General features: G+C 42.5%; 40 protein-coding genes and 1 tRNA gene. 28 read left to right on the top strand and 13 right to left on the bottom strand.

Going from position 1 to position 57,671, the window contains the following annotated elements:
- Nucleotides 1-88: 88 nt before the first annotated feature.
- Nucleotides 89-559 (bottom strand): DUF29 domain-containing protein, encoded by a 471-nt coding sequence (locus LW728_RS01525; protein ID WP_004158521.1) that lies wholly within the window; start codon nt 557-559, stop codon nt 89-91.
- A 178-nt stretch (nt 560-737) separates the two neighbouring features.
- Between LW728_RS01525 and LW728_RS01520 the strand changes: the two genes are divergently transcribed.
- The 3 genes from LW728_RS01520 to recN all read left to right on the top strand — a co-directional run bounded on the left by LW728_RS01520 (nt 738) and on the right by recN (nt 4,613).
- On the top strand, nt 738-1,796 hold the full coding sequence (locus LW728_RS01520; protein ID WP_287664920.1) for a DUF2157 domain-containing protein: 1,059 nt from the start codon (nt 738-740) through the stop codon (nt 1,794-1,796).
- A 96-nt stretch (nt 1,797-1,892) separates the two neighbouring features.
- The gene (gene rppA, locus LW728_RS01515; protein WP_043997953.1) at nt 1,893-2,573 is read left to right on the top strand and encodes a two-component system response regulator RppA; all 681 of its coding nucleotides are present in this window, start codon (nt 1,893-1,895) and stop codon (nt 2,571-2,573) included.
- A 312-nt stretch (nt 2,574-2,885) separates the two neighbouring features.
- Nucleotides 2,886-4,613, top strand: a complete 1,728-nt coding sequence (recN, locus tag LW728_RS01510) for a DNA repair protein RecN (protein ID WP_287764850.1) — start codon at nt 2,886-2,888, stop codon at nt 4,611-4,613.
- Between the two features lie 3 nt (nt 4,614-4,616).
- On the opposite strand, the gene LW728_RS01505 is transcribed toward recN, so the two are convergent.
- Nucleotides 4,617-5,258: a Uma2 family endonuclease gene (locus LW728_RS01505; RefSeq protein WP_004268525.1), complete on the bottom strand. Its 642-nt coding sequence runs from the start codon at nt 5,256-5,258 to the stop codon at nt 4,617-4,619.
- A gap of 24 nt (nt 5,259-5,282) precedes the next feature.
- A complete protein-coding gene (locus tag LW728_RS01500; protein WP_287664922.1) occupies nt 5,283-5,924 on the bottom strand; it encodes a Uma2 family endonuclease in 642 nt (213 codons plus the stop codon).
- A gap of 121 nt (nt 5,925-6,045) precedes the next feature.
- Between LW728_RS01500 and LW728_RS01495 the strand changes: the two genes are divergently transcribed.
- Nucleotides 6,046-7,239: an NAD(P)/FAD-dependent oxidoreductase gene (locus tag LW728_RS01495; RefSeq protein WP_287764847.1), complete on the top strand. Its 1,194-nt coding sequence runs from the start codon at nt 6,046-6,048 to the stop codon at nt 7,237-7,239.
- A 2-nt stretch (nt 7,240-7,241) separates the two neighbouring features.
- On the opposite strand, the gene LW728_RS01490 is transcribed toward LW728_RS01495, so the two are convergent.
- The gene (locus LW728_RS01490) at nt 7,242-7,517 is read right to left on the bottom strand and encodes a hypothetical protein (protein ID WP_002768833.1); all 276 of its coding nucleotides are present in this window, start codon (nt 7,515-7,517) and stop codon (nt 7,242-7,244) included.
- Nucleotides 7,518-7,833: 316 nt separating this feature from the next.
- Between LW728_RS01490 and cysS the strand changes: the two genes are divergently transcribed.
- Nucleotides 7,834-9,276, top strand: a complete 1,443-nt coding sequence (gene cysS / locus LW728_RS01485; protein ID WP_287764844.1) for a cysteine--tRNA ligase — start codon at nt 7,834-7,836, stop codon at nt 9,274-9,276.
- On the opposite strand, the gene LW728_RS01480 is transcribed toward cysS, so the two are convergent.
- Nucleotides 9,259-10,788 carry a glycine betaine ABC transporter substrate-binding protein gene (locus tag LW728_RS01480; RefSeq protein ID WP_287664925.1) on the bottom strand — a complete coding sequence of 510 codons (1,530 nt, stop codon included), beginning with the start codon at nt 10,786-10,788 and terminating at the stop codon, nt 9,259-9,261. The genes cysS and LW728_RS01480 overlap by 18 nt on opposite strands.
- Before the next feature lie 118 nt (nt 10,789-10,906).
- Between LW728_RS01480 and LW728_RS01475 the strand changes: the two genes are divergently transcribed.
- Genes LW728_RS01475 through LW728_RS23075 form a run of 3 tightly spaced genes read left to right on the top strand, consistent with a single transcriptional unit; the run spans nt 10,907 to nt 13,580 of the window.
- Complete coding sequence (locus tag LW728_RS01475; protein WP_287764842.1) at nt 10,907-11,911, top strand: CHAD domain-containing protein; 1,005 nt, start codon at nt 10,907-10,909, stop codon at nt 11,909-11,911.
- Nucleotides 11,912-11,923: 12 nt separating this feature from the next.
- Nucleotides 11,924-13,357, top strand: a complete 1,434-nt coding sequence (locus LW728_RS01470) for a bifunctional orotidine-5'-phosphate decarboxylase/orotate phosphoribosyltransferase (RefSeq protein ID WP_287764840.1) — start codon at nt 11,924-11,926, stop codon at nt 13,355-13,357.
- A 40-nt stretch (nt 13,358-13,397) separates the two neighbouring features.
- Nucleotides 13,398-13,580: a hypothetical protein gene (locus tag LW728_RS23075; RefSeq protein ID WP_170915505.1), complete on the top strand. Its 183-nt coding sequence runs from the start codon at nt 13,398-13,400 to the stop codon at nt 13,578-13,580.
- Nucleotides 13,581-13,657: 77 nt separating this feature from the next.
- Here LW728_RS23075 and LW728_RS01465 read toward each other — a convergent pair whose 3' ends face one another.
- From LW728_RS01465 to carA, 5 genes are all read right to left on the bottom strand, one after another.
- Entirely contained in the window at nt 13,658-13,954 is a 297-nt protein-coding gene (locus tag LW728_RS01465; RefSeq protein ID WP_002768846.1) for a DUF1816 domain-containing protein, read from the bottom strand.
- Between the two features lie 112 nt (nt 13,955-14,066).
- Nucleotides 14,067-14,933, bottom strand: a complete 867-nt coding sequence (gene rlmB, locus LW728_RS01460; protein WP_287664928.1) for a 23S rRNA (guanosine(2251)-2'-O)-methyltransferase RlmB — start codon at nt 14,931-14,933, stop codon at nt 14,067-14,069.
- A gap of 43 nt (nt 14,934-14,976) precedes the next feature.
- Entirely contained in the window at nt 14,977-15,393 is a 417-nt protein-coding gene (locus LW728_RS01455) for a Mini-ribonuclease 3 (protein ID WP_004268539.1), read from the bottom strand.
- A 3-nt stretch (nt 15,394-15,396) separates the two neighbouring features.
- Nucleotides 15,397-15,747: an STAS domain-containing protein gene (locus LW728_RS01450; protein ID WP_045360375.1), complete on the bottom strand. Its 351-nt coding sequence runs from the start codon at nt 15,745-15,747 to the stop codon at nt 15,397-15,399.
- A gap of 74 nt (nt 15,748-15,821) precedes the next feature.
- Complete coding sequence (carA, locus tag LW728_RS01445) at nt 15,822-16,970, bottom strand: glutamine-hydrolyzing carbamoyl-phosphate synthase small subunit (protein WP_287664929.1); 1,149 nt, start codon at nt 16,968-16,970, stop codon at nt 15,822-15,824.
- Nucleotides 16,971-17,167: 197 nt separating this feature from the next.
- On the opposite strand from carA, the gene LW728_RS01440 reads away from it, so the two are divergent.
- Nucleotides 17,168-18,061: a helix-turn-helix domain-containing protein gene (locus tag LW728_RS01440; protein WP_287664932.1), complete on the top strand. Its 894-nt coding sequence runs from the start codon at nt 17,168-17,170 to the stop codon at nt 18,059-18,061.
- A 256-nt stretch (nt 18,062-18,317) separates the two neighbouring features.
- Entirely contained in the window at nt 18,318-21,035 is a 2,718-nt protein-coding gene (locus LW728_RS01435) for an AAA-like domain-containing protein (protein WP_287764838.1), read from the top strand.
- On the opposite strand, the gene LW728_RS01430 is transcribed toward LW728_RS01435, so the two are convergent.
- Nucleotides 21,032-22,474 (bottom strand): AAA-like domain-containing protein, encoded by a 1,443-nt coding sequence (locus tag LW728_RS01430; RefSeq protein ID WP_287764835.1) that lies wholly within the window; start codon nt 22,472-22,474, stop codon nt 21,032-21,034. The genes LW728_RS01435 and LW728_RS01430 overlap by 4 nt on opposite strands.
- Nucleotides 22,475-23,202: 728 nt before the next feature.
- Here LW728_RS01430 and LW728_RS01425 point away from each other — a divergent pair.
- The 13 genes from LW728_RS01425 (at nt 23,203) to LW728_RS01365 (ending at nt 50,511) form a co-directional block, all read left to right on the top strand.
- The gene (locus LW728_RS01425; protein WP_149107576.1) at nt 23,203-24,132 is read left to right on the top strand and encodes a VOC family protein; all 930 of its coding nucleotides are present in this window, start codon (nt 23,203-23,205) and stop codon (nt 24,130-24,132) included.
- Nucleotides 24,133-24,166: 34 nt separating this feature from the next.
- Nucleotides 24,167-24,826 carry a nitroreductase family protein gene (locus tag LW728_RS01420; RefSeq protein ID WP_002741314.1) on the top strand — a complete coding sequence of 220 codons (660 nt, stop codon included), beginning with the start codon at nt 24,167-24,169 and terminating at the stop codon, nt 24,824-24,826.
- Between the two features lie 93 nt (nt 24,827-24,919).
- A complete protein-coding gene (locus tag LW728_RS01415) occupies nt 24,920-28,714 on the top strand; it encodes an AMP-binding protein (protein ID WP_287664941.1) in 3,795 nt (1,264 codons plus the stop codon).
- Nucleotides 28,715-28,909: 195 nt separating this feature from the next.
- Nucleotides 28,910-34,354, top strand: coding sequence for a type I polyketide synthase (locus LW728_RS01410; protein ID WP_287764834.1), 5,445 nt, complete (start codon nt 28,910-28,912; stop codon nt 34,352-34,354).
- 40 nt (nt 34,355-34,394) lie between these two features.
- Nucleotides 34,395-38,357 (top strand): beta-ketoacyl synthase N-terminal-like domain-containing protein, encoded by a 3,963-nt coding sequence (locus tag LW728_RS01405; protein WP_287764832.1) that lies wholly within the window; start codon nt 34,395-34,397, stop codon nt 38,355-38,357.
- 28 nt (nt 38,358-38,385) lie between these two features.
- Complete coding sequence (locus tag LW728_RS01400; RefSeq protein ID WP_287764830.1) at nt 38,386-39,705, top strand: flavin-containing monooxygenase; 1,320 nt, start codon at nt 38,386-38,388, stop codon at nt 39,703-39,705.
- Between the two features lie 47 nt (nt 39,706-39,752).
- The gene (locus LW728_RS01395; RefSeq protein ID WP_193976950.1) at nt 39,753-40,928 is read left to right on the top strand and encodes a type III polyketide synthase; all 1,176 of its coding nucleotides are present in this window, start codon (nt 39,753-39,755) and stop codon (nt 40,926-40,928) included.
- A 12-nt stretch (nt 40,929-40,940) separates the two neighbouring features.
- Complete coding sequence (locus LW728_RS01390) at nt 40,941-41,546, top strand: isoprenylcysteine carboxyl methyltransferase family protein (protein ID WP_002731647.1); 606 nt, start codon at nt 40,941-40,943, stop codon at nt 41,544-41,546.
- Nucleotides 41,547-41,626: 80 nt separating this feature from the next.
- The gene (locus tag LW728_RS01385; RefSeq protein WP_004158566.1) at nt 41,627-43,258 is read left to right on the top strand and encodes an FAD-binding oxidoreductase; all 1,632 of its coding nucleotides are present in this window, start codon (nt 41,627-41,629) and stop codon (nt 43,256-43,258) included.
- 48 nt (nt 43,259-43,306) lie between these two features.
- Nucleotides 43,307-44,608, top strand: coding sequence for an MFS transporter (locus LW728_RS01380; protein WP_004158569.1), 1,302 nt, complete (start codon nt 43,307-43,309; stop codon nt 44,606-44,608).
- 60 nt (nt 44,609-44,668) lie between these two features.
- A complete protein-coding gene (locus LW728_RS01375; protein ID WP_194013288.1) occupies nt 44,669-46,024 on the top strand; it encodes an efflux RND transporter periplasmic adaptor subunit in 1,356 nt (451 codons plus the stop codon).
- Between the two features lie 42 nt (nt 46,025-46,066).
- Entirely contained in the window at nt 46,067-49,165 is a 3,099-nt protein-coding gene (locus LW728_RS01370) for an efflux RND transporter permease subunit (protein WP_287764826.1), read from the top strand.
- A gap of 545 nt (nt 49,166-49,710) precedes the next feature.
- Nucleotides 49,711-50,511 (top strand): pentapeptide repeat-containing protein, encoded by an 801-nt coding sequence (locus tag LW728_RS01365; protein ID WP_287764823.1) that lies wholly within the window; start codon nt 49,711-49,713, stop codon nt 50,509-50,511.
- Between the two features lie 169 nt (nt 50,512-50,680).
- On the opposite strand, the gene LW728_RS01360 is transcribed toward LW728_RS01365, so the two are convergent.
- Entirely contained in the window at nt 50,681-51,202 is a 522-nt protein-coding gene (locus LW728_RS01360; protein ID WP_287664958.1) for a hypothetical protein, read from the bottom strand.
- A 367-nt stretch (nt 51,203-51,569) separates the two neighbouring features.
- Between LW728_RS01360 and LW728_RS01355 the strand changes: the two genes are divergently transcribed.
- On the top strand, nt 51,570-52,091 hold the full coding sequence (locus LW728_RS01355; RefSeq protein WP_287664961.1) for a coiled-coil domain-containing protein: 522 nt from the start codon (nt 51,570-51,572) through the stop codon (nt 52,089-52,091).
- Nucleotides 52,092-52,148: 57 nt separating this feature from the next.
- Nucleotides 52,149-53,696, top strand: coding sequence for a protein kinase domain-containing protein (locus LW728_RS01350; RefSeq protein ID WP_287664963.1), 1,548 nt, complete (start codon nt 52,149-52,151; stop codon nt 53,694-53,696).
- A gap of 22 nt (nt 53,697-53,718) precedes the next feature.
- On the opposite strand, the gene trhO is transcribed toward LW728_RS01350, so the two are convergent.
- Entirely contained in the window at nt 53,719-54,531 is an 813-nt protein-coding gene (trhO, locus tag LW728_RS01345) for an oxygen-dependent tRNA uridine(34) hydroxylase TrhO (RefSeq protein WP_004268551.1), read from the bottom strand.
- Nucleotides 54,532-54,608: 77 nt separating this feature from the next.
- Here trhO and LW728_RS01340 point away from each other — a divergent pair.
- The 3 genes from LW728_RS01340 to LW728_RS01330 all read left to right on the top strand — a co-directional run bounded on the left by LW728_RS01340 (nt 54,609) and on the right by LW728_RS01330 (nt 57,266).
- Nucleotides 54,609-54,681, top strand: a tRNA-Ala gene (locus tag LW728_RS01340).
- 289 nt (nt 54,682-54,970) lie between these two features.
- Entirely contained in the window at nt 54,971-55,753 is a 783-nt protein-coding gene (recO, locus tag LW728_RS01335) for a DNA repair protein RecO (protein WP_287664966.1), read from the top strand.
- A 22-nt stretch (nt 55,754-55,775) separates the two neighbouring features.
- Nucleotides 55,776-57,266 carry an MFS transporter gene (locus tag LW728_RS01330; protein WP_287764821.1) on the top strand — a complete coding sequence of 497 codons (1,491 nt, stop codon included), beginning with the start codon at nt 55,776-55,778 and terminating at the stop codon, nt 57,264-57,266.
- Nucleotides 57,267-57,671: the final 405 nt, after the last annotated feature.

Raw genomic sequence — 57,671 nt, 5'->3', positions numbered from 1 at the left:
GACTTGTATAGCTTCCCAGTTTTTGAGATTTGAAGACTTTTTAGAAGCATTTTGAAAGCGTCTTAGCTGATGGATTAAATATGAATTATCAGCCATAGAAATCTTCATCAAGAATCTGTTCTAAGGAAAAAGGGCAGTCTAAGGGATATGCTTCCTCTGGAGGAATCGCAATTCCAAAGTCAGCCAATTTACTTTCCTTGATGGCAATTTTGCGACCTTTAGGATAGGTTTTATCGATGGCGATTGCTAAATGAGATTTCAAAGAAGGGGTGTTTTCTAGTAAGGCGATAACTCGTTCCCTGTGTTCGACAATGGAGCTATACCAGCTAGATTTCATGCTTTCAGGGGCGGAGGATTGTACTTTTAGTTTCAGTAAATGAGCCAGCAAAATCATTAAATTTCCTTCCAAGGCATTTTTATCTGATTTACCCAATTCTTTCAACTCCTCAACCAAATGAGATACATCTAATGCCTGAAAATCTCCTTGTTCTAACTGACCTATTGTTGTTATCAGCCATAATTGAAAATCTTGTTCATAGAGTTCTGATTTAGTTATCATGATGGCTTCGATAATAGTTAATATAGATTGAATTATACTCTATTTTGCAGATTTCGGATGTTGCAATCGGTAAATGTTAAGTTTTACTACAGGATTTAACATCTGCGCCTATGCCCTATTCCCTTATCCTTAGGATAAGCGGTTAAAATACATCTTAGCTTAAGGACTAGAGAATATTATGAGACTAGAAAGAGAAGATTTTGATTGGGCGGTACAACAAAACCTAATTACTGCCAGCCAAGCTGAAAATTTATGGACGGCTTTTTTGTCCCGTTATCCCCAGGAAGATGAAGTTAATCGCCCTCGCTTTAATTTTGCTAATGTGGCCTATTATTTTGGGGCATTAATTGTTATCTCTGCCCTGGGGTGGTTTATGAACGAAGCTTGGGAGAGTTTCGGTGGTGCAGGACTATTTTTTATCGCCCTGTTTTATGCAGTTTGTTTTATTTTGACTGGAAAAAATCTCTATTTTCAGCAAAATCTCAAAATCCCCGGCGGTCTTTTATTTACCATGGCAGTGGCAATGACTCCCTTAGCAATCTATGGTTTACAACGCTGGACAGGATACTGGCAAGCCGGATATCCTGGCATCTATCGAGATTTCCATACATGGATTAAAGGCAGTTGGTTTTTAATGGAATTAGGCACGATTATCGCGGGATTAATAACTTTGCGATTTGTTAAATTTCCCTTCTTAACTGCACCCATTGCCTTTAGTCTGTGGTATATGTCAATGGACTTAACTCCTTTACTATTTGGAGAGAACGAATATACATGGAGACTGCGACTGTGGGTATCCTTTTGGTTTGGAATTGCCTGTTTAATAACTGCCTATTTAATTGATGTACGTCAGCGCCGTAGTCGGGGTGATTTTGCTTTTTGGCTGTACCTATTTGGATTGATTATGTTTTGGTTTAGTCTATCTCTCCTCATCGATGATAATGAAGCGCAACGATTTTTGTACTGTCTAATTAACTTGGGATTGATGTTATTATCCGTCCTGCTAAAAAGAAGATTATTTGTGGTTTTTGGAGGTATCGGAGTATTTGCCTATCTTTCCTATCTCTCCTATCGTCTCTTTGCCGATTCAATTTTCTTTCCCTTTGCCCTAACCGTCCTAGGACTTGGTATTATCTATATGGGAGTTTTGTATCAGCGTCATTACCAAACCATGGCTAGATTTCTTGAAAGTTATATCCCTCTCGAATGGCGCAATTTATTCCCCAAAGATCGATAATTGGGAGAAATGGGGATATGGGGAGATAGGGGAGATTCAACTAAAAAACCCCAAAACCCCAAAACCCCAAAACCCAACACCATCTTTTTTACTTTTATGAAAATACTTATCGTTGATGATGAAAAAGAATTAACCGAACCCTTAGAACAAATTCTTGCTCAAGAAGGCTATGAAGTTGATATTGCTGATAATGGTCGGACGGGTTTAGAATTGGCACAAGAGAATAATTATGACCTCTTAATTCTCGATTGGATGTTACCCCAGCAATCCGGATTACAAATCTGTCAATATTTACGCAATCAAGGGGACACCACTCCCGTTTTGTTTCTAACCGCTAAGGATACCATCGATGATCGAGTGGCGGGATTAGATGCCGGTGCTGATGATTATTTAGTCAAACCCTTTCAACTGCGAGAATTATTAGCGAGAGTCCGCGCTTTATTGCGTCGTTCTCCCAATTTTGAAGCTAGTAATAGCAGTAAATTAAAATCTGCTGATTTAGAACTCGATAGCGAAAATCAAGTGGCCTATCGTCACGGTCGCACGATCAGTTTATCAGCAAAAGAAGTACAATTATTAACTTTATTTATGACCCATCCGGGGCAACTTCTCACCCATGAACAAATTTATCAGCATCTCTGGTCAGAAGGAGAGCAACCTAATAGTAATGTGGTTCCTGCCCTGATGCGTTTGCTGCGTCGTAAAATCGAAGCACCTGGAGAAACGCCTCTAATTAATACTGTCTATGGTAAAGGCTACCGTTTCGGGGAAAATTAGGGAATGGTGAAAGATAATAAGAATAAGTAACTGGTTATAATTAAATTAAAAATGGATTTTAGGTTCGATCCCCCCTGCCCCCCTTAATAAGGGGGGTGCCGATAGGCGGGGGGATCCCCCCTTAATAAGGGGGGTGCCGATAGGCGGGGGGATCCCCCCTTAATAAGGGGGGTGCCGATAGGCGGGGGGATCCCCCCTGCCCCCCTTAATAAGGGGGGTGCCGATAGGCGGGGGGATCCCCCCTTAATAAGGGGGGTGTCTGATAATTTTTAACGCCTACCTACTTAGCAACTGATTACTGATTACTGATATATGTTATCCTGCCTACAAATTGAAAATTTTACCCTCATCGATCGCTTAGAATTAACTTTCGGGAACGGATTAAATGTACTGACCGGTGAGACGGGGGCAGGAAAATCAATTATATTAGATGCGATCGATATTGTTCTCGGTGGTAAAGTCAATCATCGCGTCATCCGTCAGGGAAGCCAACAATCAACCCTAGAAGCGACTTTTTCTCTCACCCCAGAATTAATTGCTTGGCTAGAAAGTCAGGAAATTGACCCATTAGAGGATAATAGTCTGACCATCAGCCGGGAATTAGTGATTACTAATAATTCCTTGCGTTCTCGTTCTCGGATTAACGGAGTCGTCGCTAATCGCCAACAAATGGCGCAAATAAGAGATTTTTTGGTAGAAATCACCGCCCAAGGTCAAACAGTTCAGTTAATGGACGCTAATCGACAGAGGGAATTATTAGATCTCTACGGGGGTGAATCGCTGCTGCGGCAGCGGGAAAAAGTAGCCACAGCCTACGTTAACTGGCAAGAAAGCAAGAATATTTTAAATAATAGGTTGCAATCGGAACAAAATCGCCTACAGAGATTAGATTTATTGGAATATCAACTAAAAGAACTAGAATCAGCTAATTTAACTGACGCTGACGAGTTGGAACAGTTAGAACAGGAAAGAAACCGACTCTCCCACGGTGTCGATTTACAAAATTCCAGCTATCAAGTCTATCAACTACTCTACCAAAACGATCGCGATCAACCGGCCGTCGCTGATTTGTTAGGAAAAGCTGAAAATATCTTGACAAATATGATGGTTTATGATACAAGTTTAGAGCCAATTTTAGAGATGGTGCGATCGGCATTAAATCAGGTGGTGGAAGCGGGACAGGAAATCAACGTTTATGGGGATAGTCTAGAGGCAGATCCCGAGAGATTGAACGAGATAGAAGAGAGAATTATCCAACTTAAGCGCATTTGTCGCAAGTATGGCCCAAGTTTAGCCGAAGCACTCGATTATTATCAGAAATTACAACAGGAATTAGCGGAGTTGACGGGAGAAGGACAATCGATTGAGGAATTAGAAAAAATTTGTCAGCAACAGGAAAACATCTATCGAGAAACTAGCACCCAGTTAACCTTTTTGCGACAAGAAACCGCTAGTCAACTAGAAAAACAATTGGTACAGGAATTAAAACCTTTAGCCATGGAAAAGGTGATTTTTGTCTGTCGGATTGACCCGGGTAATCCTAGCAGTCTGGGAGTCGATCAGGTGGTATTTTATTTTAGTCCCAATCCGGGGGAAAAAATCCAACCTTTATCCAGTACCGCTTCCGGAGGAGAAATGAGTCGTTTTCTCCTAGCATTAAAGTCCTGTTTTTCCCAATCCCAATCGGCAGCAGCCACCCTAATTTTTGACGAAATCGATGCGGGAGTATCGGGAAAAGTTGCCCAGGCAATTGCCGATAAATTAGATCAATTAGGTCAAAAATATCAAGTTTTATGCGTTACTCATCAACCCTTAGTGGCTGCTTTAGCTGATCACCATTTTCGAGTTTATAAACAAATGATTGCCGAAGATAATCCCACTAATCTCTCGGAAATTCGCACGGTTGTCCGGGTTACTTCTCTCGATAATCGTCAGACGAGAAGGGAAGAATTGGCACAATTAACGGGAGGAAATTCGGCAGCAGATGCCATCGCTTTTGCCGAGTCTTTATTGGAGAAAGCGGCTGCTAAAAAACAGTAGGATTTAACCTTGAAATTGACTGATTAACCAACGTCCCACCTGACTTTGATCTCTGGTGCGTGCCTGTTGTAAAGCTGACTCTAAAACCGCAAGTTTTAAATTAGGTAAAACCTTTGATATATCAATTCTTTTACTACCTCGATCGATTATTTCAAAGGCGAATATTTGAGGATCATCTACCTGAACACTCCAGTATTCACTAACCCCTAATTCTTCGTAGAGTAAGCGTTTATTACCTAAGTCATCATTGAGGGTAGATTTTGAGATTTCAATGACTAAATCTGGTGGGGGATACTGATTTAAATCAATAATCGAAGTACCGTAGGGAATCAGATTAGCTTTCTCTGCAAAATAATAAGATATATCCGGTTGAACTTCTCGATAACCAGACCTGCGAAAACTGCAATTATCTTTGGCATTAAAGGCCAGATTTTTTAGGGTAGCATAGAGACTAACAGCAAAGATCAAAATAGCATGATCGCTGGCATGATCGTTACCAATAGGAGTCATTTCTAATCGATAATAGCCATTGTAATAATAACTTTTTCCTTGATTTTCTGGGAAGTTTTTAATTGCTTCTAAGTATTCTTCCCAACTAGCTTTAATCCATAAATCTGTCGAGATAGTAGTTTCTAGCTGTTGCATAATATTAGCCTCGATTTTATGTAGTTAACCTTGAAATTGAGTGATTAACCAACGTCCCACCTGACTTTGATCTCTGGTGCGTGCCTGTTGTAAAGCTGACTCTAAAACCGCAAGTCTTAAATTAGGTAAAACCTTTGATATATCAATTCTTTTGCTACCTCGATCAATTATTTCAAAAGCAAATATTTGGGGATCATCTACCTTAACACTCCAGTATTCACTAACCCCTAATTCTTCATAGAGTAAGCGTTTATTGCCTAGATCATCATTAAGGGTAGATTTTGAGATTTCAATGACTAAATCTGGTGGGGGATACTGATTTAAATCAATAATCGAAGTCCCATTTGGTATCAGATTCGCTTTTTCTCCTAGATAGTAAGATATATCTGGCTGCACTTCTCTAATTCCTTTTTTACGATAAGAACAAGTGGGGAGTCCTTGAAAAGGAATTTCTTTGAGGATAGCGTAGAGACTCACCCCCAAAAAGACAACATGATGATCTCTAGCGTGTTCAAATCCAATAGGAGTCATTTCTAATCGATAATAGCCATTGTAATAATAACTTTTCCCTTGATTTTCTGGTAAGTTTTTAATTGCTTCTAAGTATTCTTCCCAACTACCTTTAATCCATCGTTCAGTTATCCCCCTAGTTTCTAGCTGTTGCATAGTTATCCTATCCCGCTTTGAACTTTTTCTGTAATTATAGCAATTATCGACAAAATCAGAACCAAGGAACCGAGCAAGTATAATGATAGAATAGATTAATCGAGGAAAAATTAGCCCAATTATGACCACAACTTATGATTATATAATTATCGGTGGTGGTATCACTGGTTCCGCCTTAAGCTATGAACTAGCCAACCTAGGCAGTCGAGTCCTCTTATTAGAAAAAGAAACCCATCCCCTCAACGCCACTTTCTACAGTTACGGGGGTTTAGCCTATTGGTCGGCTACCACAGAAATCCAGAGAAAATTATATCAAGAAGGTCGAGAAATTCAGCGCAATTTATCCCAAGAATTGGGCATAGATAATGAATACCGGGACCTAGAGCTAATTCTCACCGTGAACCCCGAAGATGATCCGGTCACTGTGGCCGAAAAATTTGCTATCTTTGCTATTACCCCCGAAATTCTCGATCCGCAAGCAGCGATCGCTTTAGAACCTTTATTAAATCCCGCAGCTATCTCCGGAGTTTTACGACTACCCCACGGTCACATTAACGCCGAAAAAACTAATCTTGCCTATCAACAAGCTTTTCTACGTCTGGGAGGCACGATTATTCGGGAAGCTGTCATCGAATTAATTGAAACTGCATCGAGAATTACCGGCGTAAAAACTCCTAAAAATAATTATTCTGCTGGGGAAACTATCGTCTGTGCGGGGGGATTAACCCGGTCTTTACTGCAAAAATCTGGTATTGCTGCTCCCGTCTATTTTACCCATGCCCAGGTGATCAAAATTCCCCCCACTGAGATCAAATTAAACACCCTAGTTATGCCCGCAATTCCTGCCAGATTGCTATTAGAGCAAAAAATCACCCAACTAGAAAAGCAGGGCATTTGGCAGAGAGAAACCCCAGAAATAATTGCCAGTGTTTTAGAAACGGGGGCGGTACAATTCCGGGATCAAAGCCTTTATCTAGGGCAAATTAGCGCCATTGTCACCGATCCAGACGGGATTTTAAACCCTCTGGCCGGGGAAAAAGCAATCCGCACCGCCGTGGGGACATTGCTGCCCTCTTTAGCCGCTCTCCCCGGCAGCTGTCATCATTGCCTAGTGGCCTTTGCCCCCTCGGGACGGCCTCTGGTGGGAGCGATCGCCGATAAAGTGGGATTGCAGGTATTTTCTGGCTTTACCAGTACACTTGTATCGGCTCCGCCCCTGGCCCGACGTTTCGCGCGTCATCTGCTGGGGGAAAATGACGAGATAATTACTAATTTACAAAAGTTAAGAGAGAAATTAACTGATGGTTGCAATTAATCCTAATCGACTTTTTCCAACTGCCAAAGAATTTGGTTTCCCTCCCGTCTGACCCGGGAGATTACCCAATTTCGCCACGGCCAATGGTCGCCTCGACTGGTAACGGCCCCTGGATTAATATCCATTAAATCGGCCACTTCGGCGCTGGTAATCAAATAACCGCGATTGGCCACTTCATCGGCAATGCGTAGGGTTTCGATGAGATTTCTTAGCTGGTCAACTCTTTCTCCCCGGGGTAATTGGATTTCATCGCCAGCGCTATTAGGTGGTTCATTCATAGTTAGGGTCTGGTCAAAGTTTATTAACAATTAAAAATTGTCGGTTGAGGCAAACAAGCAAGCTTCCCCTATCGTTATTCTATCGATTCTATCAATAATAGTTGTCATCAAAACAGTCCTATCTCCTCAAATCTTACCGTCAGATTTTTACTAAAACCCGAAAAACCCCTTGACAAGAAAAACAAAATATAGTAGAGAAATCAGGGAAAGTGGTTAGCGGTCACTGATAACTGATAACTGATAACTGATAACTGATCACTGATAACTGCTATAAAATTGGACTAGCCTTTTTCCCCAGAAAAAAATTTCCCCATCCATGACCTTAATCCTCTACAACACCCTCAGTCGTCGCGAAGAACCCTTTACTCCCCTCATCCCCGGCATTGTCTCCATGTATTGCTGCGGCATTACCGTCTATGATTATTGCCATTTGGGTCATGCGCGTACCTGTGTGGTTTGGGATGTGGTGCGGCGTTATTTAGAGTATCTCGGCTATAAAGTGCGCTATATTCAGAATTTCACTGATATTGACGATAAAATTCTCAATCGGGCTAAAAATGAACATACCACCATGGCAGCCGTAGCCGAGAAATTTATCCAGGCCTACTTTGAGGATATGGAAAAATTAGGAGTCAGACCGGCGGACGCTTATCCCCGGGCCACTCATACCCTCGACGGCATCAAGCGCCTAGTCTATGAATTAGAACAAAAAGGCTATGCTTACCCCAGCGATGGCGATGTGTACTATTCCGTCCGTCGTTTTTCTGATTATGGCAAACTATCAGGGCGAAAACTGGATGATTTGCAAGCCGGGGCCAGCGGCCGGGTAGAAACCGACGACCCGGAAGCAATTAAAAAACAAGACCCCTTTGATTTTGCCCTCTGGAAGGGGGCAAAACCGGGGGAACCTAGTTGGGATTCTCCCTGGGGCCAAGGTCGTCCAGGGTGGCATATTGAATGTTCGGCCATGGTCAAAGAACAATTGGGAGAAACTATCGACATTCATGTGGGGGGAAGTGATCTAATTTTTCCCCACCACGAAAACGAAATTGCCCAAAGTGAAGCGGCTACGGGTAAACCTCTGGCCCACTATTGGTTACATAATGGCATGGTTAAGGTGGCAGGGGAAAAAATGTCAAAATCCCTCGGTAATTTCATCACTATTCGCGAGTTATTGGCAAAATATGACCCCTTAGCCGTGAGATTATTAATTTTAGGCGCCCAATACCGCAAACCGATTGATTTTTCCGATGAGGGATTGCAGGCGGCCACTAATGGCTGGCATACTTTACAAGAGGGTTTATCCTTTGGTTATAAGCATCTTCCGCCAGATAATCCCGGAATTACTGACCAAGAGCTAGAAAATCGCTTTCAAGAGGCGGTAAATCACGATTTTAACTTTGCCGGTGGTTTAGCGGTGTTATTTGAAATCGCTAAGGAATTACGCAAGGAGGGTAATAATTTAACCCATGCGGGTAAGACAGACAGCAATCTGGCCCAATTAGCGGTAAAATGGCATACTTTGGTGAAATTGTCTAGGGTTTTGGGCTTAGAAATTGCCGCCGACCAGGGAGAAACCCCTGTTTCTGAGGGAATTAGTGCAGCGGATATCGAAAATCTGATCCAACAACGGACAGAGGCGAAAAAAGCGAAAAATTACGCCGAAAGCGATCGTATTCGCGCAGAATTAAAAGCCCAAGGCATTACTTTAATCGACCAACCCGGGGGAGTAACTAAATGGTTAAGAGAGGGAGACTAGAAATTCTTTAACCACTTCCTCCACTTTGCGATCGCGGCCATCCACCTGATAGTTTAATTTCTGCATGGCTGTGGAGGTAATTTTGCCGGTGAGTTTGGCTAAAACCTGTCGCAATTGGGGATATTTTTGCAAACTATCCAGGTTAAAAATCGGTACCGCTTCGTAGGGAGGAAAATAGCGTTGATCATCTTCTAGGATGACTAAATCTAGCACGGGAATTAAGCCATCGGTGGAATTTCCCGCCACTAAATCCACTTGTTTTTCGGCTAAAGCGCGGTACATTAACCCTAAATCCATCACTTTCGGGGGTCCGGCAAAAGTTAGACCATAGGTCTTGGCTAATCCCTTATAACCGTCTTCCCTTTCCAAGAATTCATAACCAAAACCCGCTTGCCAATTGGGGGTATATTTCGCCGCTTGCGAGAGAGTTTTAAGATTGTATTGACTGGCGGTTTCTCCCCGGATAACAATGGCGAAAGTATTCTCGAATCCTAAACTGGGAAAGACTTCTAGATTAAATTTTTCCGGATAAATCTCTTGCAGCTTTTGAGAGACTAATCGGGCATCGTTCAGGGGTTTTTCTCGCAAAATTCCCGTGAAAGCCGTGCCGGAATACTCCACATAACCGTCGATTTTACCCGCTTTCACCGCTTCATGACAGATCAGAGTACCACCGAGATTAAATTGACGTTCAACCCGTAAATTCGTCTCTTTTTCGATCTCCTGTGCCAAAATTTCCCCTAAAATCACCTGTTCGGTAAAATTTTTGGAACCGATCACCACGGTGCCGGGGGATGAATGGAAAATTTGAGTCAAGAGGAAAGATAGCAGGGCTAACCCGATTAAACCTAAGCCCCATTGCCATTTAGAGGGCTTTTTCGGGCGTTGCGAAGGGGAAAAGGTCTTTTCTAGCCGACCGAGACTCCAATCGGCAACAAGGGCTAAAAAAGCGGCAGGAATTGCCCCCGCCAAAATTAACTGATTGTTGACCGTGGCAATACCGCGAAAAATAAACACTCCCAAACCACCGCCACCGATGGCAGCTGCGATCGTAGCCACACCGATAGCAATCACCGTGGCAATTCTCACTCCTGCCAAAATTGTCGCCCTGGCTAGGGGTAATTCGATATAGCGCAGGATTTGACCGTCGGTCATGCCTAGGGATAACCCGGCTAATTTTAATTCGGGATCAACTTTTTTGATGCCCAGATAGGTATTTAAAACAATTGGCAGTAAGGTATAGAGAGTTAGGGCAACAATAGCGGGAATTTTGCCGATTCCTCCCAAAAAAGGCACGGAAATTAAAAAACCAAATAGGGCTAAACTGGGGATAGTCTGTAGGGTGTTAACGATCGCTATAATTGGTTGAGCGAGAATAGCTTGACGACTAATCAAAATACCTAGAGGAATCCCGATTAAGCTACCCATAGCCATGGCTATTCCCGTCAAGAAAAGATGCTCTCCAGTGCGAAAAGCGATTTCCCCCGCATAATCTAGCCAAAAACTATCCATAAACTTCTCTTAAAGCTGCTGCTTCATCCTATTGTGTAGAATAAATGGGACCTATTAGTTCCAGTCTTTATTTAAAGATTCTATCATCATCTTGACATTATTTCCTCCCTAAAGACAAATGACTAACAAATTTAATCCTCGGGCTAAAACTGTGGCCGATTGGGCCTATATCGGTATTGATAAACATTTTCATAAAGTTCTTAAACATGAAGCTGGAGTTTTACTCGATCAGGATACGGAAGAATTACATCAAATTCGTGTGGGAATGCGTCGTCTTCGCAGTACCTTAACCGGTTTTGCCCCCGCTTTAACCATGCCGAAATATGCCGATCAAAAACGGGTGGGTAATCTGGGCATAATTTTAGGAGAATTGCGTGATTTAGATGTGTTAAAAGAGGCTTTTGTCGGTCATTATCAGCCAATTTTACCACCGAAAGAACAGGAATTACTGAAGAAAGTTTTACAAGTTCTCGAAAGCCGAAGAAAGAAGGCTTTTGCTAAGGTAGAAAAGCTGTTAAAGTCCGACAAATTTCTCAATTTTAAGGCAGATTTTGCCAGTTGGTTGGATAATCCCACCTATCAACCGATAGGAAAATTAGATATTGCCACGGTTTTACCAGACTTATTATTACCGCAAGCGAGTCGCTTTTTACTCCATGAAGCTTGGTTAGTTGGGGTAAATTTAGAGGAAAATCAAAAAGTAAGAGAGTTTTCTAGTCAAGAAATTGATGACTTATTGGAAAAGGAAGGATTATTACTGCACGATCTCCGTAAAGAAGCCAAGCGTTCTCGCTATAATATGGAGTTATTTACTCAGTTTTATGGCGACAAATATCAAGAGTACCTAGAAGATATTAAAAACCTTCAAGGTATTCTCGGAGAAATGCAGGATTGTTGTGTTCTCTCGGATTTTCTTAGCCAAATTTTCCCCAATTGTCTCGCCAAGGAAATGCCCACATTACTCGAAATTTTCCAAAATATCCGTCACCAAAAATGGCAAGAATGGCAACCACTACAAAAGAAATTCCTTGACGCTGACACCAGAAAAAGTCTGCACGAGACAATTTTACAGCCTATTTTTCGACCAAATAGTGTAGAATTAGGAACTAATCCAGAATCCTGAGATTAGGAACCGATGAATTTTTTTCAAAAGTTAAACCACGCCATTAGTCAAAACCAGACTCTACTTGTCCTCGGTTTAGATGCTAACCCCGAAATGATGCCCCCCACCCCGGGAGAATTAATCGTTAATTTAGAACAGTGGCTCAAGTTTATTATCGATGAAACTGCCCCTTTTGTCTGTGCCTACAAACCAACTTTAGGCTTTTATCAAGCTTTGGGAGCGGCAGGGTTAGAATTATTACAGCGAGTTTTAACGGCAATTCCCCCTCATATCCCGGTCATTTTGGATGCTAAACACGGCGATATTAATACTAGCAGTATTTTAGCTGAGACTATCTTTAAAACTTGGCAGGTGGACGCGGTTACTCTCAATCCCTACTCCGGACAGGATCACGTTGCTCCTTTTTTAGTTTACCCCGAGCATGGCGCTTTTATCCTCTGTCATACTTCCAATCAAGGCGCGATTAATCTGCAAGAATTCCCCAGTCGCGACAATCCTTTTTATCTGCAAGTCGTCAAAGAAGCTTGCACCTGGGGAACTCCCGAACAAGTATTTTTAGAAGTGGGAACCACTCAACCGGAGATTTTGAAAAAGATTCGCAATTTTGCCCCCGAAAGATTGATTTTATTACGCAGTATTTGGGAAGACAAAAGTAAATTCTCCGAGTTAATTACTGTGGGTTTAAATAGTCATGGCGAGGGTTTATTAATTCCTATACCCCAAGACTTTTTATCTCAACCCGATTTGGGGGCAAAAGTCAAGGATTTACGCGAGGAAGTCAACAAAATTCAACAAAATCACCAGCAAGAATCAAGCGGAGATGAGACTTGGACTGCTAACGTTTGTCTTTTAAAACAACATCCTCATCAGGATTTAATTCTACAATTATTTGATATTGGTTGCTTGATGTTTGGCGATTATGTACAAGCATCGGGAGAAACTTTTTCCTATTATATTGATCTCAGAAAAATTATCTCTAATCCTAATATTTTTCAGCAGGTAATTGAAGCCTATGGAGAAATATTAAAAACCTTGACATTTGACCGCATTGCTGGTATTCCCTACGGCTCTTTACCTACAGCTACGGGTTTATCTTTATTATTAAATCATCCGATGATTTTCCCCCGCAAAGAAGTAAAAGCTCACGGCACAAGAAGAGTAATTGAAGGTAATTTTCAAGTGGGGGAAACTGTGGTAGTGGTGGACGATATTTTAATTTCTGGCAAAAGTGCGATCGAAGGGGCAGAAAAAATTAAATCGGCGGGATTATTAGTTAATGATATCGTGGTTTTTATCGACCATGGTGGCCCCGTTAAAGATAAACTTCGTAGCCATGGTTATCAACCTTATTCGGTTTTAACCCTAGCAGAAATTACCGATACTCTCTACGAAGCGGGAAGACTGACAGAAGCAGAATATAGCTGTTTTTTAAATCGCTCCCATTGATATTTAGGGTTTGCGGCAAAAAGTTTTTCTTGGGGGCAGGGTGTGGGGTGTGGGGTGTGGGGTGTGGGGTTTTATCGATTTTCAGCTGGTCAACTACCTAATTTTCAGGGAAAAAGTACCTGAATTTTCCCCCCGATCCCCGCAATGGCTGGCACTTTTTGAGGGGAAAAAAGTCCAAAAGTCTTATCCAACAAGGTTTTTAGATTTATTCAGCAGACCCTAAGTAGCAGCCTTATGCTGTCTTTTCACTGTTTACTGATTACTGATTACTGATTACTGATTACTGATCCCTGAAAATTGTTAAGAAACTTGACTGCGTAAGACCTTTAGGGTATTCAGGAGCTTGCTTTCTTCTTTTTCCTCAAAAATAGTTAAATCTTTCGGTTTACAACGTTTTATATGCAATTTAATCCCCTGCGCTCCTTCCGTTTTCAAATCTTCTTCGTAACCGGCTTGAGCGACCTCAGCCTCGTCTTTAGCGAGAAAAGGACCGAAATAATAAGTACATCTGGGATAGTCGGTTTTAATCTCGACCCAGTAGGCTAATCCGAACCTTTCGAGTAAGCTAATCAAAAATTCTTTCATTTCGTTCCCCATCTAAATCTACTCTGGTGGTTTTGTTACGTTTGTTTACATTTCGCAAACTTCCTTCCTATTCTATTTATACTTTCTCCTTTTGGCTATTGGGAGTGTCGAAAAATACAGATTTTCAATCGGGGGAATTTTGCCAGCGTTGCCGGTAAACCTCGTAAAGAGCCATAGCCGCCGCCACCGAAGCATTGAGACTGGGGGTTTTGCCTGCCAAGGGGATAGATACCAACTCATCGCAGGACTTTTGGGTCAACAGACTCAAACCCTCTCCCTCCGAACCTAGCACCAATCCTATCGCACCCGTTAAATTGATTGTGTGTAAGGATTTACTGGTTTTTGCCGCCGTGCCGTAGAGCCAAAAACCCGCCGCTTTTAATTCTTCTAAAGCACGATTGAGATTGACCACCCTGGCCACAGGTAAATATTCCAAGGCCCCCGCCGCCACTTTCATCACCGTCGATGTCACCCCAGCGGCGCGACGTTGGGGAATAACTACCCCCTGACAACCCATGGCTTCGGCGGTGCGAATAATTGCCCCAAGGTTATGGGGATCCGTAATACCTTCAGCGATGACGATGACGGGGTGGCGACTTTTGCCCTTAGCTTTCTCGATCAGATCGGCTAATTCGATATAATCATAGGGAGACATCTGGGCGGCGATCCCCTGATGATTGGCCTTACTGGTAATCTGATCGAGACGCAGATCGTCCACCTCATCAATTACCGTGCCGTTGGCTTTGGCCTTTTCCAAAAGGGTATGATAACGGGGATCGTAACGAAGTCGATTGACCACCCAAATCCGATTCAGTTGGCGCTCCTCTTCCATGGCTGTTAAAACCACCCGGCGACCGTAGAGCAGATCATCAGCTTCTTGGTTTTCTGGAGTTACTGCTGGGGATTTAGCCAGAATTGGCCCGGTTTTTGGCCGCGAGGGCCGGCGAGAATTACGATTATCGGACTTGTCACGAAATGGTCGATCGCTCATGGTTGCATGGATTAAGAGTAAAGTCGGGAATCGTCCCTGAGGGCTATAATTCTAGTTTTTCTAATAGTTGATGTAATCTTGAGGGGTCTTGTAGATAAAGATAGCCGAACAGGGTTTCTAAACTGCTGGCCTGCTGATAGACTTGGGCTGTCAGACGACGGCGTTTTCCCGTGACCGCATTGCGTCCCCGGCGCAGAATTTCTTTTTCTTGGTCCGTCAGATAGGGCTGCAGTTGTGCTAAATCTAAAGCCTGTTGTTCGGCCCTGACTTTGCCCACCACCTGAGCGTGATAGTCTCCCAGACGCTGGGGCGGCAGTAAATAATAGCTGCGGATATATAATTCATAAACAGCATCCCCCAGATAGGCCAGAGAAGCGGGCGATAATCGGTCAAGACCCTCTAGGATTGGTGAACCCTGGCCACTGACCTGTAAGCGAATTTTTTCGAGAGGAGATTCCACGATTTACGCTTTTTCTAGATATTCGATCGCCGCTTCCAGGGTGGGTTGCAGGGAAAAAAACTTTTCCAATCGCACCAGTTTTACGGTTTGAGTTACCCGGGGATTGGTAACAATTTGTAAACTGCCCCCTTCGGTTTTGGCCTTTTTCACCAATTTTACCAAAGCTCCTAAACCGGAGCTATCGATAAAATCAATCTGAGCGAGGCTAATAATCACATCCTTGGGACCTTCCTCCACATAGCCTTCGATCACCTTACAAAAAGTCGGTTCGGAAAAGGCATCTAAAAGACCCGTCAAACGGAAAATTTGGTACTTATCTCTGACCTCACGCGTGCCTCGCAAGCTGACGGTCAAGTTAATTGCTTCTGGAATAATCCCCTCCTAGCTCGAGAGCCGTAAAAATCAAAACCCTAGTATATCCTAAAAATTTACGACCGATCCTTTTTTGCTTGCCGCATTAAATCAACAAATTGGCCAAACAGATAATCGGCATCGTGGGGGCCAGGACTGGCCTCGGGGTGGTATTGTACCGAGAAAAAGGGCAGAGACTTGTGTTTTAACCCCGCTACGGTGCGATCGTTGAGGTTGAGATGGGTAATCTCCACTTGCGGATTTAAAGAGGCCTCCTGCACGGCAAAACCGTGATTCTGACTGGTAATTTCCACCTGTTGCTGCAGTCCACAGGGTTGATTTAACCCGCGATGGCCAAATTTCAGTTTAAAGGTTTCTGCTCCCAGGGATAGGCCTAAAATTTGATGACCCATACAGATGCCAAAAGTGGGTTTTTCTCCTTGTAAAAGTTGCTTGGCTAGGGCAATCCCTTCGGTGACAGCCGCCGGATCTCCCGGTCCGTTAGAAAAGAAAATACCATCGGGATTATAGGCGGCGATTTTTTCTGGGGGAGTGTCAGCGGGAACCACGATCACCCGACAACCGTAGCTGGCTAAACGCCGGAGAATATTGCGTTTGATGCCAAAATCGATCGCCACCACCGTTAACGGTTCTTGATCACTATCAATTGGCGCAAATTCCCAGGCGGACGGGGTGGGAGTCGTCCATTCGTACACTTCCTTGGTGGTTACTTCCTTAACTAGATTTAATCCCGCCATACTGGGGGCTGCCTGCACCAACCGCAGTAAATCGTGATAATCGAGTATTTCCGTGGAAATTGCCCCATTCATCGCCCCAACCGAGCGAATTTTGCGGGTCAGAGACCGGGTATCGATGCCATAGATGCCAATAACATGATGAGCGGCCAGATAATCCGGTAGGGATTGGCTAGAACGCCAATTACTGGGCCGGTGGCAGATATTTTTGGCGATCGCACCTTTCACCTGGGGACGAATTGACTCCTCATCCTCGGGGTTAACCCCCGTATTTCCCAATTCCGGATAGGTAAAAGTGACGATTTGACCGGCATAACTGGGATCGGTGAGGACTTCCTGATAACCGGTCATCCCCGTGTTAAAGACAACTTCGCCGACGGTGGTTCCCTTGGAGCCGAAGGAATAACCCTCGTAAACTGTACCATCAGCCAGAACTAATAAGGCTTTTTGACTAGCAGCACTTGATATCATCGTCAATTTTTTAATCTTGAGTAGTGGTGAGAAACAGAAGTCAAGGATAGACTAGAACAGGGACTAGAAAACGAATTGCTTAGTTTTAATTGGCTAGAGCGTTTTATGATTAAGAGTACATCCGCTCAAGGACAACAGCTTCCCCTGACTAGCCATCGGCAAGATCCTATCGCTTAAAAAATAACTATATAAGTAATATGAGTCCAAGAAAACTGACTGATGCCACGAAAAAAGAAATTCTTAAGCTTTATCGGGAAACGGAGGCCACCACTTCCACCTTAGCCGAGCGTTATGGCGTGAGTAGCTCTACGGTCAGTCGTTTTCTCAAAAATTCTTTTTCTAGCGAGGAATACGAGCAGTTAATCCAGAAAAAACGCTTGGCCCGCAATCCTCGCGGCCTCGAGGAGGAGGGAGCAGCAGCGGATTTATCGGAAGAAGCGATCGAGGTGATTGGTTTTTCGGCAGCCCACATCGCAGCTAAGGATGAGCAGGCTTTTCAGCAACCGATCGCCGCTGTGGAACAATTAACCCTGTTAATGGATACCTCTTACCCGCCAGAAGCAGATAATTCGGAAGAGACAGAAATTAATGGCGATAAACCCCTAGAAAACGCTAATTTAACCGAGTTTTTCGTCGAAGCTATCGAGGAAGAGGAGGAAGATGAGCTTGACGAGGATTGGGATGAAGAGGAGGATGAAGATGAGGAGGATGAAGATGAAGATGAGGAGGAAGAGGAACTAGCGGGGAGCTATTTAGGCCCCACTATCGTTAAAACAGCCCAATTACAGATATTACCCCTATCGGCGGCGGCTTTTCCCAAAACCTGTTACTTGGTGATTGATCGCGCTGCCGAATTAATCACCCGTCCCCTCAAGGATTTTGCCGAATTGGGTAAGGTTCCCCCTCAGGAAATCCAGCAGCGCACTCTCCCCATCTTTGAAAGTCATCGCATCGCTCGTCGTTTCTCCAAGCGCAAGGAAAAAGTGATTAAAGTTCCCGACGGTCGCCTGATCGAAAAAGCTCACGCTCAACTGGAAGCGAAAGGGATCACCCGTCTGCTCATGGATGGTCGTATCTACGCTTTAGAGTAGGGAATTAGGGGATAGGAGACTTTTCAGTCTCTTCCGAACCCGTTGCTGAGGGTGGGGACTCGCGCAGTTGAGAGAATTCAGCTTAGATGAGTTTACCCGAAGAAAATATGTCAATTTCATTCAGAGCAGAACTAGCTTACCAATAATCGGCTATGAGTGAGCGCGGTTTTTTCTGGATTTATCACCGGGGTTAGTGTAGTTCAAACTGGTATTACTTACCCAAGTTTTGGTTATCTGGTCAATAAAATACCGAAATATGCAAGAAAACGCAACCGCCGAGAATGTTTATAAGTTTTCTAGTACCTTATCTCCTTCCGATCCAAGCTATGTGGATAGAAGGGCTGATCTGGAACTGTACCAAGCTCTGATGAACAGTCAGTATTGTTATATTTTCAATTCTCGCAAAATGGGCAAGTCGAGTTTGACAGTACGCATCCAAACTCAAATTGAAGTACAAGGAGTAGCCTGTTCCCGTATAGACTTAAATGAATTGGGGACATCAGTAGATCAATCTAGCTGGTATCATTCCTTAATTATTGAAATTGCCGAACAATTAAAACTAAACATGACGGATTTAGAATCTTGGATTGCCAGTCAATCTGTTTCTAATGTTGGGTTACTTAGACAATTTATTAAAGAAATTTTATTAAGAAAAATTTCAACCAGTATTGTTATCTTTATTGATGAAATTGATGTGGTTAGAAAACTACCTTTTGCTACTGATGACTTTTTTGCTTACCTTAGGTCTTGTCATGAAAAGCGAGTTATTAATGCAGATTTTAATCGTATTTCATTTGTTTTAATTGGCACGGCTACCCCCAATCAATTAATTCAAGATAGTCAAAGAACTCCTTTCAATATTGGTAAAGCAATTGAATTAAATGGACTGTCGTTAGAAGATAACTGTCAACCCTTGATGCAGGGACTAGAAGGGTTGGGTGTTTCCCCTCAAGAAATTCTACAAGAAATTTTTAGCTGGACTAATGGTCAACCTTTTCTAACTCAAAAATTGTGTTATTTAATTGCCAAGTTTAAAGTTACAATACCTCGGTCTCTCTTATCAGCCTGGATGCGAGATTTTGTTTATAAACACATTATTGATAACTGGGAAAAAAAAGATGAACCTGCTTTTTTATCAAGTATAAGAGAGCGACTGATTTATCATCCTGATCAAGGATATTTACTAAGGGTTTATGCCAACCTTTTAAAAGGTAAATTGGTAAAAGCTAGTAACACACCAGAACATGATGAATTATTACTATCTGGATTAGTTATCGTCGATAATCAGGGCTATCTTAGAGTGGCTAATGCTATTTATCAGGCAATTTTTAATCAAAAATGGTTATATAATGTATTAGCAGCTAGTCGTCCTTATCAATTGGAAATTGCTAAGTGGGAAGACTCAAATTTTACCGATACAAATTGTTTACTGACAGGTAAAAAGTTAGAGGAATCTAAAAAATGGCAAGAAGATAAAGAATTAGATAGTATCGATTATCGTTTTTTAGCCGCATCTGAGAGCATTACTCGTCAAAAACAATCTCGTTTATTTATGTTGGCAGCGGGAATATTTACTAGCATTGTTACAGGTTTACTTGGGTTGGGATTCTACCAGTCATGGCTGTTACCTTACTTTTATAAAATTCCCTATACTAAGGAGCCTGAACTATTTAGCCAAGGCGAAAAAAAGCTACTTATTAAACAGGAAAATTTTTATAAAGATCGGGGTATTTTGGCTTTTAAAAATGCTAATTATTTGGAAGCTAAACAGTTATTCAAAAAAGCCTATCTCGCTCATCCTGAAGATGCAGAAAACTTGATTTATTATAATAATGTTATCGCTTATTTAAGTAATAATTATGTGACTTTGGCGGTGGTTATTCCCAGTGGCAAAAAAAATGAAATTTCCCAAGAAATCCTTAAAGGGATTGCTCAAGCACAATATTTATTTAATAGCCAATTACCGACAAGTGCGAATAATTTATTTTTAAATATCGTTATTGCCAATGATAATAATGATGAAAAAGTTGCTAAGATAGTCGCCAAGGAAATCGTTAAAGACCCCAAAGTTATTGGAGTAATTGGACATTATTCTAGTGAAGCCACCTTAGCAGCTTTACCTATCTATGAAAGAGCCAAAATTACTTTAATTTCTTCTACAAGTTCCTCGAATGTAATTGAGAGTGAATACTTTTTTAGAACCGTTATCACCAATGAAAAAATTGGTGAGACTTTAGCTAATTATGCCAGCCAACATGATCTAGATAAGGTAATTGTTTTTAATAATTCTAACCAGATTGATAGCCAAGAACTTACTCAAGAGTTTCATCAAGCTTTCCAAAAAAAAGGCGGTAAAATCACTAAAGTAATTGATTTATCATCTTCCCTAGATATTGACGCAGAAGTTTTAAAAGCATTTTCCCAAGATCAAGTTAGAGGAATTGTCTTATTTCCCAGTTTGGAATCAGCTTCTGTGGTAGTAGAATTATCCCATACTCTTGAACAGTTGAATACCAGCACCACTCCAGAACTGAAAAATAAGCTAGTTCTTTTAGGGAGTCATTCCATGTATGAACATGAAATGTTGGTTGATAGCGGTAAATTTATTGATAATTTAGTTTTGGCTGTGCCTTGGTTTTCCCATCTAATTAAGTCCCAAAATTTTGTCAGAGATGCTCAAGCTTTATGGAAAGAAGATATTAGTTGGCGAACCGCTACCAGTTATGATGCGGCCCAATCATTTATAGCTGCTATTAGAGCCTTGCAATCCCAGAATAAAATTTCTTCAGAGTTGATACAAGAATATTTAGAAAACCTCAATCTTTCGGCCAGTTTGACCTCAGGCAATTCTCTCAGGTTTGTAGATAATGAATCCGAATCTAATCGAGAACCAATTACTGTCAGGGTTAAGAGTAAGTTAGAAGCAAAACTTGAAAACTCAATTCAGTTTCAATTGGAATCTCAACGAGACTAATCAAGCAAGTCGTCAAAATATACTTGATACAAATTGCAACGCACCTCTAGGGTATCATAACTTTTGTGGATCAGTCCCAATCGTTCCAAAAATTGGACAGATTCTCCTTTCATTTGAGCCGGAGTCAGAGCTTTTTTCTGAAGAATTTGCCTAAAAATATTCCGTAGGTTAGCATTACTTTTCAGATATCTCATCAGTAGGAAAAAATGACTTTGAAATGGCTCTCGTCCCTGCAAGGCATCATCTAGAACCTTTTCTAGAGAATTCCCTTCTTGCAATTTTACCAAGATTAACTTAATTAAATAAGGATTACCTCCCACTAAGTTCATGACCTTATGAACATCTGATAACGTCCAATTAATGCCATTAACTTGAGCGAAAGTGAGAACTTGTTCCGCATTAAAATCCGATAAACTAGCCACATAACCTACACCAATTAAGGGAGAGGCATAAAAATCGTAGTTGCTATAAAATTCCGTTGAATGAATAATAATTAAGCGTAGTTTCCGCCAAGGTTGGGAACGTCTTTCATGCCAACTTCTGAGAATACCACAAATTTCATTACCGATTGTTTCAGTTTCCAAAATTGTATCAAATTTTTCAAAGACAAAAACCAGAGGATTAGCGCTGGGTTGGAGAACATATTCCTCTAAATATCGTCGAGTTTTGTGGGCAGGAGTTCCGGGACGAGACCAAAATTTATCGAGAAGAGATTCGTTAATCTTTAATTCTTGGGTAATGGTACGACAAATCGACAGCAGCAAGTCTTCACAACTAAGGGCAATAGTGGCTTTTTCCTCCTCACAATCAATGATAACTGGTTGATAATTATCTTGTTTGAGATGATGGACTAACCAATTAACTAAACGGGTTTTGCCACTATTATGAGGTGCGCGAATTCTTAGCAACGATTGTTCTTGCTGAAGAACTTTGAGACAATTTTCCTCCAGAGGTGGACGTTTTACATAATCCTTAATATAGGTCTGATAATCCTGTTGTTTTTCCTCATCTAAAGAGGAGAAAATAGCAGCAATTGCGGGAGATTGATGTTTACTTTTGTTTGCCCACTCTTGATCAAAGCACCTTAGGTTAGTTAAAATATCATGACCCCGTTGCCAAAAAGTAATTTGAAAAGTACGAATTTTTCCTTGATTATTGATACGATGATCTTCCAAAATACCTAAAAACTTTTCGTTAAGATATTCCGTCAAAGCATCACGAATTTGCCATAACTCCAGCCTTTGACCACATTTTTCAGTCAGCATTTTTAAAGCATTAAGTTCGGCTTGAATTTTCAATTTTTTCTCATTAATCCAGCTAAATTTAATAGCCAGATTTTCACAATTATCTACCTCGTAGTTAGCAAACTTTAACAGAGCATTAAGCAGATATTTGGTTCTTTGTCTGGGAATATCCCCATAGGTAACTTTTCTAGACATTATCTCAAGTTTAGTAATTAAGGACTTTGCTGATAATTGAGAAATTTAAGTAATAATTTGGTTACGGATTAAACTTAAAACAGTGACTTTCCTATCCTCCTTTTTGAGTGCAAGCTTCGCTCCCCTGTTTAACGGCGTGCGCTAAATCCAACCGTTCGAGAAAAATTTGACCTGTCAGTTCGCGAGTTTTCAATTGATGCCATTCAGGTGCAACAAGATTGATTTCAGAGGGGTATTTGGGCAGTGGAAACAGAAATAATCCTTGCCGCTGCTACTGATCCCAATATTCTCTGACTTGCTTACTCGAACGATAGCGGATTTTTCTAGAGGGTACCTCAAAAAATAGATTTACTTCAGCATTGCACCGCCTGAAACCCTGATGAAACCTTTGTTGATTCTCAATTAGTGTGAATATTTTCTCAATAAGTCCAATTTATCGAGGTACTCTAGACAACCTTGACCACATCTCTCAAAAAAATTTTCCGCAAAACCCCGAAGTTCCCCAAGGTTTTTCTCCACCCCCAAGTTACTCAAACTCCAGTCTGGGATAGCAATTGAGGGCAAGAAAAATTAGCCTTTGACTGTGGGTGTACTCACAGTGCAATAATCAACCACAACAAAGTTCAGATTTTCTTAATAGTCTTTTTCCCCTTGCTATGACAGCACTTTGACCGATATCTGTCTGGCTATTTTGTGCCGAATTAGACAACTCCACTGGATGACCGACTATGACTAAAATTGCTGATATTGCCTACGTTACCTATCAACATCCGGATTTAGACCTGTGCGAACGTTTTTTGAGGGATTTTGGACTGATTACCGCAGTTAAAACCGATACAGCCTTGTATATGCGAGCTAGAGGCAAAAAACAGTTTGTCTATGTCGTAGAATGGGGAAAAAAAGCTAAATTTGTCAGTTTTGCCCTAGAAGCGACATCAGAATCCGTCTTACATGAACTAGCCACTTTAGCCTCCGCTTCGACCGTGGAAACCCTGTTCACCCCCGGCGGTGGTCAGCGCATCAAAATTATTGACCCCAACGGTTTTAACCTAGAATTGGTCTATGGTATCGAGGAAGTGGAACCTTTGCCGATTCCTGAACCCTTGCAATGGAATCACGCTAGTCGGAAAACCCGTTTAGGTCGCACCCAAAGGCCGAAAAAAGAACCCGCACCTATTTTACGTTTAGGTCATCTAGCTATTGATGTCAAAGACTTTGAGGAAAGTTATCACTGGTATCAGCAGACTTTTGGCTTAAAAGCAACAGATTTAATTTATTACGGCCATCCCAGTTTACGAGTCGGGGGTTTTCTTCGTTGTCAACGGGGAGAGGAATGGGTTGATCATCACACCATCGCCATGTTGCAAGGTTCTCACCCCAAAGTCCATCATACTGCCTTCGAGGTGCAAGATTTTGACTCTATTAAAATCGGCCACGATTGGTTACGAGAAAAAGGATGGACTCCTGTGTGGGGTATTGGTCGCCATTTGTTGGGAAGTCAAGTGTTTGACTATTGGCAAGATCCTTTCGGTAGCCTCATTGAACATTTTACCGATGGGGACCTTTTTGAGCAAACCACCGAGCCAGAACTTCACGCGGGTGGGTTAGATATTCTCTATCAATGGGGACCGGCGATTCCCGAAAGTTTTTTAGGTTAAACCGTTGAAAACGTCTCATAAAAGGGTTTAGATGATGAATATTGCTGAAATATTTCAAAAAAGACGCTCTACTCGTAAATTTCGCACCGATGCCATTCCCGAAGAAATTTTAGCCGAAATTTTTCGTTTGGGATTCCAAGCTCCCTCTAGTTATAATTTGCAACCATGGCGATTTATAGTGGTTAGAGAACCAGAAAATAAGGCAAAATTGCGAGAATTCGGCTTTGAACAAGATAAATTAGTCGATGCACCCGTGGTTTTAATCTGTTGTGGCGATCGCCAAGTTAACCATCGTGGTTACATTAATCAAGTGATTGAGTTAGGAAAGCAAGAGGGGACGATTTCCGAAAAACGGGCCAAGTTCATGCACATGGCCATTCCGCCTTTTTTCCAATTTAAACCCTGTTATCAGTCTCCAGAAGCTTGGAGCAACCGACAAGTTATGATTGCGGTTACTTATCTCATGATAGCGGCGCAAAGCTTGGGGGTGGATAGTTGTCCCCTAGAAGGATTTGTGGCTAAACCCTTGCGCGAGTATTTCCAAATTCCCGATACGGTCGATGTCTGTTGTCTCTTAGCCTTGGGATACGCTGATGAACCCTTGAGCGAGTATGGGGGACGTTTTGGGACTCAGAAGCTCTGCTATGGCGAAATTTACGGAGAAACCTTTAATTTAAGCCCAAATCACCCCTAGAATTCTAGTCGCCCCCCGTCACCAGAAACTTTTCCCGGTGCGAGAGGATTAAATCTTTGTTTTCGATTCCATTGAATAATGGGGAGTAAAAAAATGACTCTTTGTTTAGATAATAAGCTTAATTTGTCAGAAATAAGCAGTTTAGTCGATATTATTCGTTATCGCGCCCAATACCAACCCCAAAAAACGGCTTATACCTTTTTAGTCGATGGCGAAACCGAAGAAAAACGCCTTACCTACGGGGAATTATTTCTGGAAGCGCAAGCGATTGCCAATAGTCTCCAATCCATCCTATTACCGGGGGAACGAGTTTTATTAGCATACCCTTCGGGATTAGAGTTTATTACTGGGTTTTTCGGCTGTTTATTAGCAGGAGTAGTGGCAATTCCAGTCAATTTGCCCAAGAAAAACCAAAAGATGGCTCGCTTAACTTCTATTATTAATAATTCGCAAGCAAGCTTACTTTTAAGCACACAATCGGAATTAGACCAATTAAAAAGGCAACTAGACAGAGATATTCCCTTTCTAGCTACGGATAGCTTAATCGGCAAAAGTTTAGCCGAAGACCACCCCACTCAGATAAAAGCAGAGACCTTAGCCTTTTTACAATACACCTCTGGTTCCACGGGGACTCCCAAAGGAGTGATGGTCAATCACGAGAATCTTTTGACCAACCTCCGAGATTTAGATTTAGGTTGGGAACACGATGAAAAGAGCGTTATGGTGACATGGTTGCCAACTTTTCATGATATGGGGCTGATTTATGGCATTTTACTGCCTTTTTATCGAGGATTTCCCTGTTATCTCATGTCCCCGGTTTCCTTTTTACAACGTCCTTTCGGTTGGTTAAATGCCATCAGCAAATACAGGGCCACCCACACTGCCGCCCCTAATTTTGCCTATAAACGTTGTCTTGACAAGATTAAAGAGGAGCAGCTGACGGATTTAGACTTAAGCAGCTGGAAAGTGGCTTTAAATGGGGCAGAAACGGTCAGAATGGAAATTTTAAGCGAATTTGCTCGTAAATTTGCCCCCTGTGGTTTTGAGTTTGCCGCCTTTTGTCCGGGTTATGGTTTAGCCGAGGCCACCTTAAAAGTTGCTGCTGTCAGGAAAAATCAAGTTCCTCAAATCTGCTGGGTTGAAAAAGCCGCTTTAAACCGTCATCAAATCGTTTTTACGGAAAAAAGCCCAAATTCTCAATCCTTAGTCAGTTGTGGACAAACAGAAATCGACACAGAAATTGCCATTGTTAATCCTGAAACCCGTCAACGCTGTCCCTCCCAGCAGGTGGGAGAAATTTGGGTGAAAGGCAAAACCGTTGCCCAGGGCTATTGGCAACATCCCGAAGCTACAGAAAAAACTTTTCAAGCAGTTATCGCCGATACCGGACAGGGTTTTTATTTGCGTACAGGGGATTTAGGTTTTATTCATCAGGGTCAACTATACATCACCGGACGCTTGAAAGACCTGATGATTATTCGCGGCGGTAACTACTATCCCCAGGATATCGAACAGACCGTAGAACAATGCTATCCCGACTTTTGCCCCAGTGGAACTGCCGCCTTTACCGTAGAAATCGAGGCAGAAGAAAAGTTAGTCCTGGTTCAAGAGGTAGAAAGAACGGCAATTCGCCGTTTTAACCAGCAAAAAGCCCTAGAAGCAGTTCGTCGAGCGGTTTTTCAAGAACACGAATTGCAAGTTTATGATATCGCTTTTATCAAACCCGCATCTCTGTCCAAAACTTCTAGCGGCAAAATTCAACGCCACGCTTGCCGTCAACAGTATTTAAACCAGCAACTTCCACTAATTTCATCCCCTATGCCGACGCTAACCCCCCCCCTCAGCAGTCACCAAGCTGCCCCCACAACCGCTAGTCAAGAAAAAACCGAGCAAATCTTGACTTGGTTGCGAGATTACGCCAAAACTCGCATTAATTCCCATCTGATTGATGACCGTCGTTGTGTGCCGCCCTATATTGTCATGGATTTTGGCAATCAAGGACTGATGGGAATGCAGATTCCTGAAGAATACGGGGGAATAGCCCTTAATAATCGCAATTTTTTGCAGGTGATGGAACAATTAGCCGCCATTGATTTAACCCTGGCGACGATGGTGAGTCTCAATAACAGCTTAGGTATCCGTCCGCTGCTCAACTACGGGACTATTTCCCTCAAGCAAGAGTTATTACCTCTTTTAGCGACAGGAAGACAATTATCCTCCTTTGGCATGACGGAACCGGAAGCAGGAGCGAATATCGGGGCAATTAGTACCGTTGCAGTGCCGGATGGCCGAGATAAATGGCGAATTCGCGGCCTTAAGCGTTGGAATGGTTCTGCTTGGGCCGGAATGATTAATGTTTTTGTCCGTTTGCTTGATTCGGAAGAACCGGGGAATAACGGTTTGACAGGTTTTCTTGTCCGTCAAGGTACCCCCGGTCTGCGTTTGGGACCTGAATCCCTAACTATGGGATTACGGGGAATTATGCAAAATGCCATCTATTTTGAGGATGTTTTAGTCACTAAAGAGCAATTGCTGGGAGAATTGGGCAATGGCACTGAACCCGCCGACGATGCTTTACTTTATGCCCGTTTAGGTATTGGCATGATGGGAGTTGGCGGCATGAAACGCTGTTTACAATTAATGTTACGTTATGCCAGCCGTCGTTCGATCGCTACCGGTAAATTGCTAGAAAGTCCGATTACTTTAGCCCGTTTTGATCATTTAACTGGGGCTACGGTGGCCTTGTCCAGTCTCTTAAAGTGTATCACCACCGCCTTAGACCAAAAAGTGGCCGTTCCCAGGGAAATGGCCGTTATTGCCAAGATTACGGGGGCTGATTACCTCTGGGAAGCGGCCGATAGTCTCGTTCAGATGCTGGGGGGTAGAGGTTACATGGAAACTAATCTTGCCCCGCAAATTCTCCGGGATGCCAGAGTTTTACGAATTGGCGAAGGTCCTAACGAAAGTTTGAAAATCTTTTTGGGCAAAAGTATCACCCATACGGACAAATTAGGCGAATTTCTGACAAAAGTTCTGGAAGCGCCCGAGATTGCCCTGCAACTCCACAGCACCGCCCAATCTATTAATCAGCGTTGTCTCCAGTCTAATCTCTGGGGTGATCGTTCTGCCGCCTTAGCTTGGGCCTATTCTTTAATCGGAGAATTGGGTTGTTACGCCGCTTTAGTAGCAACAACGGCGAAAATGGCCCAAATTCACCCCGGGGAAAAGTACAGTCATGCCCTAGCTTGGAGTCAATTGCAGTTTGATTTATGTGTGCAGAAAGCTCTCCGGGGAACACCCGAAGAAAACTTTGCTTCTTCGGTGGCGACTATCCGCGATCGTATCCTCGATTATACTCAATCTATTGATGATATTGAACAACGTCTAGACGGTTCCGATTATCAACTCGACGAGTTATTGACGTTGGAACCAGAAGCTAAACAGACTCATCCTCAAGCTGAAACTTCTCTGGTCGAAATTGCTAGTCAACCGACGCAGAACCGAGTAAATATACCCTCTAGTCCGAAAAAGTCCCTTCTTAGCCAACAAACTCCCGAAAAGGTGGAAATGTGGTTAGGTAATTGGTTACACCAGAAATTAAAGGTCAATCCAGCCACTATCCAAACCAGCCAGTCTTTTGCTGATTTTGGCTTAGATTCAATTTTTGCCGTGGAATTAGCCCAAGATCTTGCCGATTGGTCGGGAATCCCCGTCGAAGCCACCATTGTTTGGAATTATCCCACTATTGATAGTTTGGCAGAATATTTAGCTAACCAGATTAATCAAAGCAATACTGGGGCTGAATCGGCAAATACTCGAGAAAAAAGCGAAATTTTAGCAGTTTTACCCCAAATATCCGAAGAAGAAATCTCTGCTTTCTTTAGTTAATCGCTGGTGGGGATAGGATAGCTAATTTCCCTTGTCCTATCCCCCACCTCGGAGTCACGAGGACAATTGTGACTATGCAACTAAATTTTCCCATCCCGACAGTATCAAGGTTTTTCCCGCTTATCCGTGACTTTTTCCCAAGCATAACCTGAGATGAAAGTGACGTGACATAACAAGACAAGAGTTGTTAGGAAGATGAATCAACAAAAACAAGCTTTTTTAGAACAATACAAACACCTCGATGCAATGGTCAAAGCGCAAACCGAACCCATCGCTATTGTGGGGATGGGCTGTCGTTTTCCCGCAGGAGTCAATGATTCCGCAAGTTATTGGCAGTTATTGGTTAATGGCATCGATGCAGTAACAGAAATTCCCCTAGAACGTTGGAATATTGCCGACTATTATCACCAAGATGCCGATGTTCCGGGAAAAATGTATAGTCGGGAAGGGGCATTTTTAGACAAAGTTGACGAATTTGACCCGGCTTTCTTCGGCATCTCACCTCGGGAAGCCGCCGCCATGGATCCGCAACAACGGTTACTTTTAGAAGTCTGTTGGGAATCCCTAGAAAATGCGGCTATTGCGCCCGAAAGTTTGATTAATAGTCAAACTGGCGTATTTATGGGCATTTTTCGCGATGATTATGCCCAATTATGTTTTCATCAAGGCGTAGTCAATCACATTGATGCTTACAACAGTTTAGGAACCAGTCGCGCTATTGCCGTCGGCAGAATCTCTTATCTATTTGGGTTTCACGGTCCGACTCTGCAAATTGATACGGCCTGTTCCTCCTCCCTCTTGGCAGTACATTTGGCCTGTCAAAGTCTGCGCAGCCAAGAATGCAATCTCGCTTTAGCGGGGGGGGTGAATCTGATGTTAACCCCGGCCACTGCGATTAGTAATTGTAAATTAAAAGCCGTTTCTCCCCAGGGTCGCAGTAAAACCTTTGATGCTTCGGCCGATGGTTATGGTCGGGGCGAAGGTTGCGGTGTCGTGGTCTTAAAACGTCTCAGTGATGCTCTCCGAGATGGCAATCTTATTTTCGCCCAAATTCGCGGTTCGGCTGTCAATCACGATGGAAAAAGTAATGGCTTAACCGCCCCCAATGGTCAGGCACAGGAAGCTTTACTCAGACAAGCCCTCGAAAGAGCGAAAATTCAACCTAAAGATCTGCAATACGTCGAAGTTCACGGTACAGGTACATCTTTAGGAGATCCCATCGAGGTTTTATCCTTAGGGAAAATTTATGGCCAGGGTCATAGCCAAGATAATCCCCTGATTTTGGGAACCGTGAAAACTAATATGGGGCATCTGGAAGGAGCTGCGGGAATTGCGGCGTTAATTAAGACAGTTTTACAGCTACAAAATCAGCAAATCGCCCCTAATCTTCATTTTAAGAACCCTAATCCCTATATTCCCTGGGAAAAACTGCCGGTCAAAATCCCCACCACTCTTACCCCTTGGTTGGTCAGAGAAGGAGTCCGACGGGCTGGAGTGAGCGCTTTTGGGATGAGTGGCACTAACGTCCATTTAATCGTTGAGGAAAGCAATTTTGAGCGGCTTGGTGACGAAAAACCTCATTTAGAGCGTCCTTGTCATTTAATTACCCTTTCTGCGAAAAGTGAGCCAGCCTTACGCGAATTAGCTCAACGCTACTACGATTTTTTAGGTCAAAATTCCCAGACGGTCATGGCAAATCTGGCCTATACCGCTAATACTGGGCGATCGCATTTTGAGCATCGTTTAGCTATTCCCTTTCTGGCTCAAAAACAGCTTGAGCAAGCTTTAAAAGACTTTATTAGGGATGAAAATCGCTTTTCAGGTCAAAAAAGTATTTTAACCTCGAAAAAAGCCCCTAAACTGGCTTTTATGTGTACAGGACAGGGTTCACAATATCCCGGAATGGCTAGGGAACTCTACGAAACGCAACCGACTTTTCGCCAAACTTTAGAGAAATGTGACGAAATTTTACGGAGCTATGGGGTGAAATCCTTACTGCAAGTGTTATATGGGGACGAAAAAACCAGTCAGTTGATTAATCAGACTTTTTACAGTCAAATTACCCTATTTTCTCTGGAATATGCCCTCGCTCAACTCTGGTTATCTTGGGGAGTGAAACCCGATGCTCTCATCGGTCATAGTTTAGGGGAATATGTGGCCGCTTGTTTAGCGGGAGTCTTTAGCTTAGAAGACGGTTTGAAGTTAATTGCCCATCGGGGACGCTTAATGCAGACATTACCGAAAAACGGCATAATGGCGGCAATTTTTACCGATTCCGACACCGTGACCAATCATCTCAGGAAGATTAGGGGCATCTGTACCATTGCTGCGGTCAATAGTCGAGAAAATACGGTCATTTCTGGCGAAACTGAGGCTATTAACCATTTAATCGCTAACTTCAATCAGAGAGGCATTGAAAGTCAGACTTTAGCGGTTTCCCATGCTTTCCATTCTCCCTTAATGACGGGTATGGTGGGGGAATTTGCCAAGATTGCCGAAACTATCACCTATAATTCCCCGCGTCTCCCCCTTATCTCTAACCTGACTGGGGATGTTATCGATGCAGAGATAGCAACTTCCCAATATTGGGTTAATCATCTACTGTCTCCCGTAGAGTTTGCCCGGGGTATAGAAAGATTAGGAGAGTTAAATACGGAAATATTCCTAGAAATTGGTGCCAAAACCACCTTAATTAACCTAGGTCAGCAAAATCTCCCCGACCAAGGTCTCTGGTTAGCTAGTTTGTCCCCAAAACAGTCGAATTGGGAAACCCTGCTCCAAAGTTTAGCGACCCTTTATGTAAAAGGGGTCAAAATTGACTGGAATGGATTCGACCTGGATTATTTACGCGAAAAAATCCCCTTACCGACCTATCCCTTCCAAAGAAAACGCTATTGGTTAGATTACATTGATTCTCAGCTAAAAACCCCGACAGTAGCGGCAGCTTTCCACCCTCTCCTACAGCAACCGCTGCATCTATTGGGGTCAAAAGATGTCCACTATCAATCCTCTCTTTCTCCCTGCTCTCCGAGCTATCTGCAAGAACATCAAGTTTTTGGCCAGGTAGTTTTCCCAGCCGCGGCCTATCTAGAGATGATTATAGTGGCAGCTGGTCAACAATATCCCAATCAGCAGTTTACTATTGGTCAATTGAGTCTGAATCGACCCTTAATTTTCTCAGACAACCAGAGTAAAAAGGTACAGTTAAGCTTACTAGCGGGGGGACAATTTCAGATTCTCAGTCTTGGGGAAGGGGAAGTTTCCCTACTGCATCTATCCGGTAATTTAACCAATGAAAACCAGGACTTACCCAGCTGCAATTGGACAGATATCCGGAACCGTTGTCACCAAAAAATCGAAATTGCACAGCATTATCAGGACTGTTTAAGTAAAGGAGTGAACTACGGGGAAAGTTTTCGAGTTATCCAGGAACTTTACCGCAATCAGTCCGAAATTGTCGCAAAAATTCAACTTTCTTCCCATCTACTCTCGCAAGCGGTGGATTACCAGCTACATCCTGTCTTACTTGATGGTTGCTTTCACGCTATGTCGGCACTATTTCCCGCAGGGAATAGCACCTATCTTCCCACTAATATTGACCGATTGACCTTTTCGGGAGTTAAGGACACCTCTATATACTGTCATGGTCGCTTCAGCCATAGCAATTTGCAAAACGGCATCTTAATCGCTGATTTGACTATTTTCAGCGAATCGGGTCAATTAATTAGCCAAATTGACGGATTAACCTTTCAACAGGCCCGGCCAGAAACCCTCTTTTCCCAGACCAACGACCTCAAGGATAGTTTATACGAAATTACTTGGCAAGCCACGGACTTGACGGGAATGGATTGGACAGAAACAGGAGATTGGTTAATTTTTGCCGACAAAAAGGGAGTAGGGCAACAATTAGCCGAAAAATTGCTGCAACAAGGGCATAGATGCCAACTTATCACCGAAAAGAATCGCCAGACTTGGCAATATCTCCTCAAAAAACCCTATCAAGGTCTAATTTATCTCTGGGGAATCGATGACGACCAAGCTTTAGAAAATAATCAAAACCTAGCCGTCACTCAGGAGCGAATTTGTGGAACTTTGCTGGAAATAGTGCAAGAACTAGGCAAAATAGAGGTTAATTACTCTCCTCGCCTCTATATTGTCACCCAATCGGCTCAATACATTCCTTCTCAACCCACAGTGATTGCCCTTGCCCAAAGTTCCCTCTGGGGATTAGGACGGACTATTGCCCTAGAACACCCAGAATTGCGCTGTCTGTGTCTGGATGGAGATAAATTTCAGGATAGCCACACCTTAGCCCTAGAGGTGTTCCAATCTTTACAAAGTTCGGAGGAGGAAAATCAAATCGTTTGGCGGCAAGGCCAGAGCTATGTGGCTCGTTTAGGGCGATTTATCCCGAAATCGTCGCTAAAAAACCGAGAAATTGCCGAAAATGCCACCTATCTTATTACTGGTGGTCTAGGGGCCTTAGGGCAGCAAGTGGCTAATTGGTTAAGGAAAAAAGGAGCAAAATCCCTCGTCTTACTGAGTCGCCGGGGAATAACTCCAGAAACCCAACCAATTATAGACCAATGGCGACAAGAGGGAACCAATGTAGAAGTTTTTGCCGCCGACGTTAGCGACTTTGGCCAAATGCGTCGGGCTTTTGAGATAATCGAGCAGCAGTTACCCCCCTTAAAAGGCATTATTCACACCGCCGGGGTGTTAGAGGATGCCAGCTTATCCAAACAGACTTGGGAGAAATTTGAGCGCGTCTTTTCCCCCAAAATACTCGGCGCTTGGAATTTGCATCTCCTCAGTCAAGAAGTGGATTTAGACTGGTTTATTAGTTTTTCCTCGATGGCCTCGGTGTTAGGGTCTTCTGGACAGAGTAATTATGCTAGTGCTAATGCCTTTTTAGATAGTCTAGCCCATTATCGTCAAGCGCAAGGACTGCCGGCCCTGACTATTAATTGGGGTCCCTGGGCAGAGGGTGGTATGGCCGAAAATTTAGGCGAAAAAGCGAAAAAAAGGCTAATTAAACAGGGTTTTACCCCTCTTGATCCCCAAAAATGTTTACATCTCCTCGAAACATTGCTGACGACTTCTCGGATACAGGTAACTGTCGCTTCTCTCAATTGGAATAGCTTTTTTAACAGTTTCGAGAATCAAAAAATTCCGCCTTTATTACGAGATTTCCAAAGTTTTTCAGCCCCAAAATTAACCCCAGACAATAATTTTATTGATGTCTTAAGGACAATACCAATTGAGGAGCGTTTTGCGGCTTTGACTGCTCATGTTCAAGGGATTGTAGCGGAAATTCTCGCTATTCCGGCTAGAGAATTTACCCAAGTTGACCAAGGTTTTTTTGAGTTGGGAATGGATTCTTTAATGACGGTGGAATTACGAAATCGTTTAGCCAAGGATTTAGGTAAATCTCTGGCGGCAACTATCACTTTTAAATATCCAACAGTGACCAGTTTGGTCGATTATCTAGTAGCTGAAGTTATTGACCTTGACTTTAGTTTAAAACCCTTAGCAATAGGAGCAAATCAAGATAGCAATCTTGATCCCCTCAACGAAGAAGATTTATCCCTAGAAGAATTGTCCGATTTACTGCTACAGGAATTAAATTCCTTAAGTTAGAAAAGTAGACCTCAAACCCTATCTAAATAACCTGTTTACCATGACACAAACACCTGCCAAAACTGATCAAATGAGCTTAATAAAAGATGCCTTAAATCAAATTAAGGTCTTAAAAACTAAGCTACATATCCTAGAAAAAGCTAAGAATGAACCAATTGCAATTATTGGTATGTCCTGTCGCTTTCCCCAGGGAGCTAATTCACCGGAAACTTTTTGGGAATTATTGCAATCAGGAACCGATGCCATCAGCGAAATTCCGCCGCAACGCTGGAATATTGACAATTATTACGATCCTAAGCCCGATGCAAGGGGAAAAGTCTATACCCGTCACGGTGGCTTCTTAAATCAACCGATAGATCAATTTGACGCTGATTTTTTTGGTCTTTCTCCCCGGGAGGTAGCACAAATGGATCCGCAACAGCGATTACTGCTGGAACTAGCCTGGGAAGCTCTGGAAAATGCGGGAATATCACCCTTAAATCGGCGAGGAAGTCAAACGGGGGTATTTATAGGCATGATGACTCAAGATTACTCCCATTTTAGCCATCATCCCGATCTGATTGATGCCTATACGGGAACGGGAAATGCTAAAAGTGTAGCTTCGGGACGTTTATCCTATCTTTTTGGATTTCATGGCCCAACTTTAACGGTTGATACTGCTTGTGCCTCCTCTTTAGTCGCTGTTCATTTAGCTTGCCAAAGTTTACGCAATAACGAGTGTGAAGTTGCCCTAGCTGGGGGGGTCAACCTAATGTTAACCCCCTTCGTTACTATCATGGAATCCCGCGCCCAGATGTTGTCTCCTGACGGTCGTTGTAAAACCTTTGATAGAACAGCGAATGGCTATGTGCGGGGAGAAGGCGGCGGTATTATAGTTTTAAAGTCTTTATCTGCGGCTATTCGGGATAATAACTTGATTTTAGGACTAATTAAAGGTTCGGCCGTTAACCATGGTGGTACGAGTAGCGGTTTAACAGTTCCCAATCAACTTAGTCAAGAACAATTGATTCGTCAAGCTTTAAAAAATGCTCAGGTAAAGCCAGAGGACATTAGCTATATTGAAGCCCATGGAACTGGCACTTCTTTAGGCGATCCCATTGAATTAGGTGCATTATCGACAGTTTTTGCTAAAAATCCCCAACCGGTTTGGGTTGGTTCCGTCAAAACCAATATCGGCCATCTAGAAGCGGCCGCTGGTATTGCCGGACTGATGAAAGTGATTTTATGCTTGCAACATCGACAAATTGCCCCCCATCTCCACTTCCAGCAACCGACACCCCATCTAGACTGGGAAAATCAACCGCTGAAAGTTCCGACTAAAAACCGTGAATGGGTTAGTGAAAATTCTTCTCGTTTAGCTGGAGTTAGTTCTTTTGGCTTAAATGGCACTAATGCCCATATTATTCTCGAAGAATACCCTTACGAACCTCAAACGACTGCGGCACCTGATTCATCGCCCTATCTGTTCACCCTCTCAGCCAAGACTGAATCGGCTTTAATCAAACTAGCCCAAAAATACGCAAATTACCTAGAAAATGCAAAAAATATTGCTTTAAGCTCCATTTGTGCTACTAGCAATCGCAGTCGCTCCCAATTACCCCATCGTTTCACCTGTATTGTCTCTAGTCACTGCCAACTTCAAGAAAAATTAGCCGCTTTCGTTCAAGGTGAACCCAGTTCTTTTCGCCAAAAAAGTGAATTTAATGGCAAAAATCGGGCAAAAATTGCCTTTCTCTTTCCGGGACAGGGTTCTCAATACCCCGGTATGGGAAGGGAACTATACCAATGTTATCCTCTATTTCGTCAAACACTCGATCGCTGTGCTGAGATTCTCCGTCAATATGGGGACTATTGCCTAAAGGAGATTATTGACCAAGAAAATCATCTCAATCAAACTTTTTACAGCCAACCTGCCCTATTTGCTCTCGAATACGCCCTTTTTAAACTCTGGGAATCCTGGGGAATTAGCCCCCATGGGGTTATGGGTCATAGTTTAGGGGAATATGTGGCCGCCTGTGTTGCTGGAGTCTTTAGTTTAGAAGATGCCTTAAAATTAGTCTTCTATCGGGCTAAATTGATGGATTCTGTGGGAAAAAGTGGTTCAATGGTCGTTATCTCGGCTAGTGAAGCTGAAATTAGTCCCTTAATTGCCCCCTATCAATCTCAGGTCGCTATTGCCGCTATTAATGGTCAGGATAATATTGTCCTGTCCGGTGCTGCAGAGACCATAGAAACCCTGGTAAAACAGCTTCAGGTCAAAAATCTGAAAATTACCCGGTTAAATGTCTCTCAAGCCTTTCATTCCCCTCTGATGGAGGAGATTTTAGACGAGTTCCGACAAATTGCTGAAACTATCACCTATCATCCCCCCCAACGAGCCTTAATTTCTAACCTTAATGGCAACTTAGTCAATTTTGAGGTCACTACTCCCGATTATTGGTGTCGTCATCTCCGGTGTTCTGTTCGCTTTGCCGATGGGATAAAAACCTTACTGGACAACGGTTATGAGCTATTTGTCGAATGCGGCTCCCATCCCGTTTTATCGGGCATGGGCAGCCTACTGGATAAAAATTATTCTTGTCTTTGGTTGCCCAGTTTGCGTCGTCAAACCTCTGACCGACAACAGATCCTCGAGAGTGTCAGTCAGCTTTATCTGCGGGGATTCGCCCTGAATTGGCAAGAGATAACGGCCAATCAAGACAGTAAACCCTGTATCTTACCGACCTACACCTTTGAAAGAAGTAGTTATTGGCTAAAAACAGGCGACTTGACCCCAGAAGAAGCGCAATTATTGCCTGAATTGTCGAAATATCTCCTAGAAACACCGCCGCAACCGCCAGAAGTTGTCAAAACCACCACCGCATCATCTTCTGGTCATCTAATTACCCTTGACTCTTTGTTGGCCACACCCGCAGAGAAACAGCTTAAACAACTAGAAACCTACATTATCGGTGTTTTAGAACAGATTACTGGTTTATCCGTGGTCAAGCTACATACCAAGCAACCGCTCTCTAGTTTAGGCTTAGATTCTCTCATGTCCAGTCAATTACGACGTCAACTAGAGGAGGATTTAAAAATTATTGTTCCCGTGGAATACCTAGCGGGATTGAGTATTGAGCAGTTTTTACCGCAAATATTCAACTTAATCACCCAAAACTCCCAACCTGCAACTAGCCACAAAACTCCTCTCCCCTCAAAACAGAAAAAACCAATCAAGACGACTAAAGCCGAAAATATCTCTAATGATCCGAAACTTTGGCTAATTCGCAAACAAGCTAATCCTAACGCCAGCATTCGTCTATTTTGTTTTCCCTACGCCGGTGGGGGTGCCTCCCTATTCCAAAATTGGCTGAATTACTGCCCCAAGCAAGTGGAATTGTGGGCGATTCAACTACCCGGACGCGAAACGCGTCTTCAGGAAACTGCGATTACATCGCTAAAATCCCTGATTAATCGTCTCATTCCGATTCTGACTCCCTATTTAGACCAACCTTATGCTTTTTTTGGTCATAGCATGGGTTCTTTAATCAGTTTTGAATTAACCAGAGAATTAGCTAAAACTCGGCAAAATCTACCCCAACATTTATTTATGTCTGGATTTCGAGCGCCTCAAATTGTCAATCCCGATTTACCCATTCATCGTCTGGGAGATGAGCAATTTTTAGCAGCTTTAGGTCATTTTCAAGGAACCCCAGAAACTCTCCTCAAACATCCCGATTTAATGGCGGCTTTTTTGCCAATTTTACGAGCAGATTTCAAACTCCTAGAGACCTATTCTTATCAACAAGGTCAACCCTTAAATTGTCCTATTACCGTTTTTGGAGGCCACAACGATGCCAAGGTTTCTGCCGATCAATTACAACAATGGCAACTGCAAACCAATCAAGATTTTGTCCTGCATACCTTACCGGGAGGACATTTCTTTATCAATCAACATACGGAGAAAATTATGAAAATAATTTGCCAAAGTTTACGAGAGTTTCCTGAACAAATGACTGCCTAATCAACCAACTATTCAAGGGAGAAAAATCATGACTTTAGATTACAAAGAGCAATACTGTATTATTGGGGCTGGTGCCGCAGGATTAGCGGCGGCTAGAGCCTTAAGCAAAGCCAAAATTCCCTTTAATGTTATCGAATCTGCCCAGGATGTTGGGGGTATTTGGATTTATGATCGTCCCGATAGTCCAATGTATAAAAATACACATCTGATTGGTCATAAAACCACACAACCTTTTTCCGATTTTCCCATGCCAAAAGATTACCCAGATTATCCCAATCATCGGTTAGTCTATGAATATCTTCGCAATTATGCCGCTCATTTCAATCTCTATGATTTCATGGAATTTAATCTCAGCGTGGAGAAAGTAAAAAAGGTGGGTAACTTTTGGGATGTCACCCTTAGCAACCAAGAAACCAGACGATACCGAGGGGTTTTAATCGCTAGTGGTTATCATAGTAAACCGAATATTCCTCAATTTTCTGGGCATTTTGACGGGGAAATTATCCATTCAAAAGATTATGATAATCCCGCTCAACTAAATGCTAAAAAAGTCCTAGTAGTTGGAGCGGGACAATCAGCCATGGATTTAGTCGTCGAAGCCGCTATCAATGGCAGTAAAACTTTCCATAGTACCCGTCGTGGCTTTCTCTGTATGCCGAAATTTTTGTTCGGTTTGCCCCCAGAATGGGTGATGATTAACACGCCAATCATGAATCTAATTCCAGCGCAAGAACATATGAAAATGATGGCTTTATTATCACCAATAGCTCTATTCTTACAAGGAGTTAATCTCAAAAAACTCAATATTCCTACAGACTGTAAAAGTAACGATCTAATTATTCCCAACAGTGACCAACAAATCTATCGTTATTATGTGCATGGAGATGTCACCCATAAGCCTAATATCCAAGAATTAGACGGAAAGAATGTTATTTTTGCCGATGGCAGTACAGAAGAAATTGATCTGATTATCTACGCCACTGGTTACAAAATTGAATTTTCTTTTATTGACAAATCTGATTTAAATTGGCAAGAAGGAACCACCCAGCCTAACCTCTATATGAATGTTTTTCACCCAGAGGAAAATAACCTGTTTGTCATCGGAATGGTTCATCCCACTGGCACCCACTGGCGAGTATTTGAAGAACAAAGTAATTTAGTGGCCGCTTATCTACAAGCTCAGGATAAAAAATCCCGGTTTGTCTATAAATTTGAAAAGCTAAAACGTCAAATTAGTGCCAATTTAAGCGCCGAAAATAAACACCATAGCGGTACTCACTCCTTAGTGATTGACAAATTGGGTTATATACGCCAAGCCCAAGGATTAGCTCGCCGATTACTGGCTTAAATCTCCCACCATAATTAACCCCCTGAAATCCCTCTATCTTAACTCCAATGCCCTACATTATTGAGACAGCTACTGGTTTTCCAGAACATTACTATCCCCAAGAAGTTCTAGAAGTCAATATCAGAAATCATTGTGCTAATCTTCTTCAAGATTATTGCCGAGAAAATCAACTCGACTTCCAGGAACAAACCTTTTTTGATTTAGAACAAATTCATCGTTTTTTCAGTAATGTCAAAATTCAAGGGCGATACTTCACTATTCCCCTAGATGAATTCGATGCCGATAATCCTCCCGGAATCGCCCAACCCTTTCGTCAAATGGTCGATCTAACTATGGATTTAGTAACATCGACAGTAACTAATTTGCTCAAAAAAGCCGCTCTTTCTCCCAAAGAAATCTCCCTAGTTACTTCCGTTACTGTTCTTCCTTCCGTTCCTTCCCTAGAAAGTTTACTCCTCAATCGTCTAGATTTTTCCCTCGATATCAAGCGGCAAGCGTTATCGGGTGTCGGCTGTTTGGGAGGCGCCCAAGGATTAGCCAGAGTAAACGATTATCTGCAAGGACATCCCACCGAAACAGCGATTTTGTTTACCACCGATCCCTCCTCTGGCCTTTGGCAAGGGTCAATTCATAGCGATTTAACGGAATTATTGGGACAATTACCCGAAGATCCGTCTCAATATAGCAATATCATTATGACCCTTGTGGTAGCGGCTTTATTTGGCGATGGAGTCGGCACGGTTCTCTTAGCGGGAGATGAACATCCCTTAGTCAAGCAAGGTAAAGCAAAACTGAAGATTATCGGCACTCAATCGCTGTTAATGCCCCACACAGAGCATTTAATGGCATTACCTTTAACAGACTACGGTTTTCGCCAAATTCTTCGCCCAGAAGTCTCTGATTACGTCAAGGGTGGGGTGAGAAAAGCGGTGACATCTTTACTGGAAAAAACAGGAGTTTCCCTCGAGGAAATTGTCTGTTGGATGGTGCATCCGGGGGGTCCAAAGATTCTCGATGCAATAGTTGAAGAATTTCAGTTAGAACCGGATGTTTTACAGGTTAGTTGGGATATTTTGGCAGAAATTGGCAATATTGCCTCTGCTACTATCCTCTGCATTCTCGATGAAACCCTCTCCCGTCCCCATCCTCCCACGGGTTCCTACGGATTAATAATTTCCATGGGGCCTGGATTTGCTCAAGAAGCCATTTTAGTTCAATTCTAAGGATATTTAAGGATGTTAAGCCAAATAGTTTTCATTGCCCTGATTAGTTACATTATTGTCCAACGAGTGCGCGTTACTCGTCTGAGTAAACAGAATATGGCCAAAGTCTTAGCGGAAGGTGGCAAACTGCATAGTTCTAATTATGTGGGATTCGTCAAGATTTTCCAATCTAGCTGGATGCTTTGCATGATCGGGGAAGTTTATCTGCTCGATCGACCTTTTATTCCAGCATTGGCTTTATTTTCGCTAATTACTACTTTTTTAGCTCAAAAGCTCCGCTATGCCTCCATTGAAGCCTTGGGCGATCGCTGGATTCATCAGGTGGTCACGGTTCCTCAGACACCCGTGATCGACAATGGCATTTATCAATATATCCGTCATCCTAACTGGTGGGCCATGATCACGGAATTAGCGGTGGTTCCCTTGTTTCATACCGCTTATCTGACATCTATAGTCTTTAGTCTCCTGAATGCTTGGTTATTAATCCAACGCATTCCAGCTGAAGAAGAAGCTTTGAGTCAAGACACCAATTATCAAGCAGTTTTTGCCAATACTCCCCGTTTTATTCCTAGTTTTAGCGCAATTTTCTCTCGCAAACAGCAACCGCTTAAAAGTTAATTGCCACGGATAGCAGGGCCGGTTCCCTACGGCCCTTTAATTACCCCTCATACCTGAATTTCAAGGAGAAAAAAAATACTATGGACTCTCTAATTGTTTCCGAAAATATTATTAGCGACAATTTAACTAACGCTCTACAAGAATGGGAAAATTTATTAGGCTCCGAATATGTCAGCACCGATAACAAAAAACGCCTAGAAGCCGAGACCGCTACCTACGAAACCGATGCTAAAATCCCGGCAATTATTCGCCCAGGTAATCGTCAAGAAGTCCAAGAATCTCTAAAAATTGCTAATCGCTATCAAACCCCTGTCTATCCTATTAGTACGGGTAAAAATTGGGGTTATGGTTCGCGAGTTCCTAGCCGCACCGGTTCGGTTTTAATGGATTTGAGTCGATTAAATCAGATTTTGGATTATAATGAAACCCTAGCTTATGTAACTATTGAAGCGGGTGTTACTCAGCGACAACTCTACGATTTTTTGCAGAAAAATGGCAATAAATTATTAATGAGTGTCACCGGTTCGACTCCTGATTCTAGTATTATTGGCAATATTCTCGAACGAGGTGAAGCCAAAGGACCTTTGGGAGATCGCTTTAATCATGTCTGTGGAATGGAAGTAGTTTTGCCCACCGGTGAATGTGTTCATACGGGATTTAATCGCTTTGAAAACTCCCAAATAGGGGCGGTCAATCGTTGGGGAGTCGGTCCTTATTTTGATGGAATTTTTACCCAATCTAACCTGGGAATCGTCACCAAAATGACTTTTTGGTTAACCCCCTATCCTGAATATTTTCAGGCTTTTTTCTATAGCATCGATCAGGAAAATAAATTAGAGTTATTGATCGACAAACTACGTCAACTGAAAATGGCAGGGGTAATTAAAACCACCTTCCACATTAATAATAACTACCGAATGTTGTCTATTCAACAACAATATCCCTGGCAGGAATGCCAAGAAAAAACTCCTTTACCCCCCGATTTATTAGAACAATTAAGTCATCAATGGGGTGGCGGTGTTTGGATAGGAGAAGGTGCTTTATATTCGGCTTCACCAGAACAGGGAAAAGTCGAAAGAAACCTAATTGAAAAAGCCTTGAAAGGAATTGTCAATAAACTTATGTTTTTTGATGAAAATAAGTTCAAAATGGCCAGCAAAATGAGTCCCATTTTTAAAGTATTTACTGGTGTGGAAATTAAGGACAAGGTGGATTTAATTTATCACAAAAATCCCCAACGAGGAATGATTACCGAAAAAGTGCTGAAGATGGCCTATTGGCGCAAAAAAACGCCCCCCACCGATAGGTTGAATTTAGACCTGGATGCCTGTGGCATGATTTGGTGTGTTCCCGCTGTTCCTTTTCTGGGAAATCATCTCAGAAATGCTCTCAATATTATCAGCAGCATCGCTCAAAAATATGGTTATGAACCCAATATCGGCATTAACTGTGTTACCGAGCGCAATATTAACATCAATGCTGCCATTTTTTATGATCGATTGCTAGAAGGCGAAGACCAAAAAGCCTTAAATTGTCACGATGAAATGTTGGCAGAATTGATCAATCAAGGTTATTATCCCTACCGTCTTAGTACCCACTCTATGAATAGTTTACCCGCAGCCCAAGACGATTATAGTTGTTTAATCCAGAAAATTAAAGACAGCTTGGATCCCCATCGCATTCTCTCACCTGGTCGCTACGAATTTCTTTAAATAAGCCTAACAATCTACTGCTAACTGCCCATCTCTCCCCCAATTCTAATGACTTCTAGCACTTCCAGCAAATGGCAACATCTCCGAATAGATTATCTTCCTTATATCACTGGTTGGTTTGGTAACTTTATCGTTAACAATGCCCTTCTAACCATGCTAATTTATCGCTACGACCCCGGCATTCCCAATGACTATAACTTATCCATTTTATTGCCCTCTGCTTTAGTGGGGATAGCGATAATGATTAGCCGTATTGCTGGGGCTTTTGTGCAGCCAGTAGTCGGTTATTTTTCCGATCGCTTTTGGAGTCCTTGGGGCAAAAGAAGACCATTTATACTGGCCAGTTTAGTCCCTTTAATTGGTGGTTTTATCCTGTTGTTTAATCCCCCTAATAACTTAAATCAAACCACTTACTTCATTTATTTAGTCACCATGCTTTGGGTGTTTTATGTGGGTATGGCATCCTATCATGTTCCCTATTTAGCCTGGTTGCCCACTCTCGCTAAAAGCCCAGAAGGAAGAGTTAAATTATCAACTCAAATCGGAATTTTTGGTTTAGTTGGTGCCACCATTGGTGGGATTATTGCCCCTTGGTTAACTGATAGCTATGGCTTTCAGGGAATGGGTATTGCTATTAGTCTTATTGGGCTAATTACTCTAGCTATGCCCTTGCTAGAAAAAGAAGAATATAGTCCTTCTAAGGGGAAATATCCTAACTTTAAAACCACCTTAACGGCGGCTTTTACCAATCGGACTTTTTGTATCTATATGATCACCATGATTTTGGCGTGGATGGTGATTAGTATTATCTCGGTGATTCCGACTTTTTTAGTAATTGCTCTCCTCAAACGAGAGGTAAGTTTTGCCGCCGTGATTAATACTATTATCGTCGGTAGTGCCTTGGCTGGATTTACCCTGGTTTTACCCTTAGCGCGAAAATATGGCAAAAAACTGGTTTTTCAAGGTTCTTTAATCTGGGTTGGTCTGGGTATGATTGCCATGGCCTGTGGTCGTTTTTGGTGGCAAGATTCTTTGATTCCCTGGTTAATCCTTTCGATCATCGCTAATTTAGCTCTAGCCAGCTTTTTTAGTCTGCCGAATGCCATGTTATCGGACATTATCGATCAAGATGCGGAGCAACAGGGAATGGGACGAGAAGCAATATTTTTTGGAACTAGGGGGCTACTAATTCAATTTAGCCAAGGTGCGGGGTCTTTTCTAACAGGATTAATCCTTTCTTTCGGGAAAACTCCTGATAACCCCTGGGGGGTACAAATTGCCTTTTTGTGCGCCGGTATATTATCCCTAGCAGCGGCTTTTGTCCTACGGCCTTATGCGATCAAAAAATAGTTCTTTCCTCGCTAATCTGTTATTACTTTTGACTAAACCCTACTCATTTGGAACTAGATTATGACTTCCCCCAATCCCGTCACTAAACAGCAAGAAACTGCCATCAAAAAACTGCGATTGCCCTGGCGATTAATTATTACTGGTATCCTAGCGGCCACCTCGGTTTTTGCCTATCCTACCCTGCGGAATGTCCTCTTAGAAGACACCTCTGAATCCACCACCTCAGAAGAAACCGCTTCGTTAGCAATCGATAAGAGCAAGACGGCAGCCTTACCTGTGCGAACCTTAACTTTAAGTCCTGTCACCCATCACCAAGAACCGCGCCGTTATACGGGTAATATTGTGGCTAAACGGACAAGTGAACTAGGATTTGAGCGTTCGGGACAATTAATTAGTTTATTGGTTCAAGAGGGTCAAGAGGTACGCCGAGGTACTTTAATTGCTACTCTAGATACACGCAATTTAGAAGCACAAAAACAAGAACTCATCGCCCAGCGATCGCAAGCCACGGCTAAACTGCAAGAATTACAAGCTGGTTCCAGGAAAGAAAGTATCGCTGCAGCCCAAGCAAAAGTCCGAGATCTCAGGGAACAATTAGCTTTAGCCCAATCTAAATACCAAAGACGGCTAGGATTGTATCAAGAAGGGGCAATTACTAGAGAACAACTCGAAGAAGTGCAAACAGATGTTAATGCACAACAAGCGAGAATTGATGAAGCCCAAAGTCAATTAGATGAACTCAAAGCTGGTACTCGTCCCGAATTGATTTCTCTGCAAAAAGCCGTTATTGACCAATTTGATGCCCAACTGAAGAATATTAAATTAGAGATTGAGAAAAGCCAACTTCAAGCCCCCTACGATGGCACTATTGCCCTCCTTCACGTCAATATTGGCACTGTTGTTTCTGCAAGTAATCCGATCGTTCGTTTAGTGGAAAGTAATAAACTGGAAGCGCGTATAGGGGTTCCCATTGACCAGTCCGAAAACTTACCAATTGGCAGTAAACATCGTTTAAAAATTGGTAACAAAATATTAACAGGACAAGTCACTTCAACCTTGCCCCAAATTGATCCAACTACCCGTACCGCCACGGTTATTTTAAGTTTAAATCAGACTCAGGGCCTGATTCCGGGGCAAGTGGTCAGCCTAGAATTATCTCAATCAGTTCCACAATCGGGCTATTGGTTGCCCACAGAAGCTTTAGTACAAGGCACGAGAGGATTATGGTCTTCCTATGTTCTAGGAGAAGCTAATCCCGATAATCCTCGACAATTTACCGTCAAACGCCAAGATTTAGAAGTTCTAGCGATTCAAGGCGATCGCTTGTTGGTGCGCGGGACGCTCACCTCCGGTGATCGAGTGATCGTCGAAGGGGTTCACCGCATCGTACCCGGGCAAATGGTGGAAATTTGGTAGTCAGCGGTCATTAATCAGCTTTATTATCCCTAATAATCTCCAATGAATAACTTATTTGAACGTAAACCTAGATTACTAATTCTTACCTTAATTCTGATTATTGTCTGGGGATTGTCTTCCTTTCAAATTTTGCCGCGCATGGAAGATCCCGAAACAATTAATCGAGGTGCCACCATTACCACCAATTTACCCGGTGCCAGTCCTTATCGGGTCGAATCCCTAGTGACCGAAAAAATTGAACAATCTCTCTCTAGCATCAAAGAAATTAGCCTGATTGAGTCCTCCTCAGAATTAGGGCGTTCCACGGTCAATATTGAACTTAAAGATGAAGTGACTGATGTGGATCCCGTCTGGTCACGCATTCGCGATCGGATTACCGATGTCATCCCGCAACTACCCCCAGAAGCCCAAAGACCCTTATACGAAGAAGGATATAGTAAAGCCTTTAGTTTATTGACTGCCATCCTTTGGGATCTAGATACCGCTCCTAATTACGCTATTTTACGCCGACTTGGCCAAGAACTGTTCGATGAATTAGAAGCCCTTTGGGGAACCGAAAGGGTCGAGTTAGTCGGGGTTCCGGCCGAGGAAATTTTAGTCGAAATCGATCCGGTGAAATTATCCTCCCTGGGCCTAACCGCCGTCGAAGTTGCCCAACAAATTCAAACCAGTGATGCCAAGGTTGCCGCCGGACAACTTCGCAGTAATCGCAATAATTTATTATTGGAAGTCGATACCAGTTTAGAATCACTCTCTCGGATTCGAGCCATTCCGATTCGTTACAGTAATGAGGGACAATTTACCCGTTTAGGAGATATCGCTCTAGTTACCAAGGGAATTCAAGAACCACCACCAGAACTAACCATTATTAACGGTAAACCGGCTATTGTGGTGGCCGCTATGATGGAATCGGGGCAACGCATAGACGAATGGACAGCGGCAGCCCAGGCCAAGTTAGACCTGTTTCGCCCTTCTCTCCCCCAAGGTGTGAGCCTCAAGATAATTTTTGCCCAAAATCGTTATGTGGCTAACCGACTCGATGGATTATTCAGCAACATGATCCTAGGGTTACTCTGTGTCATGGGGACAGCTTTTGTGATGATGGGATGGCAGTCCGCCTTGGTAGTAAGTGTATCCCTGCCTTTATCGATCCTGATGGTCTTTGCCGGTATGAATCTCTGGCAAATTCCCCTACATCAAATGTCGGTGACAGGAATTGTTATTGCTTTGGGACTTTTGATCGATAACGCTATTGTGATTGTCGATGAACTGCAAAAAGGACTACGGACCGGAATAGCTCACGAACATATTGTTGCTGAAACCGTTAAACAGTTAGGGATTCCCCTCTTAGCTTCTACCCTAACCACGATTTTGTCTTTTATGCCGATCGCTCTTTTGCAAGGAGGCACTGGCGAATTCGTGCGTACTATCGCCCAAACAGTGATCTTAGCCTTGGTTAGTTCTCTAATTTTGTCCCTAACGATTATTCCTGTCCTCAGTTTACGTTTATATCAACTGACTCATCGATCGCACCAGACAAAAACCCATTGGTGGGATACGGGAATTAATTTACCGCTCCTAACGGGGTTATATCGCCAAATTTTGAAGTTAATTCTCTATTTTCCCGTATTAGGTCTGGTTATTGGCTTGATTGTCCCAATTACTGGCTTTGTTGTCGCTGGCACTCTCCCGGAAGAATTCTTTCCGCCGGCAGAACGAGATCAGTTAACCCTAGAAATCGAACTGGCCCCCACCACAACCCTAGAAGTAACTCAGGTAAAAGTGGCTCAAGCTGAAAAAATACTGCTAGATCATCGAGAAATTGGGGAAGTTCACTGGTTTTTAGGGCGTAATGCTCCCCCCTTCTACTATAATCTCTCCGATGGCGTCAAAGACTCTCCTAATTTTGCCCAAGCATTGATTCAACTTCGGCAAGTTTCTGATGAACCCCAATTGATCGAAACCTTACAAAAACAATTAAGTCAAGCTCTACCGATGGCAAGGGTATTAGTCAGCCCCCTAGAACAGGGTCCACCGGTGGGCGCCCCGATCGAAATTAGGGTTTATGGCTCAGAATTGGAGATGTTAAGGAAAATTGGCGAGTCCCTACGGGAAGAACTGGCAAAAATACCCGAAATAACCTATTCTGTTGCTGATTTAAGTGAAATTAAAGCTAAATTAGCCTTAAAAATTAATGAAGAAAAAGCTCGACTGATTGGTTTGGATAATGCGGCGATCGCCAGCCAATTGGATAACCTTTTAGAAGGTTCTGTGGGTGGCTCGATTTTAGAAGCAACGGAAGAATTACCCGTGCGAGTCCGAGTCGGTAATCGCGATCGCGAGCAACTGCCACAAATTGCCTCTTTAAATATTCTCGGTAATTCCGCCACTGCTGAACGGGCGAATATTTCCCTTTCCTCCGTGGCAGAATTTGATTTTCTCCCCGAATTAGCCACGATTCCTCGACGAAATGGCAAGCGAATTAATACGGTGAAGGCCTATGTTCAAGCTGATGCGATCGCTGCAACGGTTTTAGACGAATTTCGCCAAAACTTAGAATCGGGCAAATTTTCCCTTCCGGCAGGGTATCGGCTCGAATTTGGCGGAGAGGAAGAAGAAAGAGATACAGCTGTGGCTAATCTAATTGCTAGTGTGGGAGTCTTGGCGATTCTAATGCTATCAACTCTTGTTCTTTCTTTTAACTCCTTCCGTCTTGCTGCCCTAGTTACTGTCGTCGGTATTAGTTCAATTGGACTAGCCTTATTTTCCCTCTGGTTATTTGAATATCCCCTAGGATTCATGTCGATTTTAGGCACTATCGGCTTAGTTGGGGTTTCCGTTAATGATTCTATTGTCGTGGTAGCGGCTTTACAAGCTTTACCGCCCCATCTTCAACGCCAACGCAAGGCAATCCGGGAAGTGGTCATTGCTTCCACCCGTCACATTCTCACCACTACCTTAACCACCGTGACGGGATTTGTGCCATTATTCCTCTACGGCGGCGCTTTTTGGGAACCCCTCGCTATCTGTATTTCCATCGGGGTGGTCGGAACCACCTTAAGCGCACTGGTATTTGTCCCGTCGGGATGGTACTATCTCGCTCAAGCCCAAAAGGTTTCCCCTCTGTCTGTTTCTGAGTAACTTGATTAAATACCACTTTTGTAGAGACGTTGCCTAGCAACGTCTCTATTGATACTAAATCCGTTGAGTATAGGCTATATATCAGGACAGGCAAAAAGCAATAGGCAATAGGCAATAGGGGCAATCAATAATCAGTCTTTAATAACCGGATTTAATATGATTTGGGTAAAAATACCCTGAAAGTCCTCTCGGCTCTACCGCCCTGATCCGAGAAAGTACGGAGAATTAGCTGAGTTAAATATAATCGAGTTTAAACAATAGATAAGTTTTTTAACAAGAGTAATGTTAGATACTAATTACCCGATGGACTGGGGTAGAATTGGAAAAACCAGTCCAACTGTTTTAGCCAAGCTACTTAACTATGATGAAAATTAACTTGCTGTTCGCGTTATCTTCTCTTAAAAAATCGACAAAAAACTTTACATAAACTCAAAAGAGAGCCTGATAAATTTCTTATCTAAAAGCTGAGTTAGTTATCGGACAAAGTTTTTAGGTGCTTTTGTTGATTACTTCTTAACCACCATCTTATAAGTAGAAGAAGGGAGATGAAAGTTAATCAGTTACTAAGACTCTACGAACAAGGAGAACGGGATTTTTTAGGCATTGACTTGATGAGTCTAGATCTACAACAAGTGACTCTAATCGCTGTCAATTTTGCTGCGGCCAATTTGCGCGGAACTAATTTGAGCCGCTCTTTTCTGACTAAATCAAATCTGCGGGGAGCGAGTTTGAATTGGGCGAATTTAACCTATGCCAAATTAAGTCAAGCGCAATTAGTGGAAGCGGACTTAACCAAAGCCAATCTCACCGGGGCCTTTATGGTACAGGCTAACCTGCGTAACTCGCGATTAAGTGGGGCGGATCTTTCCCATGCTAATCTCCGGGGGGCGAATTTATGCGGGGCGAATTTATGCGGGGCGAATTTATACTTAGTTAATCTCTTGGAGGCAAACCTAGATAAAGTCAATCTCAATTGGGCTAATTTGCAGGAAGCGCGGTTAAGTGGGGCTAAATGTCGTCAGATTTCCGCAAGGGAAGCCAATTTTAGCGGCTCTTTTCTTAAAGAGGTGGACTTTCAGGGGGCCAATTTAGAAAGGGCTAATTTTAGCGAGGCACGTCTGACGGGTAGTGATTTACGCGGGGCTAATTTAGCGGGTGCTAACCTAGCGGGAGCGCGTTTACAAGAGATAAATCTACAGGGAGCGGACTTGAGGGGTGCTAACTTGACGGGGACTTGTTTTGAGAGTGTTACTGGTTGGACAGAAACCGCCCAAGAAGATGATATTTTTCCCCTAGACTGGTTTCAGCGGGGTGTGGGGTGTAGGGTTTTACCGATTTTGAGGTAGTCAGTTACCTAATTTTCAGGGAAAAAGTACCTGAATTTTAGCCCCGATCCCTCCAATGGTCGGCACTTTTTGAGGTCAAAAAAGTCTAAAAGCCTTATCCAACAAGGTTTTTAGATTTATTCAGCAAGCCCTACTTATATCTGCCGAAAGCCCATGCTTTTCCTATCAATTAACGATTAGCTGGAGTGGTTAATCTTTGCTTAGGAATGGGGATTTGGGGAGCATTATTCGGCTCATCCTCGAAGGGTAAAGCAGGGGGAGGAGTGGTAGCGGTGGGAGATGGTGCTGGAGATGGACTGGGATTAACGGCAGCGGGGGGACTTTTCGGGGTGACGACGGGTGCGGGAGAGCTAAAACCAAGGAGAGCTTTGCCAAAGGGAAAAACATTAGCCCAGCGTTGAATATTAGGGTTGCCAAACCAATCTTGACGGGATACCTTCACCGAGAGGAGAGGTGCGATCGCCCCTGATTTTTCGGCCGTTATCAATAAATCAATTTTATTAATACCCTGTTGTTGATTAAAACGACTGATGATAGTTTTCTCGGCTAATTGCGATGCTCTAGTCAATAATCCTTCGTAGGATTCTCCCCGTTTAACTGTGATGGGAAGATTAACAGTGGATTGAGCTAAAACCACATCAACGGCGATAATTCCCGTCAGCAGCGTTAAAACAGTAATAGACTTGTACATAGGACAGACGGTTAAACAGTCACTCCCTGGTTAGGGTCGGGATCTTCCCTGTTAGAGTTCCCCGATCGCTTTCTTAAATTACCATGATCGATCTCTGGCCACAATGGAATTTTTTCGGTAGCAAAATCGTCCTTGGCCTCTAGCAATAGGCAATAGGGGAATAATTAGGGTTGGCTGAATAAATCTAAAAACTTTGTTGGATAATATCCTTAGGCTTTTTTGAAATCAAAAAGTGCCAGCCATTGGAGTAATCGGGGGGAAAATTCAGGTACTTTTTTCCTGAACATGGCTAAAACCCGACACCAACGAAAAATTTTTTTAGTATAACCTAATTATATTTGGCTATATCAACAAGAGGTTTTTAATCATGACACAAACTAGCGAAACCGTTACCTATTCTCTCGAATCTGTCCTGACAAGGATCGAGAGTAAAATCGACAATCTCCAAAGAGATGTTAATCAAAAATTTGACAGTCTCCAAAGAGATATGGATCAGAAAATCGACAATCTCCAAAAAGATGTGGATCAGAAAATCGATAATCTCCAAAAAGATGTGGATCAAAAATTTGACAGTCTCCAAAAAGATGTTAATCAAAAATTTGACAGTCTCCAAAGAGATGTTAATCAAAAATTTGACAGTCTCCAAAAAGATGTTAATGATTTAAAGGTGGAAGTCACAGAAATCAAAGGAGATATTAAAACTCTTGATCAGAAAGTCGAAACAATGGATAAACGACTGGAAAAAGTCGAAGATAGTTATGCAATCCTAGTTAAAGATATTGCGGACTTGAAAGGGTTTAAATCTCTGATTATCCCCATGGTTGTAGCTTTTTTAAGTGCCGTGGTCACTTTGGGATTGCGCGGCTTTTTTCTTGGCAACCAACCTTAAATATATCAGGGAATATTTTAATCATCAACTTTATTTTGTACTCTACCAATAAAATCTATGAGTTTTTGTATTAATCCTCATTGTCCTAAACCGAAAAGTATCACGGAGAGTCGTTACTGTCAATCCTGTGGTTCCGACTTGCTTTTAAATGGTAAATATCGAGTCACAAATTTATTGAGTGCCAAAGGTGGATTTGGTAATACCTATGAAGTGATAGATGAGCGTAAAATACCCAAAGTATTAAAAGTTCTTACCTACGATTCCAGCAAAGCTATTGATTTATTTCAACAGGAAGCCAATCTTTTAAAACAATTAAATCACCCCGGTATTCCCAAAGGAGAAAACTATTTTATTTATCATCCCCGGGAGAGTCAAACTGCTTTACACTGTTTAGTCATGGAGAAAATTGCTGGTATTGACTTAGAAGAATATCAAAAACAAAGAGGATTTAAACCGATTGATTATAATCTCGCTTTGGATTGGTTAACTCAGTTAGCTAATATTCTCCATGAAGTTCATAAACATAAATTCTATCATCGTGATATCAAACCCTCTAATATTATCTTAAAACCCGATGGTCAATTAGTTTTAATTGATTTTGGAGCAGCACGACAGGTGACTAAAACTGTCCTAGCAGGAGGCAAAAATACAGGAATTTATACCCCCGGATATGCTCCTCCTGAACAATCTCGTGGTCACTCTGTCCCCCAATCAGACTTTTATGCTTTGGGCAAAACTTTCGTCTTTTTGTTAACCGGTAAAGAACCCAGTGACCCGAAAATTTATAATATTAATACCAATGAATTTAACTGGCGTAAATATGCCACAAAAATCCCTTCTCGATTAGCAGATTTTATCGATAATTTAATGGCAGAAAAACCTATTGATCGACCTAAAGATACCAAAAATTTGCTAAAAATTATTACCGATATTAAAGCCAATCCCCATCAAACTAAAAAAACTAAAAATTCTTCTCATGAAAAACCTAAAATTATTTCTATTCCCAATCCTGCAATTATTTCTTTACTCGCTGCAATTTCTCCCAGTTATGCTGGGTTTTGGCTCCGTTTAAAAGCTTCTTTAATTGATTCTTTTATCGTTCTTATTATCGCCGCTTTATTAGGTGGTTATATCTGTTTTCGCTTACAACAATGGTCAACTTTTAAAAACTTAAATCTTGATTTTGATATTCCCAAAGAAATCTGGGTTTACTATGCAGCAGGATTAAGTGCAGTTGGAACAACAATTATCGGTTTTGTCTTATTTATAGCGGCAATTATCTATAATATTCAAGCCAAAATTAACTTTACTCACGAACATATTGCCATCCTGACTGCTCTTGGTTTAGGAATAGTGATTAAATGGTTATATTATGTTTTCTTAGAATATCTTTTTAAAGCCACTATTGGTAAAATGTTTTTTGATTTATTCGTCACCGATAGCCAAGGCCGACGCATATCTTTTGCGAGAGCCAATCGCCGCTACTTACTAAAATTTCTCTCCACTGCTCCCTTATATTTGGGCTTTTTGCTGGCAGCCTGGACAAAGAAAAAACGCGCCCTTCATGACATGATTTCTGGTACACAAATCCGCAAGAAAAAGTAACCAGATACTAAATAGGATAAAATCAACTACAATAGGGACAAGATATTCCCGTTCGGTAATTGGGGGATTGTTTATCTTTTTCATCGATGGGATGACCGCAAGCGGGACACATTTCATAATGTCCTACCTCTAAATTAGCTGTTAGGGCCACTCTTTGATCGAAAACAAAACATTCTCCTTGCCAAAGACTCTGATCGGGACTAACTTCTTCTAAGTATTTCAAAATACCTCCCTCTAGCTGATAAACTTGAGAAAAGCCTTGATTTAATAAAAAAGCTGCCGCCTTTTCACAGCGAATTCCCCCCGTACAAAAAAGAGCTATTTTTTTATTGTTAATACTATCAAAATTGTCGTGAATATACTCAGGAAATTGGCGAAAATGCTGGATTTCTGGGTTAAGCGCTCCTGCAAAAGTACCGATCGCCACTTCATAATTATTACGAGTATCGATAACTACCACGTCCGGCTCTTTCAGCAATTGGTTCCACTCTTCAGTTTTGAGATGAATTCCTGTTTTTTCGAGAGGATTAGCCTTGGGTTGACCGAAAGTCACAATTTCCTTTTTTAAGCGAATTTTTAAGCGTTGAAAGGGCAAATAATCACAAACAGACTCTTTCACCTCTAGATTAGCTAAACGAGTATCGGTTTTTAACCAACTAATCACCTCCGCGATCGCTTGACGGTTCCCGGCGATCGTTGCATTAATCCCCTCGGCCGCCAGAAGAATAGTTCCTTTAATTCCTCTTTCTTGGCAGTATTTTTGTATTTCTGGCTGTTTTTGACGATAATCTGACAAAGCCACAAACTGGTAAAAAGTGGCGACTAGATAAGACATGGCAGGCAAGGGGAAAATTTACTTGTAATATTTTTCACTATAGGTTATAATAACGAGAGTGTCTCAAAAACCATATCGGGGGTTTAGCTCAGTTGGTAGAGCGCCTGCTTTGCAAGCAGGATGTCAGCGGTTCGAGTCCGCTAACCTCCATAGTCATGACTGATTCCCCTTTGCTTGGTGATTAGCTCAAGTCTTCTTGGGGAGACAATTAGCTAGGGTTTGCCGAAAAAATCTAAAAACCTTGTTGGCTAAGACTTTTACAGCTTTTGTCAATCAAAAAGTACCAGATATGGGAGTGATCGGGGGGAAAATTCCTGGACTTTTTCCCTGAAAATTAGGTAATTGACCCCCTCAAAATCGGTAAAACCCTACACCCCACACCCCACACCCCACACCCTGTCCCCACCAACAAACTTGTTCGGCAAACCCTAATTATTAAATGATGTCTCGTACCTATCAAGCTACTGGAATCAATCTGCAAGGAATGGCCTTCGGAGAAGCCGATCGCCTCTTAACTATTTTGACCGCCGAATATGGTTTAATTAGAGCCATCGCTCCAGGTGCGCGCAAGTATAAATCTTCCCTCCGGGGTAGAAGTGAACTATTTGTGGTCAATAATCTGTTAATAGTCGCAGGAAAATCCCTAGATAAGGTCGTTCAAGCCGAAACTATCGAATCTTATCCGAAATTAAGTCAAAATCTCGCCAAACTAACCGTTAGTCAATACCTCTGTGAGCTGGTTTTGGCGATCGCACTGAGCGAACAACCCCAGAGGGAATTATACGAATTAATCTGCAGCCATCTGGCCAGAATTGAAGTCCTCGACGAGAATCAATACATACTTCCCTACCTTTGTCAAGCAATTTTTCATTTCTTAATAATTGCCGGTTTAGTGCCGCAAGTCCATAACTGCCTGTTGACGGGAAAAGCTTTAATTGGGGAAAATTGCCTAGGATTTAGTTTCGAGGCAGGGGGAATAATAGATCTAGCTGCCCTCACAGAAACAATCAACCCGCCCAAAATCGATAGTAAACTGACGCGGCAAGAACTGCAATTACTGCAATGCCTAGGAAAAACCGATTTTCCCCCACCAGAAAACCTTGCCTCAGAACTAGCTTGGATTAACCTCGATCGCCTGCTGCGCCGCTATACTCAATATCATCTGGGAAAAACTTTTCGCTCCTCGGCATTAGTTGAGGGTTTATCTCCCTTAGAATTTTAAACAGATAGCAAAAATCATCATAATGCAACTGTTTGACTCAGAAACTAGCGACGCTAATTCTAGCGACTCTTCCACTCCTGTTTTTAATTCTTCCGATTCCTCACCGAGGCAATCCGACGCAGAAACCATGAACCGCTTGCCTAAACGTGCGCCCAAATCCAATCCTAGTCAGGGTTTTGCCCCAGTGCTAAAAAACCCGCGCTTTCTCACTCTCTGGGCGGGGGGAATTTTTTCCCAATTAGCGGATAAATTCTATTTAGTCCTGATGATCTCCCTAATTGCCACCCATTACCAAGAAGCCGATCAATCGATTAGTGGCTGGGTATCGGCGATAATGATTGCTAATACAATTCCGGCGGTGTTAGTGGGTTCGGTGGCGGGTGTATATGTTGATAGATGGTTAAAAAAACAAGTTTTAGTTATTTCTAACCTTTTACGCGGGGCTTTTGTCCTCATCATTCCCCTATTATTATGGTTAGTGCGCGAGCAAACTTTAGCCGTTCCCCTCGGTTGGTTGCCTGACGGTTTAAGAAATTGGCATTACCGGTTACAGGGAGAATTTAACTTACCCTTCGGTTTTTTCCTATTGTTAGTCATTACTTTTCTTGTCTCCACCCTAACCCAATTTTTTGCCCCCGCCGAACAATCTACCCTGCCATTAGTGGTAAAACGTCGTCATCTTCTACCCGCTAATTCCCTCAACACTTTAACCACCATGGCAGTATTAATTATCGGTTTTGCCATCGGTGAACCTCTATTAGCTTTTGCCGATAGCATTTTCGGCACGAGAGCCGGACAATTTGATATTGGCAAAGTGATGATTGTCGGTGCTTTTTATATAATTGCCGGTTTAATTCTAATTATCCTGCGAACTAACGAAAAATATGTCATTCCTACCGCAGAACAGCCCCATGTTTGGGAAGATATCCGCGACGGCATTCGTTACCTCAACAAAAATCATAAAGTTCGTAACGCTCTGATTCAATTAGTCATCTTATTCTGTATTTTTGCCGCTCTATCAGTATTAGCCGTCAGTATGGCCGAAAAACTACCCGGGTTAAAAGCTTCTCAATTCGGCTTTTTATTAGCCTCCTGTGGTGCAGGAATGGCAGTTAGTGCGATTACCTTGGGTTATTGGGGCCAAAAATTCTCCCACACCCAATTAAGTCTCTGGGGTTCCCTGGGTATGGCGGCAGCTTTAATCGGTTTATCTCTAGCCACAAAGAGTTTAATTTTAGCCTTCGCTATGACCGCTTTATTAGGGATTTTTGCCGCTTTAGTCGGGGTTCCCATGCAAACCACCCTACAGGCAGATACACCCCCCGAAATGCGCGGTAAAGTCTTTGGTTTAGAAAATAATGCCGTTAATATTGCCCTCTCTTTACCCTTAGCCGTGGCGGGTATCGCCGAAACTCAATTCGGACTCCGACCAGTACTATTAGCTTTAGCAGTTATGGCAGTTATCGGTGGTGGTTTTACTTGGTATGTTTCTGGCAATTTATCTAAAGATTAGCGAAACTTTTCAGTTATCAGTTATCAGTAAACAGTAATCAGTATTCAGGATTCATGCTAAATCCAGTTATTAAAAACCGATTATTTATTCTCCCTTTTGCCTCTTGCATGAGTGCCTCTCCTGATATGTAGCCTATACTCAACGGATTTAGTATCAGTATTCAGGAGATTGCCTTTATTTAGGGTTTGCTGAATAATGGGAAAAACCTTACAGGAAAGGGCTTTTAGCTTGATTGAGAGCTTCCCAAATGCACTTAAATCTGCTAGAATCGCTCAAAACCCTTGCATCACTCTTGCATCTTCTCTAATTAGTGCTAATGTACCGTAAAAGCGAGTTACCCTCAACCCCACCAGAAAACTTCGAGCTGCCCTTTGAGGGGAAATTATCCCAAGACAATCGTTGGGT

Origin of the sequence: Microcystis sp. 49638_E5, assembly GCF_021300285.1 — a bacterium.
Taxonomy (GTDB): domain Bacteria; phylum Cyanobacteriota; class Cyanobacteriia; order Cyanobacteriales; family Microcystaceae; genus Microcystis; species Microcystis aeruginosa_C.
Note: the sequence above shows the minus strand (reverse complement) of the source record. Positions and strands in the feature narration are given on the sequence as shown.

Excerpts from the sequence above, each read along its gene's own strand:
- LW728_RS01525 (WP_004158521.1), bottom strand. The coding sequence starts at position 559 with ATGATAACTAAATCAGAACTCTATGAACAAGATTTTCAATTATGGCTG.
- LW728_RS01520 (WP_287664920.1), top strand. The coding sequence starts at position 738 with ATGAGACTAGAAAGAGAAGATTTTGATTGGGCGGTACAACAAAACCTA.
- rppA (WP_043997953.1), top strand. The coding sequence starts at position 1,893 with ATGAAAATACTTATCGTTGATGATGAAAAAGAATTAACCGAACCCTTA.
- recN (WP_287764850.1), top strand. The coding sequence starts at position 2,886 with ATGTTATCCTGCCTACAAATTGAAAATTTTACCCTCATCGATCGCTTA.
- LW728_RS01505 (WP_004268525.1), bottom strand. The coding sequence starts at position 5,258 with ATGCAACAGCTAGAAACTACTATCTCGACAGATTTATGGATTAAAGCT.
- LW728_RS01500 (WP_287664922.1), bottom strand. The coding sequence starts at position 5,924 with ATGCAACAGCTAGAAACTAGGGGGATAACTGAACGATGGATTAAAGGT.
- LW728_RS01495 (WP_287764847.1), top strand. The coding sequence starts at position 6,046 with ATGACCACAACTTATGATTATATAATTATCGGTGGTGGTATCACTGGT.
- LW728_RS01490 (WP_002768833.1), bottom strand. The coding sequence starts at position 7,517 with ATGAATGAACCACCTAATAGCGCTGGCGATGAAATCCAATTACCCCGG.
- cysS (WP_287764844.1), top strand. The coding sequence starts at position 7,834 with ATGACCTTAATCCTCTACAACACCCTCAGTCGTCGCGAAGAACCCTTT.
- LW728_RS01480 (WP_287664925.1), bottom strand. The coding sequence starts at position 10,788 with ATGGATAGTTTTTGGCTAGATTATGCGGGGGAAATCGCTTTTCGCACT.
- LW728_RS01475 (WP_287764842.1), top strand. The coding sequence starts at position 10,907 with ATGACTAACAAATTTAATCCTCGGGCTAAAACTGTGGCCGATTGGGCC.
- LW728_RS01470 (WP_287764840.1), top strand. The coding sequence starts at position 11,924 with ATGAATTTTTTTCAAAAGTTAAACCACGCCATTAGTCAAAACCAGACT.
- LW728_RS01465 (WP_002768846.1), bottom strand. The coding sequence starts at position 13,954 with ATGGGGAACGAAATGAAAGAATTTTTGATTAGCTTACTCGAAAGGTTC.
- rlmB (WP_287664928.1), bottom strand. The coding sequence starts at position 14,933 with ATGAGCGATCGACCATTTCGTGACAAGTCCGATAATCGTAATTCTCGC.
- carA (WP_287664929.1), bottom strand. The coding sequence starts at position 16,970 with ATGATATCAAGTGCTGCTAGTCAAAAAGCCTTATTAGTTCTGGCTGAT.
- LW728_RS01440 (WP_287664932.1), top strand. The coding sequence starts at position 17,168 with ATGAGTCCAAGAAAACTGACTGATGCCACGAAAAAAGAAATTCTTAAG.
- LW728_RS01435 (WP_287764838.1), top strand. The coding sequence starts at position 18,318 with ATGCAAGAAAACGCAACCGCCGAGAATGTTTATAAGTTTTCTAGTACC.
- LW728_RS01430 (WP_287764835.1), bottom strand. The coding sequence starts at position 22,474 with ATGTCTAGAAAAGTTACCTATGGGGATATTCCCAGACAAAGAACCAAA.
- LW728_RS01425 (WP_149107576.1), top strand. The coding sequence starts at position 23,203 with ATGACTAAAATTGCTGATATTGCCTACGTTACCTATCAACATCCGGAT.
- LW728_RS01420 (WP_002741314.1), top strand. The coding sequence starts at position 24,167 with ATGAATATTGCTGAAATATTTCAAAAAAGACGCTCTACTCGTAAATTT.
- LW728_RS01415 (WP_287664941.1), top strand. The coding sequence starts at position 24,920 with ATGACTCTTTGTTTAGATAATAAGCTTAATTTGTCAGAAATAAGCAGT.
- LW728_RS01410 (WP_287764834.1), top strand. The coding sequence starts at position 28,910 with ATGAATCAACAAAAACAAGCTTTTTTAGAACAATACAAACACCTCGAT.
- LW728_RS01405 (WP_287764832.1), top strand. The coding sequence starts at position 34,395 with ATGACACAAACACCTGCCAAAACTGATCAAATGAGCTTAATAAAAGAT.
- LW728_RS01400 (WP_287764830.1), top strand. The coding sequence starts at position 38,386 with ATGACTTTAGATTACAAAGAGCAATACTGTATTATTGGGGCTGGTGCC.
- LW728_RS01395 (WP_193976950.1), top strand. The coding sequence starts at position 39,753 with ATGCCCTACATTATTGAGACAGCTACTGGTTTTCCAGAACATTACTAT.
- LW728_RS01390 (WP_002731647.1), top strand. The coding sequence starts at position 40,941 with ATGTTAAGCCAAATAGTTTTCATTGCCCTGATTAGTTACATTATTGTC.
- LW728_RS01385 (WP_004158566.1), top strand. The coding sequence starts at position 41,627 with ATGGACTCTCTAATTGTTTCCGAAAATATTATTAGCGACAATTTAACT.
- LW728_RS01380 (WP_004158569.1), top strand. The coding sequence starts at position 43,307 with ATGACTTCTAGCACTTCCAGCAAATGGCAACATCTCCGAATAGATTAT.
- LW728_RS01375 (WP_194013288.1), top strand. The coding sequence starts at position 44,669 with ATGACTTCCCCCAATCCCGTCACTAAACAGCAAGAAACTGCCATCAAA.
- LW728_RS01370 (WP_287764826.1), top strand. The coding sequence starts at position 46,067 with ATGAATAACTTATTTGAACGTAAACCTAGATTACTAATTCTTACCTTA.
- LW728_RS01365 (WP_287764823.1), top strand. The coding sequence starts at position 49,711 with ATGAAAGTTAATCAGTTACTAAGACTCTACGAACAAGGAGAACGGGAT.
- LW728_RS01360 (WP_287664958.1), bottom strand. The coding sequence starts at position 51,202 with ATGTACAAGTCTATTACTGTTTTAACGCTGCTGACGGGAATTATCGCC.
- LW728_RS01355 (WP_287664961.1), top strand. The coding sequence starts at position 51,570 with ATGACACAAACTAGCGAAACCGTTACCTATTCTCTCGAATCTGTCCTG.
- LW728_RS01350 (WP_287664963.1), top strand. The coding sequence starts at position 52,149 with ATGAGTTTTTGTATTAATCCTCATTGTCCTAAACCGAAAAGTATCACG.
- trhO (WP_004268551.1), bottom strand. The coding sequence starts at position 54,531 with ATGTCTTATCTAGTCGCCACTTTTTACCAGTTTGTGGCTTTGTCAGAT.
- recO (WP_287664966.1), top strand. The coding sequence starts at position 54,971 with ATGATGTCTCGTACCTATCAAGCTACTGGAATCAATCTGCAAGGAATG.
- LW728_RS01330 (WP_287764821.1), top strand. The coding sequence starts at position 55,776 with ATGCAACTGTTTGACTCAGAAACTAGCGACGCTAATTCTAGCGACTCT.